The sequence below is a fragment of the Teichococcus globiformis genome (assembly GCF_042646265.1).
GTDB lineage: Bacteria > Pseudomonadota > Alphaproteobacteria > Acetobacterales > Acetobacteraceae > Pseudoroseomonas > Pseudoroseomonas globiformis.
Map to the genome: position 1 here is coordinate 1 of NZ_JBHRTN010000019.1, position 48,970 is coordinate 48,970.

At 65.8% G+C, this 48,970-nt stretch carries 52 protein-coding genes and 1 tRNA gene; 25 read left to right on the forward strand and 28 right to left on the reverse strand.

Features of this window, described 5'->3' with window-relative positions:
* Positions 1-82: 82 nt before the first annotated feature.
* From ACFOD4_RS18730 to ACFOD4_RS18750, 5 genes are read right to left on the reverse strand one after another with little or no spacing between them, the layout of a single operon-like run.
* Entirely contained in the window at positions 83-988 is a 906-nt protein-coding gene (locus tag ACFOD4_RS18730; RefSeq protein ID WP_379598909.1) for a polyprenyl synthetase family protein, read from the reverse strand.
* 4 nt (positions 989-992) lie between these two features.
* Complete coding sequence (locus ACFOD4_RS18735) at positions 993-1,241, reverse strand: exodeoxyribonuclease VII small subunit (protein ID WP_379598911.1); 249 nt, start codon at positions 1,239-1,241, stop codon at positions 993-995.
* Between the two features lie 21 nt (positions 1,242-1,262).
* Complete coding sequence (locus ACFOD4_RS18740) at positions 1,263-2,192, reverse strand: histone deacetylase family protein (RefSeq protein ID WP_379598913.1); 930 nt, start codon at positions 2,190-2,192, stop codon at positions 1,263-1,265.
* The gene (locus tag ACFOD4_RS18745) at positions 2,189-2,452 is read right to left on the reverse strand and encodes a sulfurtransferase TusA family protein (RefSeq protein WP_379598915.1); all 264 of its coding nucleotides are present in this window, start codon (positions 2,450-2,452) and stop codon (positions 2,189-2,191) included. The genes ACFOD4_RS18740 and ACFOD4_RS18745 overlap by 4 nt, the downstream gene beginning before the upstream one ends.
* Positions 2,453-2,498: 46 nt before the next feature.
* Positions 2,499-2,891 carry a PH domain-containing protein gene (locus ACFOD4_RS18750; RefSeq protein ID WP_379598916.1) on the reverse strand — a complete coding sequence of 131 codons (393 nt, stop codon included), beginning with the start codon at positions 2,889-2,891 and terminating at the stop codon, positions 2,499-2,501.
* A gap of 90 nt (positions 2,892-2,981) precedes the next feature.
* Between ACFOD4_RS18750 and ACFOD4_RS18755 the strand changes: the two genes are divergently transcribed.
* Positions 2,982-3,884 carry an ROK family protein gene (locus ACFOD4_RS18755; RefSeq protein ID WP_379598918.1) on the forward strand — a complete coding sequence of 301 codons (903 nt, stop codon included), beginning with the start codon at positions 2,982-2,984 and terminating at the stop codon, positions 3,882-3,884.
* Positions 3,885-3,898: 14 nt separating this feature from the next.
* Here ACFOD4_RS18755 and ACFOD4_RS18760 read toward each other — a convergent pair whose 3' ends face one another.
* From ACFOD4_RS18760 to dinB, 5 genes are all read right to left on the reverse strand, one after another.
* Positions 3,899-4,681: an ABC transporter ATP-binding protein gene (locus ACFOD4_RS18760; RefSeq protein ID WP_379598920.1), complete on the reverse strand. Its 783-nt coding sequence runs from the start codon at positions 4,679-4,681 to the stop codon at positions 3,899-3,901.
* A complete protein-coding gene (locus ACFOD4_RS18765; protein WP_379598921.1) occupies positions 4,678-5,721 on the reverse strand; it encodes a FecCD family ABC transporter permease in 1,044 nt (347 codons plus the stop codon). Before ACFOD4_RS18765 ends, ACFOD4_RS18760 begins: the two co-directional genes overlap by 4 nt.
* On the reverse strand, positions 5,718-6,716 hold the full coding sequence (locus ACFOD4_RS18770) for an ABC transporter substrate-binding protein (protein ID WP_379598922.1): 999 nt from the start codon (positions 6,714-6,716) through the stop codon (positions 5,718-5,720). Before ACFOD4_RS18770 ends, ACFOD4_RS18765 begins: the two co-directional genes overlap by 4 nt.
* Positions 6,717-6,751: 35 nt before the next feature.
* Positions 6,752-7,132: a DUF6525 family protein gene (locus tag ACFOD4_RS18775; RefSeq protein WP_379598923.1), complete on the reverse strand. Its 381-nt coding sequence runs from the start codon at positions 7,130-7,132 to the stop codon at positions 6,752-6,754.
* A 192-nt stretch (positions 7,133-7,324) separates the two neighbouring features.
* Complete coding sequence (gene dinB / locus ACFOD4_RS18780; RefSeq protein ID WP_379598990.1) at positions 7,325-8,401, reverse strand: DNA polymerase IV; 1,077 nt, start codon at positions 8,399-8,401, stop codon at positions 7,325-7,327.
* 206 nt (positions 8,402-8,607) lie between these two features.
* Between dinB and kdgD the strand changes: the two genes are divergently transcribed.
* Complete coding sequence (gene kdgD, locus ACFOD4_RS18785; RefSeq protein ID WP_379598924.1) at positions 8,608-9,543, forward strand: 5-dehydro-4-deoxyglucarate dehydratase; 936 nt, start codon at positions 8,608-8,610, stop codon at positions 9,541-9,543.
* Between the two features lie 77 nt (positions 9,544-9,620).
* Here the strand turns inward: kdgD and ACFOD4_RS18790 are convergent, their stop codons facing one another.
* Positions 9,621-10,379: an HpcH/HpaI aldolase family protein gene (locus ACFOD4_RS18790; RefSeq protein WP_379598925.1), complete on the reverse strand. Its 759-nt coding sequence runs from the start codon at positions 10,377-10,379 to the stop codon at positions 9,621-9,623.
* A 125-nt stretch (positions 10,380-10,504) separates the two neighbouring features.
* Here ACFOD4_RS18790 and ACFOD4_RS18795 point away from each other — a divergent pair, with 125 nt between their 5' ends.
* From ACFOD4_RS18795 to ACFOD4_RS18820, 6 genes are all read left to right on the forward strand, one after another.
* The gene (locus tag ACFOD4_RS18795) at positions 10,505-11,554 is read left to right on the forward strand and encodes a metal-dependent hydrolase (protein WP_379598927.1); all 1,050 of its coding nucleotides are present in this window, start codon (positions 10,505-10,507) and stop codon (positions 11,552-11,554) included.
* A gap of 309 nt (positions 11,555-11,863) precedes the next feature.
* Positions 11,864-12,733 carry a dimethylarginine dimethylaminohydrolase family protein gene (locus tag ACFOD4_RS18800; protein ID WP_379598928.1) on the forward strand — a complete coding sequence of 290 codons (870 nt, stop codon included), beginning with the start codon at positions 11,864-11,866 and terminating at the stop codon, positions 12,731-12,733.
* Positions 12,730-14,124, forward strand: a complete 1,395-nt coding sequence (locus ACFOD4_RS18805; protein ID WP_379598929.1) for an FAD-binding oxidoreductase — start codon at positions 12,730-12,732, stop codon at positions 14,122-14,124. Before ACFOD4_RS18800 ends, ACFOD4_RS18805 begins: the two co-directional genes overlap by 4 nt.
* A 129-nt stretch (positions 14,125-14,253) precedes the next feature.
* Positions 14,254-15,366 (forward strand): TRAP transporter substrate-binding protein, encoded by a 1,113-nt coding sequence (locus ACFOD4_RS18810; protein WP_379598930.1) that lies wholly within the window; start codon positions 14,254-14,256, stop codon positions 15,364-15,366.
* Positions 15,367-15,451: 85 nt separating this feature from the next.
* Positions 15,452-16,000, forward strand: coding sequence for a TRAP transporter small permease subunit (locus ACFOD4_RS18815; RefSeq protein WP_379598932.1), 549 nt, complete (start codon positions 15,452-15,454; stop codon positions 15,998-16,000).
* Between the two features lie 15 nt (positions 16,001-16,015).
* The gene (locus tag ACFOD4_RS18820) at positions 16,016-17,428 is read left to right on the forward strand and encodes a TRAP transporter large permease (RefSeq protein WP_379598933.1); all 1,413 of its coding nucleotides are present in this window, start codon (positions 16,016-16,018) and stop codon (positions 17,426-17,428) included.
* Positions 17,429-17,494: 66 nt separating this feature from the next.
* Here ACFOD4_RS18820 and ACFOD4_RS18825 read toward each other — a convergent pair whose 3' ends face one another.
* Genes ACFOD4_RS18825 through ACFOD4_RS18850 form a run of 6 tightly spaced genes read right to left on the reverse strand, consistent with a single transcriptional unit; the run spans position 17,495 to position 23,200 of the window.
* Positions 17,495-18,631 (reverse strand): FAD-dependent oxidoreductase, encoded by a 1,137-nt coding sequence (locus ACFOD4_RS18825; RefSeq protein WP_379598934.1) that lies wholly within the window; start codon positions 18,629-18,631, stop codon positions 17,495-17,497.
* Positions 18,632-18,676: 45 nt separating this feature from the next.
* Positions 18,677-19,516 (reverse strand): aldose epimerase family protein, encoded by an 840-nt coding sequence (locus ACFOD4_RS18830; RefSeq protein WP_379598935.1) that lies wholly within the window; start codon positions 19,514-19,516, stop codon positions 18,677-18,679.
* Positions 19,516-20,358 (reverse strand): NAD-dependent epimerase/dehydratase family protein, encoded by an 843-nt coding sequence (locus ACFOD4_RS18835; RefSeq protein ID WP_379598936.1) that lies wholly within the window; start codon positions 20,356-20,358, stop codon positions 19,516-19,518. Before ACFOD4_RS18835 ends, ACFOD4_RS18830 begins: the two co-directional genes overlap by 1 nt.
* A gap of 33 nt (positions 20,359-20,391) precedes the next feature.
* Positions 20,392-21,672: a TRAP transporter large permease gene (locus ACFOD4_RS18840; protein ID WP_379598938.1), complete on the reverse strand. Its 1,281-nt coding sequence runs from the start codon at positions 21,670-21,672 to the stop codon at positions 20,392-20,394.
* 11 nt (positions 21,673-21,683) lie between these two features.
* Entirely contained in the window at positions 21,684-22,205 is a 522-nt protein-coding gene (locus tag ACFOD4_RS18845) for a TRAP transporter small permease (protein WP_379598940.1), read from the reverse strand.
* A gap of 2 nt (positions 22,206-22,207) precedes the next feature.
* The gene (locus ACFOD4_RS18850; protein ID WP_379598941.1) at positions 22,208-23,200 is read right to left on the reverse strand and encodes a TRAP transporter substrate-binding protein; all 993 of its coding nucleotides are present in this window, start codon (positions 23,198-23,200) and stop codon (positions 22,208-22,210) included.
* A 273-nt stretch (positions 23,201-23,473) separates the two neighbouring features.
* On the opposite strand from ACFOD4_RS18850, the gene ACFOD4_RS18855 reads away from it, so the two are divergent.
* The 4 genes from ACFOD4_RS18855 to ACFOD4_RS18870 all read left to right on the forward strand — a co-directional run bounded on the left by ACFOD4_RS18855 (position 23,474) and on the right by ACFOD4_RS18870 (position 27,500).
* Entirely contained in the window at positions 23,474-24,832 is a 1,359-nt protein-coding gene (locus ACFOD4_RS18855) for an amidase (protein ID WP_379598943.1), read from the forward strand.
* 64 nt (positions 24,833-24,896) lie between these two features.
* Positions 24,897-24,973 (forward strand) — tRNA-Arg (locus ACFOD4_RS18860).
* Between the two features lie 1,894 nt (positions 24,974-26,867).
* Positions 26,868-27,044, forward strand: coding sequence for a hypothetical protein (locus tag ACFOD4_RS18865; RefSeq protein ID WP_379598945.1), 177 nt, complete (start codon positions 26,868-26,870; stop codon positions 27,042-27,044).
* A gap of 261 nt (positions 27,045-27,305) precedes the next feature.
* Complete coding sequence (locus tag ACFOD4_RS18870; protein WP_379598947.1) at positions 27,306-27,500, forward strand: hypothetical protein; 195 nt, start codon at positions 27,306-27,308, stop codon at positions 27,498-27,500.
* Between the two features lie 255 nt (positions 27,501-27,755).
* On the opposite strand, the gene ACFOD4_RS18875 is transcribed toward ACFOD4_RS18870, so the two are convergent.
* From ACFOD4_RS18875 to ACFOD4_RS18885, 3 genes are all read right to left on the reverse strand, one after another.
* On the reverse strand, positions 27,756-27,944 hold the full coding sequence (locus tag ACFOD4_RS18875) for a DUF3606 domain-containing protein (RefSeq protein ID WP_379598948.1): 189 nt from the start codon (positions 27,942-27,944) through the stop codon (positions 27,756-27,758).
* 108 nt (positions 27,945-28,052) lie between these two features.
* Positions 28,053-28,262 carry a hypothetical protein gene (locus tag ACFOD4_RS18880; RefSeq protein ID WP_379598950.1) on the reverse strand — a complete coding sequence of 70 codons (210 nt, stop codon included), beginning with the start codon at positions 28,260-28,262 and terminating at the stop codon, positions 28,053-28,055.
* Between the two features lie 361 nt (positions 28,263-28,623).
* Positions 28,624-28,830 carry a cold-shock protein gene (locus ACFOD4_RS18885; protein WP_379598951.1) on the reverse strand — a complete coding sequence of 69 codons (207 nt, stop codon included), beginning with the start codon at positions 28,828-28,830 and terminating at the stop codon, positions 28,624-28,626.
* A 290-nt stretch (positions 28,831-29,120) separates the two neighbouring features.
* On the opposite strand from ACFOD4_RS18885, the gene ACFOD4_RS18890 reads away from it, so the two are divergent.
* Positions 29,121-29,426, forward strand: a complete 306-nt coding sequence (locus ACFOD4_RS18890) for a hypothetical protein (RefSeq protein ID WP_379598953.1) — start codon at positions 29,121-29,123, stop codon at positions 29,424-29,426.
* A 135-nt stretch (positions 29,427-29,561) separates the two neighbouring features.
* The gene (locus tag ACFOD4_RS18895; RefSeq protein WP_379598955.1) at positions 29,562-30,902 is read left to right on the forward strand and encodes a hypothetical protein; all 1,341 of its coding nucleotides are present in this window, start codon (positions 29,562-29,564) and stop codon (positions 30,900-30,902) included.
* 52 nt (positions 30,903-30,954) lie between these two features.
* Here the strand turns inward: ACFOD4_RS18895 and ACFOD4_RS18900 are convergent, their stop codons facing one another.
* Entirely contained in the window at positions 30,955-31,887 is a 933-nt protein-coding gene (locus ACFOD4_RS18900) for a hypothetical protein (protein ID WP_379598957.1), read from the reverse strand.
* Positions 31,888-31,923: 36 nt separating this feature from the next.
* Positions 31,924-32,397 carry an Lrp/AsnC family transcriptional regulator gene (locus tag ACFOD4_RS18905; protein WP_379598959.1) on the reverse strand — a complete coding sequence of 158 codons (474 nt, stop codon included), beginning with the start codon at positions 32,395-32,397 and terminating at the stop codon, positions 31,924-31,926.
* 121 nt (positions 32,398-32,518) lie between these two features.
* Between ACFOD4_RS18905 and hppD the strand changes: the two genes are divergently transcribed.
* Positions 32,519-33,646 carry a 4-hydroxyphenylpyruvate dioxygenase gene (gene hppD / locus ACFOD4_RS18910; protein WP_379598960.1) on the forward strand — a complete coding sequence of 376 codons (1,128 nt, stop codon included), beginning with the start codon at positions 32,519-32,521 and terminating at the stop codon, positions 33,644-33,646.
* A gap of 3 nt (positions 33,647-33,649) precedes the next feature.
* Here hppD and ACFOD4_RS18915 read toward each other — a convergent pair whose 3' ends face one another.
* Positions 33,650-34,123 (reverse strand): MarR family winged helix-turn-helix transcriptional regulator, encoded by a 474-nt coding sequence (locus tag ACFOD4_RS18915; RefSeq protein ID WP_379598962.1) that lies wholly within the window; start codon positions 34,121-34,123, stop codon positions 33,650-33,652.
* Positions 34,124-34,210: 87 nt separating this feature from the next.
* Between ACFOD4_RS18915 and hmgA the strand changes: the two genes are divergently transcribed.
* The 5 genes from hmgA (at position 34,211) to ACFOD4_RS18940 (ending at position 40,502) form a co-directional block, all read left to right on the forward strand.
* The gene (gene hmgA, locus ACFOD4_RS18920) at positions 34,211-35,566 is read left to right on the forward strand and encodes a homogentisate 1,2-dioxygenase (protein ID WP_379598964.1); all 1,356 of its coding nucleotides are present in this window, start codon (positions 34,211-34,213) and stop codon (positions 35,564-35,566) included.
* 12 nt (positions 35,567-35,578) lie between these two features.
* The gene (gene fahA / locus ACFOD4_RS18925; protein WP_379598966.1) at positions 35,579-36,913 is read left to right on the forward strand and encodes a fumarylacetoacetase; all 1,335 of its coding nucleotides are present in this window, start codon (positions 35,579-35,581) and stop codon (positions 36,911-36,913) included.
* A 33-nt stretch (positions 36,914-36,946) separates the two neighbouring features.
* Positions 36,947-37,933 carry a Bug family tripartite tricarboxylate transporter substrate binding protein gene (locus ACFOD4_RS18930; RefSeq protein WP_379598968.1) on the forward strand — a complete coding sequence of 329 codons (987 nt, stop codon included), beginning with the start codon at positions 36,947-36,949 and terminating at the stop codon, positions 37,931-37,933.
* Between the two features lie 291 nt (positions 37,934-38,224).
* On the forward strand, positions 38,225-38,584 hold the full coding sequence (locus ACFOD4_RS18935) for a DUF4112 domain-containing protein (protein ID WP_379598969.1): 360 nt from the start codon (positions 38,225-38,227) through the stop codon (positions 38,582-38,584).
* 241 nt (positions 38,585-38,825) lie between these two features.
* Positions 38,826-40,502: an alpha/beta hydrolase gene (locus tag ACFOD4_RS18940; RefSeq protein ID WP_379598971.1), complete on the forward strand. Its 1,677-nt coding sequence runs from the start codon at positions 38,826-38,828 to the stop codon at positions 40,500-40,502.
* A gap of 21 nt (positions 40,503-40,523) precedes the next feature.
* On the opposite strand, the gene ACFOD4_RS18945 is transcribed toward ACFOD4_RS18940, so the two are convergent.
* Positions 40,524-40,985, reverse strand: a complete 462-nt coding sequence (locus tag ACFOD4_RS18945; RefSeq protein ID WP_379598973.1) for an Lrp/AsnC family transcriptional regulator — start codon at positions 40,983-40,985, stop codon at positions 40,524-40,526.
* 92 nt (positions 40,986-41,077) lie between these two features.
* Here ACFOD4_RS18945 and ACFOD4_RS18950 point away from each other — a divergent pair, with 92 nt between their 5' ends.
* On the forward strand, positions 41,078-42,403 hold the full coding sequence (locus ACFOD4_RS18950) for a cystathionine gamma-synthase family protein (protein ID WP_379598974.1): 1,326 nt from the start codon (positions 41,078-41,080) through the stop codon (positions 42,401-42,403).
* A gap of 355 nt (positions 42,404-42,758) precedes the next feature.
* Positions 42,759-43,013 (forward strand): hypothetical protein, encoded by a 255-nt coding sequence (locus ACFOD4_RS18955; RefSeq protein ID WP_379598976.1) that lies wholly within the window; start codon positions 42,759-42,761, stop codon positions 43,011-43,013.
* A 15-nt stretch (positions 43,014-43,028) separates the two neighbouring features.
* Here ACFOD4_RS18955 and ACFOD4_RS18960 read toward each other — a convergent pair whose 3' ends face one another.
* Positions 43,029-43,526, reverse strand: coding sequence for a glutathione peroxidase (locus tag ACFOD4_RS18960; RefSeq protein ID WP_456316910.1), 498 nt, complete (start codon positions 43,524-43,526; stop codon positions 43,029-43,031).
* A 205-nt stretch (positions 43,527-43,731) separates the two neighbouring features.
* Here ACFOD4_RS18960 and ACFOD4_RS18965 point away from each other — a divergent pair, with 205 nt between their 5' ends.
* Positions 43,732-44,601: a glucose 1-dehydrogenase gene (locus ACFOD4_RS18965; protein WP_379598978.1), complete on the forward strand. Its 870-nt coding sequence runs from the start codon at positions 43,732-43,734 to the stop codon at positions 44,599-44,601.
* 11 nt (positions 44,602-44,612) lie between these two features.
* Positions 44,613-44,837, forward strand: a complete 225-nt coding sequence (locus ACFOD4_RS18970) for a hypothetical protein (protein ID WP_379598980.1) — start codon at positions 44,613-44,615, stop codon at positions 44,835-44,837.
* Positions 44,838-44,887: 50 nt separating this feature from the next.
* Here ACFOD4_RS18970 and ACFOD4_RS18975 read toward each other — a convergent pair whose 3' ends face one another.
* A complete protein-coding gene (locus ACFOD4_RS18975) occupies positions 44,888-45,715 on the reverse strand; it encodes a Crp/Fnr family transcriptional regulator (protein ID WP_379598982.1) in 828 nt (275 codons plus the stop codon).
* A gap of 10 nt (positions 45,716-45,725) precedes the next feature.
* Between ACFOD4_RS18975 and ACFOD4_RS18980 the strand changes: the two genes are divergently transcribed.
* Positions 45,726-46,133, forward strand: a complete 408-nt coding sequence (locus ACFOD4_RS18980) for a response regulator (RefSeq protein ID WP_379598984.1) — start codon at positions 45,726-45,728, stop codon at positions 46,131-46,133.
* A gap of 42 nt (positions 46,134-46,175) precedes the next feature.
* On the opposite strand, the gene ACFOD4_RS18985 is transcribed toward ACFOD4_RS18980, so the two are convergent.
* Both ACFOD4_RS18985 and ACFOD4_RS18990 read right to left on the reverse strand, forming a co-directional pair.
* Positions 46,176-46,862 (reverse strand): MBL fold metallo-hydrolase, encoded by a 687-nt coding sequence (locus ACFOD4_RS18985; protein ID WP_379598986.1) that lies wholly within the window; start codon positions 46,860-46,862, stop codon positions 46,176-46,178.
* A gap of 101 nt (positions 46,863-46,963) precedes the next feature.
* Complete coding sequence (locus ACFOD4_RS18990) at positions 46,964-48,703, reverse strand: ATP-binding protein (protein WP_379598988.1); 1,740 nt, start codon at positions 48,701-48,703, stop codon at positions 46,964-46,966.
* Between the last annotated feature and the right edge of the window lie 267 nt (positions 48,704-48,970).

The following is a 48,970-nucleotide window of genomic DNA, read 5'->3' on the forward strand; positions in this document are numbered from 1 at the left end:
AACTGCTCCGCCGAAAAATTCCGCAGGTCCCGCGGCTCCACAACCCGGTCCAGCAACGGCGTCCTCAACTTCCTCTCGGACATCATGACCTCCGGGTGATGGTGTAGGCCGCCAGCATCCGCAGCAGGTCGGCCCGGTCGCCGAAGCTGTCGAGGTGGCGTGCCGCCTGCTCAGCCAATCGCTCCGCCTGCGAGCGCGCGCGATCGAGGCCGAGCAGCCCCACCAATGTCGCCTTGCCCGCGCCTGCGTCCTTGCCCGTGGCCTTGCCGGTTTCCGCGGCGCTGGCGGTCGCGTCCAGGATGTCGTCGGCAATTTGGAAGGCCGCACCAAGCTCCCGCCCATAGGCTGAAAGCGCGTGGCGCTGCTGCACCGGCGCCTTGCCCAGAATGGCACCTGCCTCGGCGGAGAACTCGATCAGCTTGCCGGTCTTCAGCAGCTGCAAGCGGCCAATGGAGGATTCCGTCGCCGGCTCACTGCTGGTTTCGGCCAGCATGTCCAGCATCTGGCCGCCGCACATGCCGCGCGGGCCAGAGGCCTGGGCCAGGCGAAGGCACAGCTCGGCCCTGACGGCGGAATCCGAATGCGTGTCCTCGTGCGCCAGAACGGCGAAGGCGTGGGCCTGCAGCGCATCGCCCGCCAGGATGGCCGTGGCCTCGTCGAAGGCGCGGTGCAGGGTCGGCTTGCCGCGGCGCAGGTCGTCGTTGTCCATGGCCGGCAGATCGTCATGCGCCAGCGAGTAGGCGTGCAGCATCTCGATGGCCGCGGCGACGCGCAAAGCTGAGGTGCGGGACACCCCGAACTGTGCGGCCCCCTCCAGCACCAGGAAGCCGCGCATCCGCTTGCCTCCACCAAGGACCGCGTAGCGCATGGCGGCATAGAGCGGCGCCTCGGGGCCTTCCTCCTGCGGCAGCACGGCGTCGAGCGCGGCCTCGATCTCGGTGACGGAAGCGGCCAGCGCGGCCTTCAGCGGAGCGTTCTCGGTATTCATCGGATCAGTCCAGCTCACGGAGGCCGGTGGCGGTGCCGTCCGGACCGGCGACAATGGCTTGGACCTTGCCCTCGGCCTCGGCCAGCTTGGCCTCACAGTGGCGGCGCAGCAGGGCGCCGCGCTCGTAATCGGCGATGGCTTCTTCCAGCTTGGCTTGGCCGCCCTCCAGCTTGCGCACGATGGCATCCAGCTCGGCGAGCGCATCCTCGAAGGAGAGGGTGGCGACCTCGGGCGGGGTGGGCGTATCGGGCATCGGACAGAAACCTTGCAGGGGTCAGGCGTTCATCAGGGCGCGGAGATGGGCGGCGGCAGAGGCCCCCAGCGCCTGGAGATCATAGCCGCCTTCCAGTGTCGAGACGACCCGCCCGCCGCAGAGCCGGTCCGCCAGGCGGCAGATTTCGGCGGTCACCGCCTCGAAATCCGCCTCGCGCAGGCGCTGCTGGGCCAAGGGGTCGCGCGCATGGGCGTCAAAACCGGCCGAGACGATCAGCAGTTCCGGCCGGAAGGCCGCCACCGCCGGCAGCAGACGCTCGCCCCAGGCCGCGTGGAACTCCTCGGGACCCGCGCCCGGCGGCAGGGTGACGTTGAACACGTTGCCCAGCCCGCGCTCATTGTCATGGCCGCTGCCGGGAAAGCAGGGCCATTGATGAGTGGAGGCATAAAGGAGAGAGGGGTCATCCGCCGCCACCGCCTGGGTGCCGTTGCCGTGATGAACATCGAAATCCAGGATGGCGACGCGCTCCAGCCCATGCGCCGCCTGGGCATGGCGCGCGGCAATCGCGGCGTTGGAGAACAGGCAGAAGCCCATGGGACGGGCAGGCTCGGCATGATGGCCGGGCGGACGCACCGCGCAGAACGCCCTCAGGACCTCGCCCCGGCACACGGCATCCACCGCCGCGATGCCCGCACCCGCCGCACGGAGCGCCGCCTCGGCGCTGCCGGCGGCCATGCCGGTCTCGGCATCCAGGGCGACAAACTCGTCCGCGGGTGGGCGGATGTTGAGGATGGCCCGGACATGGTCCGGGCTGTGGACGCGCATGAGCTGCTCTTCCGTCGCGCGCGGCGCTTCCTCGCGGGGCAGCAGGGCAAATTCCTCGGCGTCCAGCACGCCCAGAACAGCCCTGAGGCGATCGGGGCATTCGGGATGGTCGGGATCGTTCTCGTGGCTCAGGCAGGCGTGGTGCGAAACCAGAAGAACATTCATGCCCCCTCCGCCGGGGGAGCCTTGGGCGGCACGTCCTCGCGCCGGCGCAGGGTGAAGCGGTACAGCCCTGCCGCCTCCGAGAAGGACACCAGTGCATGCCCCGTTTCCCGGCTATAGGCCTGGAAATCCTTCACGCTGGCCGGATCGGTGGCGAGAACGGTCAGGCGCTCGCCCGGCTTCATGCCACGCAGCGCCTTGTTGGCCTTCAGCACCGGCAGGGGGCAGGTCAGGCCCTGCAGATCCAGGGTGGTTTCCTTCATGGGCGGCACAGGAGCATCGTGCTGTCCACCTTGCAAGCCGGCGGGCTCATGCGCCGCGCAGCCGCTCAGCCAGCAGCGCCTGCGCCGCCATGGCTGCACCCGAGCCGCGACGGAACCCGAACTCCAGCGGATCAGCGCCGGAACGGTCCCAGACCTTCAGCTCCTCGTCCAGCTCTGTGGTGCCGCCCGCCTCCACCGAGAAGCGCTGGATGGATTTGTACGGGATGCTGAGGATGGTGGTCTTGGAACCGGTGATGCCCTGCCGGTCCAGCACCATCAGCCGCCAGTCGGTCAGCGCGAAGCCGTCCCGCACGGTGCGGAAAGCAGCCAGCACCTGTTCGCCGGGCAGCAGCGCCTCCGCGAAGCGCGGCCCCAGATCTGCGGGCTCCACCCGCCCGGCATCGCCGGTGACGGCGCCGAGAATACGGCCAAGAACCATGGCGGCGCGCTCCCTCCCGCTGGCATGGGTTTGTTATGCGCCGCCCCCGGCGTCTCGCCAAGCCCGGTGGCGGAACCTATTCTGCACGCCATGAGCATGCGTATCGGCATCGACCTTGGTGGCACCAAGACTGAGATTGTGGTTTTGGACGGATCGGACACCATCCGCCTGCGCCGCCGGGTGCCCACGCCCGGCGTCTACGAGGATGTGGTCGCCATCATGGCCGGGCTGGTGCGCCAGGCCGAGGCGGAGCTGGGCGACACCGGCTCGGTCGGCGTCGGCATTCCCGGGAGCCTCAGCCCGCGCGACGGGCGGGTGCGCAACGCCAATTCGCTGATCCTGAACGGCCGTGCCCTGGACAACGATCTGGCGGTGGCGCTCGGCCGCCCCGTGCGGGTGTCGAACGACGCCAATTGCCTGGCGCTGAGCGAGGCCGCCGATGGTGCGGGGGTCGGACACCGCACCGTCTTCGCGGTGATCCTGGGCACGGGCGTGGGCGGTGGCCTGGTGGTGGATGGACGACTGCTCGAAGGGCCGAACCGGGTGACCGGCGAATGGGGGCATGTTCCCCTGCCCTGGATGACGGCGGCCGAGTTCCCCGGGCCGCGCTGCTGGTGCGGGCTGGATGGCTGCATCGAGACAGTGTTGTGCGGCCCCGCCCTGGCCGCCGACTGGAAAGGCGCGGGAGCACGGGATGCGGCGGGGATCGAGCAGGCCGCCGCGGATGGCGATGCCAGGGCCGAGGCAGCCCTGGCCCGCTATGTTTCGCGCCTGGCGCGAGCCCTGGCGCAGGTGGTGAACATCGCCGACCCGGATGCGATCGTGCTGGGCGGGGGCGCCTCAAACCTTGCACGCCTCTATGCCGAGGTGCCGGGCATGATGGCGCCCTACATCTTCGGCGATTCCCACGATGTTGCGCTTCTGCGCGCGAAGCATGGGGATTCTTCGGGCGTGTTCGGCGCGGCGCGGCTCTGGGACAGGGCGGGCGGCTGAGCAATCGCCGGGCCTCAACCGCCAGGCATCCTCAAGGGAGCCAGAAAGCGGATATGCGGCCTGCGGCTCTGCTGGGAGGTCTCGACGTCCACGGCCACCCCGAACACGGCCTGGATGGTGTCGCGCGTCAGCACTTCCTCGGGCCGACCGGCGCATTGCACCCGTCCGTCTCGCAGCAGCACCAGCCTGTCGCAGAAGGTGGCCGCGAGGTTGAGGTCGTGCAGCGCCACGATGGTGGTCAGGCCCAGGCGTCGGAGCAGGGCTAGGATCTCCAGCTGATGGCGGATGTCGAGATGGTTGGTCGGCTCGTCCAGCAGCAACTCCCGGGGCTCCTGCGCCAGAGCGCGGGCGATCTGGGCCCGTTGCCGCTCGCCGCCCGACAGGGTGTGCCAGGGCTGCTGGCGCAATCCCTCCAATCCAGTCTGCTGCAGGGCCCGCTCCACCGCCGCGTTGTCCGCCGCCGTCCAGGCGGAGAACGGCCCGCGATGCGGGGTGCGCCCCAGCCGAACGATGTCGAGCACGGAAACCGGCGCCTCGGTGGCCGCTTGCTGCTCCACCACGGCGATGCGGCGGGCCAGGGCGGCGCGGCGCTGGGTGGAGAGGTCCTGGCCTTCCAGCGTCACTGCGCCACCGCCGGCGCGGCGCAGCCCGGCCAGCAGCCGCAACAGGCTGGACTTCCCGGAGCCGTTCGGCCCCAGCAGGCCCAGGATGCGGCCTGGGGTGACCTCCAGCGTCACCCCGTCCACCACCATGCGGCCGCCTGCGGACCAGCGCAGCTCGCGTGCCGCGATCGTCATGCTGCGCGCCGGGTTCTGCACAGGATGGCCGCGAAGGCCGGCGCGCCGAACAGCGCCGTCACCACGCCGATCGGAAGGGTTTGCTGCGGCACCAGCGTGCGGGAAAGAATGTCGGCCATCACGGCAAGGATCGCGCCCAGCAGAGCTGCCGCCGGCAACAGGCGGACATGGCAGGGGCCGACCAGGAACCGCGCCGCGTGCGGCACCACCAGCCCCACAAAGCCGACCGTGCCGGCGATGCTGACCAGCACCGCCGTCATTGCCGCCGTCACGCCGAACAGCACCGCACGAATGGCTGGCACGGACACTCCCAGGGCCGCCGCGGCATCCGTGCCAAAGGTGAAGGCGTCCAGCGCCCGCGCCTGCAGCAGGCAGGCCAGCCCGGCCAGTGCCACCACGGGCGCGGCCAGGGCCAGGTCGTCCCAGCGCACGCCGCTGAGGTTGCCCAGCAACCAGAACATGACGCCGCGGGCCTGCTCCGCATCCGCCGCCGTTGCCACGACATAGGCGGTGATGGCGCTGAAGAGCTGGGCCACCACCACCCCCGCAAGAAGGATCCGATCCGTTCCGCCGCCTGCGACCGAGCCCAGCGCGGCCACGGCGGCCAGTGCCAGCAGGGCACCGCCGAATGCCCCTCCCGAAAGCGTCACCGTGGTGCCGCCGAGTCCCAGCACCACAACCGCGACGGCCCCGGCCGAAGCGCCTGCCGAAAGCCCAAGGACGTAAGGCTCGGCCAGCGGGTTGCGCAGCAGGGCCTGCAGCACGGCACCCGCCATGGCAAGGCCGGCGCCGAGAACCGCCGCGAACAGCGCCCGACTCAGCCGGTAGTCCCAGATCACGCCATCCTGGATGCGGCTCACCTCGAAGGCAGTCCCCAGCATCCGGTTGCTGACGACGCGCAGCACGGTAGCGGCGGGCACCCGCATCTCGCCGATCGAGACGGCCAGTGCGATGCCGAGCAACAGCAGCGCCACGGCGCCCAGGGCAAGGCCGGCGCGCACGGCCTGACCATGGCGACCCGGCGCGGCGGCGAGCCTCATGGCGCGGTAGCCGGTCCGGCAATGCCGCGCGCCACAGCCTCGATGCCGTCGATCGTGCGGAGGGTCGGGTTCATGGCCTGGGCGTCGAGCACGATGGTCCGCCCCTCGCGTACCGCGCTCATGCGGCTGGTAACGGGATCGGATGCGAGGAAGCGGCGTTTCGCCTCCACGTCATCGGCAGGAAAGCGGCGCCGCTCCATTCGCGCCAGCACCAGAAAAGCCGGGTCAGCCGCAGCCACCGTTTCCCAGCTGACCGTCGGCCATTCATCTTCGGCCTCGATCACGTTGCGCAGCCCAAGGGTGCGCATGATGTAACCCGCGCCGCCGTTCCGGCCGGCCAGGAAGGCATCCCCCCGCACTTCGCGAGAAGAATACCAGAACACCGCCGCCAGGCCCCGCGCCCCGGAGCCGGCCACGGCCGCGACAGCCTCCGCTTCCCGCCGCTGCAATTCCGCCACCAGCGCCTCACCCCGGTCGGCCACATCGAAGATCGCCGCAAGTTCGCGGATCTCCTGGTGGATGAGCGCCATGGTGAAGGGTTCCCGCCGCACCCCATCGCCGCTGCCGGAATTATCCTTGGCCGCGCAATCGGCGGGCGAGACATAGGTGGGAATGCCAAGATCCGCGAATTGCTCACGCCGTCCCACGCGGCCTCGCGCCCCGACATGCCATTCTAGTTGTGCCGCAACCAGGTCCGGCGAGCGGCCCACCACGGATTCAAAGCTCGGATCGTTCTCCGCCAGCCGGGGGATGCGCGCATTCTCGGCGGCGAATTGCGGCAGCACCGGCCCCACCCAGACCGCGGTGCCGGCGATGCGATCCGCCAGCCCAAGGGAAAGCAGGATCTCGGTGGTGCCTTGCCCGATGGCGACCACCCGCTGCGGCGCCTGGACGAAGGTGACCTCCACCCCGCAATTCCGGAGCGTGAGCGGAAAGCGGGCTGGCTCAGCCGCTCCGGCCGGGAACAACCCGGCACCGGTGAGCAGGACAGCCATCAAGCCGCATCGCCACGAGGGGCGGCAGGAATGCCTCATCGCACCGGCCGGCGCACAGAGTGCCGCGCTTCGCCGGGCGCGTTGCCCGAACCGCGGAGAATGCTGGCCCCGGCGGCGTCGTGCGGCAGTGGCTGGCTGTGCCGGCCCGCATAGGCGGCGGCGAACAGGGAGCGTTCCTGTGCCTCGCATTGGTCGAGGTAGCGCAACAGGCGGCGCTCCGCCCGCTGGCTGCTGCCGGTTTGCCGCCTGAACAGCCGCCAAAGCTTCAGGGCGTTCACCGCCCAGGGGTCATAGGCGTGCTGCTGCAACCGCTGCCTGATGCCTGCCGGCAATGCGTCGAAGCAGGCCCATTCATCTCCCGGCCACCGACGCCAATGCTCCTGCCGCAGGGTGACATTGTTTCCGCCCTGGCCCATGACCAACCCGCACGCGGCGCGCTGCGGGAGGCGGCTGTTCTGGACGGACCCGGGCAAGTTGGCAGGCGCCGGGTGAGGTGGACGGCTGAAGAGCTGCATCAGAAATGTTATGATATAACGTATTGAACCAAGCAAGCCCGCGCCCGGACGCATTCACCCGGTCGCCAGGGCCAAAGGTAGATCTGGCGGCCGTCAGAAATCGAAAGCCATCTGACTTTCGGCGAAGTCTCCCCCGGCGTCGAAGTTGGAAACGCTGACACCCAGCAGGCGCACTTTCTTCGGCAGAGGAAACAGCGCATCCATCAACCCGGCCGCAACCCCTTCGAGTTCCGCGGCGGTGGCAATTGGCCGCAAGGCCGACCGGCTCCGGGTGATCTGCTGAAAATCAGCGAATTTCACCTTGATGGTGACCGTGCGCCCTCGTGCACCGCTCCCCTGGCACCATTCCCAGACCTCGCCGGCCAGAAGCGCCATGCGGTGCCGGATTTCGGCAGGGTCGTCCAGGTCGTGCCCGAAAGTCGTCTCCGAGCCGGATGACTTGCGCGGCCTGTTCGGCACGACGCGTCGATGATCCTCTCCCCGTGCGATGGCATGGAAATGCGCTCCCATCCTGCCGAAATGCCCCTGCAGGAAAGCGAGCGGCATGGATCGAAGATCGCCCCCATTGTGGATCCCCAGCCCCTTCATCTTCGCGGCCGTGGCCGGGCCGATGCCGTGGAACCGGCCGATGTCGAGGCCGGCGATGAAGTCCGGTCCCGCTTCCGGCGTGATCACGAACTGGCCATTGGGCTTGCGGTGGTCCGAGGCAAGCTTGGCCAGGAACTTGTTGTAGCTGACCCCCGCGGATGCGGTCAGCGAGGTTTCGCGAAAGATCCTTTCACGGATTTCCCGGGCGACATGCGTGGCCAGGGCGATGCCCCTGCGGTTCTCCGTCACGTCCAGGTAGGCTTCGTCCAGCGAGAGCGGCTCCACCAGTTCGGTGTAGTCCAGGAAGATCGCCCTGATCCGCTGGGAAATCTCCCGGTATCGATCGAAGCGTGGCCGAACAAACACGAGGTCAGGGCAGAGGCGCAGCGCGCTCCGGGATGGCATGGCGGAGCGGACGCCGAATTTCCGTGCCTCGTAGCTCGCGGCCGCGACCACGCCCCGCTCGCGGGATCCACCAACGGCCACCGGCAGGCCCCGCAGGGACGGATCGTCGACCTGCTCCACCGACGCGTAGAAGGCGTCCATGTCGATGTGAAGGATCTTGCGGATGTCGGTCGGCATGACGGGTGTCGGGCGGCTCCAGGCGCTGGATACAACGCGCATCCTTCATGTGCCACCTGTACGGCCAGGTGCCGGGGCGGCTGCGCCCGATACGGGCGGCGAAGCCCTTCGGAATTTGGCGGGAAGGAAGCAGGGAGCGAAATCCGGCATGGACCACCCCCCGGTCATGGATGTATGATGACCCGACATTACCGGAGGAAAGCCGCATGGCCCTGATGCATCCCAACGACATGGCGAAGACGATCGGCAGCGGCCTGCTGTCCTTCCCCGTGACCCACTTCAAATCCGACTTCACCTATGATGCCACGCCATACCGCGAGCATGTGGGCTGGATGCTGAGCCATGGTCCGGCGGGGCTGTTCGCCGCCGGCGGCACGGGCGAGTTCTTCAACCTGTCCGCCTCCGAGATCGCCATGGTCGTCAAGGACGCGGTGGAGGAAGTGGGCGGCAAGGTGCCCGTCATCGCGCCCTGCGGCATGGCGACCGCCATCGCCAAGGAACTGGCGCAATCCGCCGAAGCCGGGGGCGCCGACGGGCTGCTGCTGCTGCCGAACTATCTGGTGAATTCCGAGCAGGCCGGCCTTGCGGCGCATATCGAGGCGGTGTGCAAGAGCACCAAGCTCGGCGTCATCGTCTACAACCGTGACAACGCCATCCTGAACGAGGACACGCTGGCCGGGCTGTGCGACCGGAACCCGAACTTGGTCGGCTTCAAGGACGGCGTCGGTGACATCGAGCTGATGACCCGCATCTACGCCAAGCTGGGTGACCGGCTGACCTATGTGGGCGGGCTACCCACCGCCGAAACCTTCGCCCTGCCCTATCTGGAGATGGGCGTCACCACCTACTCCTCGGCGATCTTCAACTTCGTTCCCGAATTCGCCAATGATTTCTATCAGGCGGTGCGGGCCAAGGATGCGGCGAAGGTTTATCAGGGCCTGCGAGACTTCGTGCTGCCCTACATCGCCATCCGCAACCGCAAGAAGGGTTATGCCGTCTCGATCGTGAAGGCGGGCTGCACCGCCGTGGGCCGTCCCACCGGCCCGGTGCGCGCCCCGCTGACCGATCTGGATGCGGCCGAGATGGACATGCTGAAGGCGCTGATCGCCAAGCTGCCGAAGGATGTCGCCAAGGCTGCCTGATGCGGAGTGCGGGGAGGCCACGCTTCCCCGCCCTTTTTCACGGCCCGCCGGGTTCACACCTGGCGGGCCGTTTCGCTTCAACCCTTGGCTGTCGCCACCGCCGCCTTGGCGGCGACCAGCAGGATGCCGCTGTCATTCGAGATGGTGGTCAGCTTGAAACCCATGCCGATCATCTTCTTGGCATAGGCTGCCGTGCCGTTGTGCAGGCCAACCGCGATGTTGCGCTTGCCGCACTCGCTCAATACCCGCTCGTAGATCTTCATGATCTCCGGCTCCTCGCGGTCCAGCTTCGGCGCCAGCCCGTAGGACAGGCCGAGATCGGACGGACCAATGTAGACGCCGTCGATGCCCGGCACGTCCAGGATGGACTCCAGATTGTCCACCGCCTCTTTGGTCTCGATCATCGGGATCACCGCGATATCCTTGTTCGCGGTGTCGAAATACGCCCCGGCCTCGCCATAGATGCCGGCCCGGATCGGGCCGAAGGAGCGGGTGCCCTCTGGCGGGTAGCGGCAGGCGGAGACCAGCTGCTTTGCCTCGGCGGCGCTGTTCACCATCGGGCAGATCACACCCATTGCCCCGGCATCGAGCACCTTGCCGATGATGCCGGGCTCGTTCCACGGCACGCGCACCATGGGCGTTACCGGATGCGGCTGCATGCCCTGGAAGCAGGCAACCATCGACAGGTAGTCCTGCACGCCGTGCTGCATGTCGACCGTCACGGAGTCGAAGCCGGCCTGCGCCATCACCTCGGCGCTGTAGCCGCTCGGGATGGCCAGCCACGCATTGACAACCGCGCGCCCTTGAGCCCAGGCGTCCTTGACCTTGTTCACCATTGTCCGTCCATTTCCTCCTGTCCGGTCCGAGGACGCTAGGCCTCTGTTGCCGGGGGGTCAACGCACCGCCAGCGTGACTTTGAGCGCATCACCCCTACATGAGGCCCGAGCTTCGGAGTGACTTCATGGACAGCGTGACCCAGGCCCTGTTCGGCGCCACGGTGGCGGCGGCGGGATTTCACCGCACCCTCGGCCGACGCGTGGTGGTAGCCGGCGCCGTACTCGGCACGGTACCGGATCTCGATGTGGTGGCAGGGTGGATCGGCGACGGCTTTACAAACTGGCGGCACCATCGCGGCATCACCCACTCATTGTTCTTCGGCCCTCTGGTAGGGCCTTTCATCGGCCGCGCCGTGGCTGGGTGGGAAAGTCGACGGCGCGGAGAGGCCGCTCCCGACCCGACGCGTCTGCGGGCCTGGATCTGGCTGTCGGTGCTGGTGCTGCTGACCCACCCGATCATCGATGCCTTCACCAGCTATGGCACGCAGCTTCTGGCGCCCTTCTCGGATCATCGCTTCGCGCTGAACGCCATGCCGATCATCGACCCGATCTACAGCGGGGTGCTGCTGCTCGCCGTCCTGATGGCCGGCTTCAGCCGCCATTCCGAGCGGGCCGTGCCGGTGGCTGGCATGGCGCTGCTCTTCATCACTGCCTGGACGCTGCACGGCTGGGCGCTGGGCGAGCGCACCCAGCGCATGGCCCGTGCGCAGCTCAGCGACCAAGGCATCGTCGCCGGTTCGGTTGAAGCCTATCCGCTGCTGTTCCAACCCTGGCTGCGCCGCATCGTGGCGGAAAGCCCGGACGGCATCCGCATCGGCCGCCATTCCATGCTGGCACCAGGCCCGATCGCCTGGACCCATGTGCCGCAGACCCCGGACCCGCGCTTCGCGGCCGTGGTCGACCTGCCCGAGGCCAGGCTGCTCGACTGGTTCTCGGGCGGGCACACCGCCTGGCGCGTCACGGAGACGGCAGGGGGCGGGAGCACCGTGGAAATCTCCGACACACGCTACGGCATGGGCGGGGCAAGCCTGCTGGGCTTCTGGGGCATCAGCGTTGGTCTGGATGCCAATGGGCAGGTTGCCACGCCCCCCCGCATCTTCAGCCGACGCCCGTCTGCGGATGCGGACTTCCTGGGAACCTTCTGGCGGGATCTGACCCAGGGACCGGGACAGTGACGCGTTCTCCAGGGGCTCGCCCTCCCCCGCCGGGATGGTGGAGCCCGCCGACAACGACGGCCTGTGCCGATGATCCGCGCCAGAGGCCCATGGATTCCGGCAACAGGGCTTCAGCCCCGGCGCCTACCTGATGGTCATGGCGCCGCCCTGATCGTTCCGCTCCAGTGGAACGCGGGTTCCCGGTGGCACGGTCATTCCGGCCGGCGTCCCGGCGGGAAGGTCCAAAGGGGGCAACGCCGTCCCGTGGCCATCGCCTGCGCCTTTTTCACCCCTGGATCGCGCCCGGCGCCGGGCGTAGCTTGCCCGGTCATGTCAAACTGGCGTGTCTCTTCCGAAACGGCTCCACTGCGGGACGTGCTGGTCTGCCCGCCGGATCATTACCGCTGGCTGCCCACCAACAGCATCGCCCGCCGCACCCTGGCCGATGAACGGCAGGCTCCCGCCCCGGCGCATCTGGCGGCGCAGCATGCCGAGCTGGTTGCGGCGTTGCGCGAGGGCGGCGCCACCGTGCATACGCTCCCTCCGGAGCCGCACCTGCCCTACATGGTTTACACGCGCGACAGCGTGGTCGTGACGCATCAGGGCCCGGTGCTGTGCCAGCTCGAACGGCCGCAGCGCCGAGGCGAATATGCCGGGTTGATCGATTTCCATGCCGCCCATGGCAGCGGGTTCTGGCGCAAATCCTCAGCCGGCACGCTGGAGGGCGGAGACATTCACATCATCCGCCCAGGCCTGGCCGTGATCGGCCATTCAGGTGGCCGGACCGACGAGAGCGGGGCGGAACAGCTCGCCGGCTGGCTGCGGGCCGAAGGCTGGGAGGTGCGCCTCGAGCCTTTCGACGAGCATTTCCTGCATCTCGACGTGTTGTTCTGCATGGCAGCACCGGGCCTGGCCGTCGCTTGCACCGATGTGCTGGATGAAGACTTCATCGCCTGGCTGAAGGGCCATGGCATACGCTGCATTCCGGTGCCCTACGGCGACGCCATGCGGCTCGGCTGCAACATCCTGGCATTGGGCAACGGGCGCGTTGTCTCGGCGCGGGGCAGCACCGGGCTGAACGCCGCGCTGCGGGCCGAGGGGCTGACCGTCCTCGACCCGGAACTATCCTTGTTTACCCTGGGGGGTGGCGGGCCGCATTGCCTGACCTGCCCGCTCCTCCGGGAGGAGAAAGAGCCATGACCATCGACACCAACCCCATCGACGCCGTGCTGGCCGCGGCGCGCAGCTTTCTGGGTGAGCGGCTCTCCACCAACAATTCGGTGCGGGAGCAGCACGCGCGCGGCGAGGACGCCAATCCCCCGGTTCTCCCCGACGCCGTCGCCTTTGTGGAAACCACCGAGGAAGTGTCACGGCTGCTGGCATTGTGCAACGCGCATGGCGTGGCGGTGACGCCTTTCGGTGCCGGCACCAGCCTCGAGGGGCATGTGGTGCCGGTGAAGCGCGGCATCAGCCTCGACCTGTCGCGCATGACCGGCATTCTTGAGGTCAATGCGGAGGACATGGATTGCCTGGTCGAGCCCGGCGTGTCCCGCCACCAGCTGAACGACCATCTGCGCGACCAGGGGCTCTTCTTCCCCGTTGATCCAGGCAGCCATTGCAGCCTGGGCGGCATGGTGGCGACCCGCGCCTCGGGCACCAATGCCGTGCTGTACGGCACCATGCGCGAGGCCACGATGGGGCTCGAGGTGGTGCTGGCCGACGGCCGGATCATCCAGACCGGCGGGCGGGCGCGCAAATCCTCCTCCGGCTACGACCTGACGCGGCTCTTCGTGGGATCGGAGGGCACGCTCGGCGTGGTCACCAAGATCCGTCTGCGGCTGCAGGGTATTCCGGAGGCCACCACGGCCGCCGTGTGCCAGTTCGACAGCCTTCAGGCCGCCGTCGAGACGGTGATCATGACCATGCAGGCGGGCGTGCGCGTGGCCCGCATCGAGTTGGCCGATGCCGACCAGATGCGCGCCTCCATCGCCTATTCTAAGCTGCCCTACGAACCGATGCCGACGCTGTTCCTGGAATTCCACGGCAGTCCATCCGGCGTGCGCGAGCAGGCGGAAGCGGTAGAGGCGATCGCTGCCGATATGGGCGGCAAGGGGTTCGCCTGGGCCGAGGATGCCGAGACGCGCAGCAGACTTTGGAAAGCGCGGCACGATGCCTGGTGGGCGGCCAATGCGCTGTATCCGGGCTGCCGCGGCATCACCACCGATGTCTGCGTGCCGATCTCGCGCCTCGCGGAAGCCATTGTCGGTGCCAAGGAACTGGCCGTCGCCGCCGCGCAGAACACTTGCATCGTCGGCCATGTGGGAGATGGAAACTACCACGTTGTCATCCTCTTTCCCGCCGACGACCCGCATGGACTGGAAAAGGCCTGGGCGCTGGACCGCCAGATCGTCGCAGCGGGCCTGGCGCTGGGCGGCACTTGCACGGGCGAGCACGGCGTCGGCCTTGGCAAGCGGGAGTTCCTGGTCGCCGAACATGGCGAGGCGGTGCTGGACGTGATGCGCGGGCTGAAAGCGAGCCTCGATCCGAAGGGTATCCTGAACCCAGGCAAGATGTTCCCCGAACCCGTCTGAGATTTCGCCACACTCCTGAAAATTGTCACGCTCGGTAACGTTCCGCGCGTGACAAAGCCTTCCCCCTCCCGGAATATGCCGCAAAACCGGCACGTTGGGTTCCGCGCCGGGTCCGGGAGAACAATCGAGATGATCCGCCGTCAGATCCTGACCGGAGGCGCCGCCCTCGGTGCCACGGCCCTCTCCACTACTCTGGCCAGCCCCGCCGTCGCGCAGACCGCGCCCGAGATCCGCTGGCGCATGGCAAGTTCCTTTCCCCGTTCGCTCGACACCATCTACGGCGCCGGCGACCATGTGGCGAAGCGCGTCGCGGCACTGACCGACAACAAGTTCCAGATCCGCGCCTTCCCGGCCGGAGAGCTGGTGCCCGGGCTGCAGGTTGCGGATGCCGTGCAGAATGGCACGGTCGATTGTGCCCACACGGCATCCTACTACTTTGTCGGCAAGGACCCGACCTTCGCCTTTGATGCCACCGTGCCCTTTGGCCTGAACACGCGCCAGATGAACGCCTGGATGCAGCATGGCGGCGGGCGCGAAGTGCTGAAGCCCTTCTTCGACAGCTACAACATCGTGTCCATTCCTGCGGGCAACACAGGCGCGCAGATGGGCGGCTGGTTCCGCAAGGAGATCAAGACGGTTGCCGACCTGAACGGGATGAAGATGCGCATCGCCGGCATCGCCGGCAACGTGATGCAGAAGCTCGGCGTCGTGCCGCAGCAGATCGCCGGCGGCGACATCTATCCGGCGTTGGAAAAAGGCACCGTGGATGCCGCCGAGTGGATCGGCCCCTACGATGACGAGAAGCTCGGCTTCAACCGGGTCGCCCCGTTCTACTACTTCCCCGGCTTCTGGGAGGGGTGCCTCAACCTGTCCGTCTACATCAACAAGGCGAAGTACGACGAGCTTCCGCAGCTCTACAAGGACGCGCTGGAAAGCGCCTGCCGCGACGCCACGGTGGACAGCATGGCGAAGTACGACGTGCAGAACCCCCAGGCGCTGCGCCGCCTGATCGCCGCCGGCACGCAGCTTCGCGCTTTCCCGCGGGAGGTGATGGCCGCCGCCTACAAGGCGAGCTTCGAACTGTATGACGAGCTCGCGGAGAAGAACGACCACTTCAAGCGGGTCTATGACCAGTGGCGCGCTTTCCGCGATGCGGAGTATGGCTGGTTCCGCGTGGCCGAGAACAGCTTCGACCAGTTCGTTTACGCCATGTATGCCCAGGAAGCGCAGCAGCGCCGCTGAGGCCGTTCTTCATGCGTGCGGATAGCTTTGTGGCAGATCCCGGTCACCGCACGCACATCGCCATCATCAGGAGGTATTCCGGCGAATGTCTGCCTTGCTTGGTTTCAGCCGGGCCGTGGACCGCGTCAACGCCATCTTCGGCGAGGCGGCATCCTGGATGGTGCTGTTGTCCTGCGCGATCAGCGCGGGCAACGCCACCATTCGCTATGGCATCCACTATTCCTCCAACGCCTGGCTTGAGGTGCAGTGGTATCTCTTTGGCGGCACCGTAATGCTGGGAGCGGCCTATACGCTGCTCCGCAACGAGCATGTGCGGGTGGACCTGGTGTTCGGCAGCCTGTCGCAGCGCGCAAAGCTGTGGGTCGATGTCTTCGGGCTGGTGTTGTTTCTGCTGCCGGCGATGTCGATGCTGGCCTGGATGACCTTGCCCTTCTTTCTCGACAGCTTCCTGCGCGGCGAGATGTCCTCCAATGCCGGCGGCCTGATCCTGTGGCCTGCCAAAATTCTGCTGCCGGTCGGCTTTACCTTGCTGACCCTGCAGGGTCTCTCCGAACTGGTGAAGCGCGTCGCACTGCTGCGCGGCATCGATCCCCATGCCGAGGTGGTGACCGAATACCACCGGCCCGACCAATAAGCGGACGATCCCATCATGCCCACTCTTGAGATGATGCCGCCGCTGATGTTCGGCGGCCTCGTCATCTTCCTGCTGATCGGCTTTCCGGTCGCCTTCTCCCTGGCCGCCACGGGCTTGTTCTTCGGCTTCATGTCGATCGAGCTGGGCTTCTTCACGCCAGCCTATCTCGGCAACCTGCCGTTCCGTGTGTTTGGCATCATCTCCAACGACCTGTTGCTGGCGATCCCGTTCTTCACGCTGATGGGTGCCATCCTGGAACGTTGCGGACTGGCCGAGGATCTTTTGGAAGGGACAGGCCAGCTCTTTGGCAAGGTGCCCGGTGGCCTGGCCTACGCCGTCATCCTGGTAGGCGCGGTGCTGGGTGCCATCACCGGCACCGTGGCAGCTTCCGTGATCGCCATGGGCATGATCTCCCTGCCGATCATGATGCGGTACGGCTACGACATGCGAATCGCCACAGGCGTCATCGCGGCGTCGGGCACCATCACGCAGGTCATCCCGCCCTCGCTGGTGCTGATCATTCTCGGCGATCAGCTTGGACGCAGCGTCGGCGACATGTATGCCGGCGCCATCGGCCCTTCCATCCTGCAGATCCTGCTGTTCGTGCTGTTCATCTTCGGGACGGCAATCTTTCAGCCGCACAAGGTTCCGCCACTACCGCCCGAGGCTCTGGGACCACGCGGCTGGCCCCTCTACTGGCGTGTGCTGAAGGGCATGGTGCCCTCGATCGTGCTCATCTTCCTTGTGCTCGGCACCATCTTCGTCGGGCTCGCGACGCCGACCGAGGCGGGCGCGATGGGCGCGGTTGGGGCCGTGGTGCTGGCGGGCATCAACCGCCGCCTCACCTGGTCGCTGATCAAGCAGGCGATGGACAACACCATGCGCATCACCTGCATGGTCATCTTCATCCTGGTCGGCTCCACCGTCTTCTCGCTGGTGTTTCAGGGCGTCGATGGCAGCCTCTGGATCGAGCACCTGTTGTCGCACCTGCCTGGTGGCCAGACCGGCTTCCTGATCTTCGTCAATATCTTCATCTTCTTCCTGGCGTTCTTCCTCGACTTCTTCGAAATCGCCTTCATCGTCGTGCCGCTGCTGGCGCCGGTGGCAGCCAAGCTGGATATCGACCTTGTCTGGTTTGGCGTGCTGCTCTGCGTGAACATGCAAACGGCCTTCATGCACCCGCCCTTCGGCTTCGCGCTGTTTTACCTGCGCGGCATCGCGCCGAAGACCGTGAAGACGAGCGACATCTACTGGGGCGCCATTCCTTGGGTCGGGCTACAGCTCATTCTGGTGGCCATTGTCATTTTCTGGCCGCAGAGCGTGACCTACTGGTTGGACCAGGGCACCGGCATCGATCCCAACTCGGTACAGATCGAGGTGCCTTTGCCGGATCTGCCGGCCGAGGATGCCCCGATCATCTTCAAGTAAGGCGGGGGGCTCCGGCCCCCTTTTTCCTGGAGCGGGCTGCTTCCAAAAGGCGCGGAGCCCTTTCCCTCAAGCCGCTCGCGGCCCCGTCGGTGCCGCGCCGCCGCACCCCGCAGCCCAGCCCGGCAGCCGCTGCAGATCCCAGTCGCCTACAGCCAGCCCGAGCACCGCGCCGAACTTGAAGCCGTGGCCGGAGAAACCGCTCATGACAATGCAGCGGCTGGACAGTGGCTCCACCAGGAAGCGCTCCTCAGGCTCCACATCGTAGTAGCAGGCCTTGGCACCGAGGACCCGGTATTCCCCCGCGTCGCGCAGGCGGGGTCGGGCCAGAGCTAGAATGGCTTCTGCCTCGGCCGTGCTCGCGTCGCGGGTATCCTCCGCGTCACCCTGGCAGGAGAAGCGGTGATCGCCGATCTTCAGCCCTGTGCCCGGCACCGGCGGCACGGCGTAGAAGCCGCCCTTCTCGGACAGGTCCAGAACCATGGGCGCCGCGGCCCAGGCGGACCGATACCGCTCAGGCGGTTCCAGATAAACAACGATCTGGCGGGAAGGCGTGACGCGCCCGGCCAGTCCCGGCACCAACCGGGGCGCCCAGGGGCCGGCGGCCAGCACCAGCCTTTCGGCCTCCAGCACGGCGCCATCCTCCAGGGTCAGGCGCGCCCGAGCGGGATCAACGGCAACGGCCCGGCCTCGCCTGAACCCGACGCCCCGTTGCCGCAGATGGGCCGCCAGCAATCCGACGATGCGCCCGGCCAGCAGGACCCCTCCACGCTGCATGTGGAAGGCATCGCCGATCCCCTCCACACCCAGCATGGGGAAGCGCGAGGCAAGCCGCGCCTGGCCAAGATCGGCGACCGCATGGCCCGCTTCACGGAGGGCACCGCGGCTCAGCTCCAGCCAGCCATGCGCCGCTCCGCCGTCTCCGAGCGCCAGCACGCCTGTTTCGGCGTAAAGGCGCTGCCCGGTGTCCTGCCAGAGCAACTCCCAGGCAGCGTAGGCCTCGTCCACCATGTGCATGTAGCCAGCAGCGGCGCCATACGCATGGCGGATCAGGCGATGCTCGTCCACGCTGCTGCCGCGTGGATTGGGGATGTCGTCTTGCTCCACGACGGTGACGGAGAACCCGGCGCGACTGAGGCCCCAGGCAGCGGAGAGGCCCATGATCCCGGCCCCGAGGACAAGTGCGTCCGGCATGGCGCGCAGCATGGCCGGCGAAGCTTCATTTGCGAAGAGGGAATGGCGAGCCTGTGCTCAGACGGGGTAGGCCTTGAGGGTGATGGTGCCGTGCAGAGCCTCGCCCGGGGCCAGTACACGCATGGCACCCAGCGGCGCCAGATCCGGCCTGTTGATCGCATCCGGCACATGGCTGACGGGTTCCAGACAGATGGCCGGCGCGGCGTCGGGCAGATGGAGGTGCAGGTTGCGCGCCCAGTCTCCGGAAGCAGTCATCTCCAACACGATTCCCGGCCAAGCCAGCCGAGCCTGGCTGTTCCAGCCGGCGTAGTGGCTGTCGGCACCGATCATGGGTTCGGCCGCGCCATCGGGGCCGGACTCGGCCACCCCCTCACCAGGAAGATTCCGTGCGCCCTGGGTCAGCCGCGTGGTGGCGCCGAAACGCAAGGAGGCTCCCGGTTGGCGAACAAACCAGGGATGCCAGCCGAAACCCATGGGGCAAGGCTTGTCATCCTCGTTGCGCATTGTGAGCTCGAAGAGAAACGCATCCTGTGCGGCCCGCAGTCGCAGCCGCGCCGCATAGCGGAAGGGCGGCGCCGTGAGTTCCTGAACCAGCACCACCTCCGCCATTCCCTGCTCCACCACCTGCCAGGGACGGTCACGGCCGAGGCCATGGATGGCGTTTCCTTCCTCCGGCTTGTTCAGCGGGAAGCAATGTTCCCCGTTCCAGGGAAAGCGGCCACCATCCAGCCGGTTTGTCCAGGGCAGCATCCAGAAGGCGCCGGCCCTGGTGGCGGTGGGATCGGCACCATCCGGCAGAGGCACCAGCACCGCGTTCCCAGCAAAATCGAGCCGCGCGACGGCGGCGCCGCGCTCCGGCAGGATTTCCGCCTGCCAGGACCCGGCGCCGATCCGCATCACTCGTCCAGCGCGAACGGATCGCGTGGGCTCGGTGCCGCGCGGCTGTAACCATTGCCGGTGTAATCACCGCCCTGGTAGCGCTCGATCACCGGGTTGCCCGAGGTCTTGTGGCCTACGGCATCGCGATAGATCTCCGCGCTGTCCTCGGGTTGCCAGCCGATGCGATCGCGGTGGTCGGCGCCCCAGTAGGTAGCAGGGTTGTTGCTGGCGCCCCAGACCACAGCGTGCCCGACCTTGGGCGCATCCAGGAACTTGGCGCAGAGCCGTGCCAGGTCACCATAGGACAGCCAGGTGGAGAGCATGCGCTGGTTCACCGCCTCGGGGAAGGAGCTGCCGATGCGGACATTGAGGTTCTCCACCCCATGCTTGTCCCAGTAGAGCCGGCCCATCAACTCGCCATAGGCCTTGGACAGGCCGTAGAAACTGTCCGGACGGAACTCGCATGTTGCGTCCAGCCTGGCTTCGTTGCCCTGCGGCCGCTCATGAAAGCCGATCGAGTGATTGGAGGACGCGAACAGCACCCGCGCCCCTTCGCGTCGTGCCGCCTCGTAGATGTGGTAGAGGCCGCGAATGTTGGGGCCGATCACCGTCTCGAACGGCATGTCCACCGCGCAACCGCCGAAATGCAGAATGGCGCCGCAGCCCTCGGCAAGCTGCACGATGCTCAGCCCGTCATTCAGGTCGGCACGGGTGAAGGTGGCGCCTTCCGGCACCGCATCCGGGAAGGGAGTGATGTCGGTCAGGCGCAGCCTGTAGCCCTGCGCGGCCAGCTCCCGCGCCAGCATGCGGCCAAGATTGCCGGAGGCGCCGGTGAGAAGAACGGGTTTCTGCACGGTCATGAAGCCATTCCCTGATATCGCTTGTGGCATTATTCAATGGAACAGCCGGGGGAGCCAGAGCGACACCGCCGGAACGTAGGTGACGATCAGCAGAACCGTGCAGGCGGCTGCGTAGAAGGGAGCACTGGTCTTGGTGGCATCCCACATCGACACCTTGCCGACCGCGCAGGCGACGAACAGGACCGGCCCGACCGGCGGGGTGATCAGCCCGATGCCAAGGTTGAGGATCAGCACCACGCCGAACTGAACGGGATCCATGCCGAGCTTGATGGCCACCGGCAGGAAGATAGGCGTGCCGATCATGATCAGCGGCGCCATGTCCATGAAGGTGCCGAGGAGCAGAAGGATCACGTTGATCAGCAGCAGCATCAGCAGCGGATTGTCGGTGATGCCTTCCATAAAGGTTACCGTCATAGCCGGCACCTGCAGCAGCGCCATCAGCCAGCCAAAGGCGCTGGCGCAGCCGATGATCAGCATCACCATGCCGGTGGTGCGTGCACCACCCAGCGCCGCCTGCTTGAAGCCTTCCCAATCCAGGCTGCGATACACGAACAGCGTCACCAGCAGGGCGTAGAGCACGGCGACGACGGCGCTCTCCGTTGCCGTGAAGATGCCGCTGCGCACGCCGGCGAAAATAATGACGATCAACATCAGCCCGGGCAGCGCCGCCGCCAGCAGCCGGGCCAGCATGGCCCAGCCGGGAAAGGTCTCCCGCGGATAGCCGCGCTTCACCGCGACGATCCAGGCGGTGAACATCAATGCTGTCATCAGCAGCATCCCGGGGATGATGCCGGCGGTGAAAAGGTCCGCCACGCTGATCATGCCACCCGCCGCAATGACATAGAGGATCATGTTGTGGCTGGGAGGGATCAGCAGGTCGATCAGGGCCGCGTTGGCCGTGACGTTCACGGCGTAGTCCGGCGCATAGCCCCGTGCACGCATCTGGGGGATCATGACCCCGCCAACCGCCGACGCATCCGCAACCGCCGAGCCGGAAACACCGCCGAACAGCGTGGCCGCCACCACATTCACCTGGCCGAGCCCGCCACGCATGTGGCCGACCATGGCTGAGGCCAGCGCCACCAGGCGGTCGGCGATCTGCCCGCGCAGCATGAGGTCGCCGGCAAAGACGAAGAACGGGATCGCCAGCATGGAGAACACGTTCATGCCGGAGGAGATCTGCTGGAACACGACGATGGCCGGCAGATCCATGTACAGCACGGTGACAAAGGAGGCCGCGCCGAGGGCGAAGGCCACCGGGACGCCGATCAGCAGCATCAGTGCGAAGCTGCCGAGCAGAACGGCGATTTCCATTCCGCCCCCCATCACGCGTCACTTACGAGAGGGGTGTCCAGCACCTCGGAGGGAGCGGCCTCGCCCGCCAGATGCGCTGCCAGCCGCTCGGCACCGAACAACGCCATCATCAGCCCGCCGAGCACCAGGGGCAGGTATTCGACCGCGCCGGGAAGGTTGATGGACGGGATCGTGGCATCCCAGACGCCTATCGCCAGTTCACCCCCGAACCAGGCCATTCCGACGCCGAAGAGGGTGATGATGAGGTCGGAGATCAGGTCGCAGACCCTGCGCAGTGGTGTGGGCAGCAGGTCGCGGATTGTCTCGAACCCCATGTGGAAACCTTCCCGCACGCCGGCGGCCGCGGCACCGAGGATGACCCAGCCCATCAGCAGCAGCGCCACCACGTCGGCCCAGGCGGGCGTATCATTCAGCACAAAGCGCCCGAACACCGCCCAGGCCACCACCCCGGTCATGGCGACCAGGGCGATGGCGGCGATCCAAAGGCAGATCAGGCAACAGGTATCGAGCGCCGATCGCAAGATGGGCGCCATGGTCACGCGCTTTCCCGAATGCGCTGGACGATGCCCTTCAGCCTGGCATCCCGCACGAATTGGTCGTAGACGGGGGCCATCGCGCTTTCGAACGGGGCCTTGTCCACCGTGTTGATCTGCGTTCCGGCGGCGATCACCTGCTCCTTCGCCGAGTCGCTGCGTGCCGCCCAGGCCTTGCGCATCTCCGGCACGCTGTCCCGGGCACTCTCGCGCAGGATCTCCTGCATGTCCTTGGGCAGCCGGTCATAGCTACGCTTCGACATCACCAGGATCTCGGGCGACATCGAATGCTCGGTAACGGAATAGAACTTGGCCACTTCGAAGTGCCGCTGGGACTGGTAGGTGGGATAGTTGTTCTCAGCCCCCTCGATCACGCCGGTCTGCAGGGCCGAGTAGATCTCGCCGGTTGGCAGCGGCGTTGCATTGGCGCCCAGTGCCCGCATCATGGCAAGCCAGAGATCGCTCTGCTGAACCCGGATCTTCATGCCCTTCATATCGGCCGGCGTGTTGATCGGGCGCTGCTTGTTGTACATGCTGCGGGCGCCGCTGTCGTAACAGCACAGGCCGATCAGCCCGTGCTTCTCGGCGCCCGCCAGGATCTCCTGGCCGATCTGCCCGTCCATCACCTTGTGCATGTGGGCTTCGTCACGGAACAGGAAGGGCAGCCCAGGCACCACCGTTTCCGGCACCAGGTTGTTCAGCGGCGCGAAATTCGTCCGGTTCATATCGATGACGCCGAACCGTGTCTGCTCCAGCGTGTCCTTTTCCTCACCGAGCTGGCGGGAATGGAAGACCTGGATGTTGATGCGGCCGCTGGACCGCTCCTTTGCCAGCCTGGCCATGGCCTTGACGCCTTCCACGGTGGGATAGCCGTCTGGGTGGATATCCGCGGAGCGCAGGTTGATGGCCTGGGCGCTGGCCTTGAAGCCAATCAGGGCTGGCATGGCGAAAGATGCGCCGGCCAGCAGGGCACGACGCCGCAGAGGGGTGAACATGAGGACGCTCTCCGATGTGCCGACAGAAGTAAATAGACAGGCGATCTTCAGCCGGGAGGCAAAGGATGACATCCCGACATCTGATGACTGACCTCCTGTTCGTTACGGGGATGCTGACGATGAAATTCGTCCGCTGTCAACGCTGTCGAACATGCCCCCTCGCCTGGAATCGCAGGATGACAGGAAGTTGGGCCAGTGGTCTTGCAGCGCCTGTTGCCGCGGCTCAGCATCCGCCGGTCGCAGTTCCTCAGACCAGGGATCAAACGCAGAACGATGACCGTCGAACCCCGCACCCTTGCTGCCGCCGCCGACGCGCTCGCCTGCGGGAGGACCACCGCGGTGGCCCTGGCCGAGGCCGCCTTGGCCCGCATCGCCGATCCAGCCGGTGAGGGCAACCGCGCCTTCGTGGCCGTACAGGCGGAGGCTGCCCTGACCAGCGCGCGCGCGCTGGATTCCCTGCGGGCCGTAGGCCGGGCACCTTCCCCTTGGGCCGGCATCCCCATCTCGATCAAGGATCTGTTCGACCAGCAGGGTGTTCCGACGCGCGCGGGGTCGATCGCCCTGGCCGATGCTCCGCCGGCACTGGCCACCGCCCCCGCCGTCGCGCGGCTCGAGCGCGCCGGTTTCGTGGTGCTGGGCCGCACCAACATGGTGGAGTTCGCCTTCAGCGGACTCGGTGTGAACCCGCATCACGGTACGCCGCGCTCACCTTATGATCGCGCCACGGGGCGGCTGCCAGGCGGATCCTCGTCAGGTGCCGCCGTCGCTGTGGCCGACGGCATGGGATTTGGGGCGCTCGGCTCCGACACCGGCGGCTCCTGCCGGGTGCCGGCAGCGCTCTGCGGCATCGTGGGCTACAAGCCCACCGCCAAGCGCGTGCCACTGGCCGGCGTGCTGCCGTTGTCGCAAAGCCTGGACAGCATCGGGCCACTGGCGAACACCGTTGGCTGCTGCGCCGTGCTGCATCACATCATGGCCGGAGCGGAAACGGCCGAGCTGCCTGCGGCCAGTTCCGTAGCGGGGCTGCGCTTTGCGGTGCCCGAGAACAGCTTCCTGTTCGAGGGCCTGGAGCCCGCTGTGGCGCAGAACTTCGAGCTTGCCCTGGCCCGGCTGGAGGCTGCCGGTGCCCGCATCGAGCGCATCGCCATGCCGGAGCTGGCCGAAATCGGCCCGGCCAATGCCAAGGGCGGCTTCGCGGCAGCCGAATCCTACGCCTGGCACCGGACACTGATGCAGCGAAGCGGCGATCGATACGATCCGCGCATCCTGGCCCGCATCCAGCGCGGCGCTGGAATGGATGCCGCGGATTACCAGGACCTGATGGCCGCGCGGGCCCGAATCATTGTGGCCGCCGCGATCCGCACCCAGCCCTACGACGCCGTGCTGGGCCCGACCTCGGCCCTGACCCCACCGGCCATCAAGGCTGTGGACGACGAGGCGGAATACAACCGGATCAACCTTCTGTTGCTGCGCAACACTGCTGCCTTCAACTTCCTGGACCGCTGCAGCATCAGCCTGCCCAACCATCGCGCCGGCGAGGCGCCGACCGGCCTGATGCTGAGCGGTGCCCATGATGGCGATACAGCTCTGTTCCGGGTCTCGGCCGCTGTGGAAGCGGCTTTGGCAAGGTGATGGCGGGATCGATCATGGAGGGGCTTCCATCCATCCGCGCCAGCGGCTAAAGAGGCCGAGGCGAGGACCCGTAGCTCAGCTGGATAGAGCGTTGCCCTCCGAAGGCAAAGGTCGTACGTTCGAATCGTATCGGGTCCGCCAAATTCCCAATGGGTAGCGCTTCAGCATCGCCTAACCCCGGGATCGATGGACACGATATAGACCTAAATAGTTCAAGGCTCGCTTCGGCGGGCCTTTTTGCTTCCTGCGCAGCAGTAGCAGGAAATTAGACGGGCTAGAGCCTCCACGATTTCTGTAGATCACACCGAGTAAAGTTCGGTAGAGGAACGGCCAAGAAATTGTCGAGATAAGCGATATGCGCTTTGCTTTGGTAGCTATGTTTCTCCTGGCTGCATGCTCTGCGCCGGATGAACCAACATTCCCGCTGCTTCGGGGCCAGCAGAGTGCAACGGCCGACCTCGCCTCGCTTGCAGCATTACCGGCACAACTAGGAGCTTTCAGGCGAGCCGGAGAAATCACAGACCACGAGGCGATGCCGGGACAAGCCGGTGCGGGAGCCTCGGTGCCTTACGTGCCCACCAATGGGGAGAAGATGAAGGTGACCATCTATTCCTATGACCGGGGGGCCCCTCGCAGTCCCGACGGGGGCGAGAATCCGGACCTTGGCCCTGAGCTTGTGCGGTTTGAAGCAGAACTGCAAACGGCGGCACGCCTTGGCCTCTATCAGGTGGTCACGTTCCACAGCGCTCTCGACGCACGGAGCAGCACTGGCAAGACGGCACCTCGCCTTGTGCAATGCGCGACCTTCCGAATCACCGGCAGGGACGGCGTTGTCACCGGCGACAGCGCTTGTATTGCTGTTAAATCCGGTAAGTTCATCAAGGTTCGATCGACTGTGTTGAACCCTCCAGACCCGCGGGCTGCTGGACTCGTTGCGGCTACCTTACTTCTTGACGTGCTGCGGCAACCAAGCACCACCAGACTTTAACGCGAGGCACTTCAGGCGACGAATTGGCGCAGCGTACCCGGCGCGAGACTATTGTTCGGTGTTGCGGCTCCTGCACCGGCCGGCGTTGCCACCATGGGCCCATCAGCCTCTTCCGCGTCAGACAGGCTCATCTGGAAATAACGGGCCAATCCGTCCAGGTCCAACATACCGGACAAACCGTCTGGCCAGCACCGCAGCCCACCACGGAAACCACTTCAGCCCTCTACATGCCCCTGGCATTTGCAGCGAAAGATCCGTTCCCATGCTGCAGACTGCTGGTCGCAGCCACATCCCAGCAGGCCCTCTTGATGCCGCGATGGACAGGCACAGGTCTTATCCAGAAGGTTTCTCGATCGACGCATCCCCGGCTGTTGGACCTGCCAACCAGGAACGAGGCGGAGAAAAGCCTGACGATGGCCCGGGAACACCGAGCCAGCATATCTGTCCTGGCAAGCGCGGTGCTGCCGTGACAACCGAAATGAGCGTGAGGTCCTGGCCTGTGGACCGAGGTGCTGGTGTTCCTCGCCAATGAAGAAAGATCCTACGACGAGCTGAGCCATATCGACTTCAGGGAGCACAAAGGAGGATGGTTGTTCCGGACGAGGAGCGCTTGGGCCGCCCGTTCGATTGGCGCAGGATAGAGGGTCCAGAGTTGATGTCTGGTTTCGCCCTCGTGCGCGGAAAGCCTGCCGCCAGGAAGCTCAGCCAATTTGATCACCCCCTTCCTGCTGCCTGCAAGCAGAGGGTCGAAGAAGCAGCGTCTGCGAAGAACGCCCCGGCATAGCTGATGGAGCGTCTGCCTTGCGATGCGGTGACAGTCCCGGGCGCGGGGGCGCTTGCGGGCTCGATTCCGCTCGGCCTTCGCAGCCCTCGAAGCCGAGGGCATGAAGTTCATCCCGCTCTGATTGTGCCGTCGATTGCCCTGGTCTTGCTTGGCGGACTGAGTTGATGGCGGTAGGGCTGGAATTGTCTGTGGGATGTCCCCCATTCTTTGGCTAGCCCGAGCAGGCGCACCAGGCCTCACACCCCCTCTCCAAAGGAGTTCCCTTGCGTAAGCCAAACTACAACTTCGAGCGGTCGCAACGCGACAACGCCAAGCGCGCAAAGACAGAAGCCAAGCTTCAGAAAAAGCGGGAACAGGCTTCGGAGCAGAAGGAACCGGAGCTGAAGGAAGCGCATCCCGAGGATGAGGTCCGTGGCGGGCAGGAGGTGCCAGAGGAGTAAGCTTGATCCAGGGATGGCGTAAGGTGCAACGCGACGCTCGGGCACAACCGTGCGCGCGTTAATCTGTCGTTTATTTGAGAATTCATAAATCAATCTGAGATTGCTGATGCAGGGATGAATGGAGCATGAAGCGAAGTGTCTTCCGCCCCTCTTCCGGTACAGCAATCGCCCATGGAACTCTTTGTCTACGAGCTCATGCCCCAGCCCGACGGGCTCAATGATCCACGTTGGAGCGGAAGTCGGTATGCTGGAGCATGTCGCGTGGCAGCGCAGTCGGAGGCACAGGCGCGCGCATGGGCAGCGGGGGCATTTACCCTCCCCATGACAGACTCAGGACTACCGAGTTCGCCCTCGGCCTGGCTGTCGGAGGATCTTGTGCTGATGGCGACGGTGGCGCAGGCCAAGGATATCTACACCGAAGGTGTGATCTCTGTTCCGCCGGATAGCGTGCCGTAACCATGACAGCGCCCGGTCTTGGGGAGGGTCGGAGACCGGCGCAGGCTCAGGCAGATGGTGAAGGAGCTCGCTTCAACGGGCTCTTTCTGTTTCCGGGACGTTGATTCTGTTGAAGGCAAAGTGGCGGTGCTGGCTTGCTTCAAACGTACAGCCCGACATGCGCACCTTGAAAGACAAACCCGCCTGGCGAGGTCGCCGAAGGCGGGTTCCAACTCCTTCCAGCCCCGAAGAGACGCCGGAACGGGCTTTGTGCCGTCAGCGGCGCATCAGGCCCTTGCGAACTTCACGCTCAACGGCGGCTCGCTCCGCGGAACCAATCCGTCGGATGGCTTCCTGTATGATGGCGGGCGACACGCGGAGGCGTTTGGCCAGATAGGCCACTTCCTCGGGCGTCCCTACGGCGGCGCCCAGCGTCTTATCGGACTTGCTTGCAATCTCGGTCATGGCGGTGTCCTGGCTGACCCTGACGCCGCCGAGGGTGCGGCCGCAGGTTGATAAAAGGCTGTTGCCAAGCGCGATCCGCAGGCTTCATTGCGACTACCCGCTGCAGCTTTAGCGGGCCGCTAGATCCTCGATACTGCGAATCTCGCTTTCTCGAATTGCGCGTTCATGACCATCATGATGGCTCTGAACACGGTACTCCCGGTCGATCCCATCATTCGGTAGCAGACGAGTGATGGTGTATTTTCCTGCTGGAGCGATCGTGTATTTGCCGCCCGAAAGCTGGATTGTCTGGCCGATCGAAAAGCTGTGCGGCTTCATTGGTCATCCTTCCAGATTGCTGCTGGTCACCCAGCTGAATGCGCCATTCCGCCCAGGCTAGCCGATGGTCTCCAGCACAATCCTCCGGATCTCGTCCAGGCTCAGCCCAGGTCGAGAGCGATCATCCCAGGTGCGCACGGGAGAGGCGTGACTGGCGACGACATTGGCCGCAGAAGGCTTATGAGATGATTGATTCGAAACGATGTCGAGATAGTCCTTTTAGAACAGCAGGAGCAAACCGGCGTTTGATGCCGCCGGTAAGCTGCGATGGCTGGCAGATGGCAGGGCGACGCAGCCACAACGCCCTATGCCGCGTGAAACACACCGCAAGAGAGCTCAGCGACCGCGTTGCCACACCCGTTCAGGCCTGCTTCACGTTACCGGCAGAGATCTTGCCTTGCTGGCTGCGCTGCAGGTCGAAGGAGAGCCGATCGCCCTCGCGAGGAGCCTGCAAGCCGGCCTGCTGAACGTCGGAGATGTGCAGAAAGACGTCCTGCGAACCATCTTCCGGCTGAAGGAAGCCAAAGCCTTTGGTAGCGTTGAACCACTTGACGGTGCCGATGGGCATATGCGGTGTTCCGATCAGAACAAAAATCGCAAAGCGAAATGCTGCGCGAATCATACCTTGAGGAAAGCGGACACCGGGCTCGGCGCTCGATCATGAGCAAGGAGAGCAGGCCGAACCAAACAAGCTGACGACAAGACAATGGGGAGGGTGCCCGCCGAATGCAAACTCTTTCTCAAGGCTGCGGATGGCTGCGGCACCGGAAGTCCTGACAGGCAAAAGGCTGCAGACCGAGGCTCAACAACTCGCAGGCATGCTTCCGCTTCTCGATCCTCAGGCTAGAACAGCACGCCATGACGGCGCCGAACCGCTACCCTGCCTACACAGTGCATCCGAGCCGTAAGGAACACCATGCGGTCGCGCTATCCTGGGCAAAGGGTCAGGGCCTGAGGCGGATCGCAGCGCAGGCGCTCGAACTGCAGTTCGGCGATGTAAGCCGGCACGGGGGACAGTGCTTCGCGCTCGACATGAAGCGCCTCATCCTGTTCAGCAAAGCAGCCATCGACCTGTACGAGATAACGCACCCGGTTGTCACAAGCACGCGTGTGGCTCCATCCGAAATCTCCGGAGCGATCGCACGCAGCAGGTTCCACCGGTAGGCCGCCGCCGCGCCGCGCCCGACCGATGGCTTGATCAGCGGCGCGGAACGCGGGCGGGCGTCTTTCCGGCGAATGGCGCGCAGGGGCCGGAGAGGGTAAGGGTGCCACTGCCCGCATGCTTTCCGGAGGTTGGACATGACACCCGAGGACCACCGGCTCATAGCTGAGGCTGCCGAGTTGGCGGAGGAGCTGGCCCCCGATCTGCGGGTTGTGCTGCTGACGCATTATCCGGACGCCGACACCCTGGACCTGATGCGGCCCGGCGGCCAAACGCTGGAGGCGGTCCGCGCCGCCAACCGGGCCGTGGCGGCTGCGCTGCTGCGGCACGGCGTCACGGTGCTGGTGCAGCAGGCCGACAAGGCCGCCTTCCGCCGCTGGATGCAGGACCGGTCGGCTACGGCCGAGAGCCGCCTTGGTTGGCGGGGGCGCACCCCTGTTGCCCGAGGCGAGGAAGCCATACGGCTGCTGGAAATCGATCCTGCATCGCTGCCGGTGCCACAGCGCGAGAAGGCTTCCGGCACCCCGGCGGACCGGCTGATGCGCCTTTTCGCCGGCCCGGACGGAACCGCCTTCGACAGCCTGGCCGAAACCTTGATCGCCAGTGGCCGTGATGGGGTGCTGGAGCAGGCTGTGCGCCGGGTCGCTCAGCGCCATGGCGAGGAGGCGGCGGAGGATCTGACGAAGGATCTGCTGGCCATGGCCGAGGCCGGACCCGCGGGGCCGTCCGGCTGGTCCGAGTTGGTGGCGCTGCCGGTGGGGTTGTCCCCCGGACCTTTGCCGGAACCGGCCGCACTGGCGCAGAGCCTCGCAGCCTCCGGTGCGTTGTCCGAAGGGTTGGAGCTGCAGCTGCTGCCGCAATGGTTCTCGCCCGACGCCGTGGCGAGCCTGACTCCGGGCCAGCTCCGCCAGACCCTGATTCAGATGGCCGAAGGGCAGCAGCCACAGTCGCTACCGCCCGCTGATGAGAGCACCCTGGCCGAAGGCGGTTTTGGCGTGCTGATTGGCCTTCAGCTGGACTGGACCGTGCCGCTCTGGGAAGAGATTGCCGCTCGCGGCCTGCCGGAACCGCCCGAGGAAGGGCAGGAAACTCCGGAGGAAAAGGTCCTGGCGGATGCCTTTGAACGCTGGCGCAGCATGGTTTTCCGGACGCAGGGTGGCTGTGTGCCGCTGGCGCTGGTGCCGCTGTCCGAGACGGAAGCGGAAATCGCCGCCTTTCTCGAGGAAGCGGAAGAGCAGACCGGCGCCTGGCCCGAGATCCAGGATCTGGTGGAGATGGCGCGCCAGGAAGCGGGCGATCAGGAGGTGGTCTGCCTGCCGCGCGTGGAGGGCGACCAGCTTCACTTGGCGCTCTACACCCGGCGGGGCCGACTGCTGGATGAAATGACGCTGGAAGGAGAGCGGCTGCCAGTGCCGGCTTCGGAGATGCCGTCACTGCTGGAAACCATCGTGTCGCTGGTTGACAGCCGTCCTCAGTGACGTTCGCGGGCAGGTAACGGTTCAGATCGGTCCCCCCACTGCCCGTCCCTCGTCATTCCAGCCTCACGGACGCTGCCAGGGTGGCCTGCAGAAGGTGCTGCGACAGCTCACGCACCCCCACCAGTCCCCGCCGGATCATCCAGTCGAGCGGCTTTGAGCGCCGAAAGGGGGCCGCCGGGAGCGGCGTCGCGACCCAGCGACACGGCTCCTGTGCGAGTGCAGTCAGGCTGGCATCGATGTTCTGCAGTGCCAGCAACATGTCGGCTTCCGCAGGACTCAGCTTGAAGCGAGGCTGCCGCCCCTCTGCGGTCAGACCCCGCCCCTTGCCGAGCAAGCCCAGTGCGCGGTCGTCCGGCACCTTCCATCGGTTCATCAGGTCCCAGAAGGTCTTCGACGTCAGGCCGGGCACTCTCCTGGGCTGTTCAGCTGGCGTTCTTGGCGGTGCATCCCGTGGCCGCTCTCGCGGGCTTGCTGTGCTGTCCGGCCTTCTCGTGCCCTTGGACGAGGCGACTTCGCGGCTGCTGCCTCCTTCGGATGGCTCATCCTGCCGCAGGGCGGTGCGACCCGCCGGCCGCCGGCTTTGCAGATCCACGTCGAGTTTCCGGCAAAGTTCCAGAAGCAGCGTCCGCCCCCTCTCGATGGTGCCGCAAACACCCTTCGAGGCTGGCGCCCTTCGAAGGCTTCCATCCTCCAGCAGACGTGGCTGCGGGGCGCTCTCCTCAGCTATCCCCCGGAGACGGACGGCCATCGGGCCACTGCCTGGAAGGTCCGGTGCGCTGTTGTCCTCCGCCTCGTAGCGACCGGTGGCGGAAACCGTCAGGACCCTGCCCATCCATGCGGCCGCACTGCCCACCAGCATGAGGGCATTGGATGTGGCATCATTCTCGGCCAGCACCTGCGCGTCGCGCAGATCCGCCTCCGCCAGCCGCAACAGATTGCCGATGGCGCGACGAAGAGTGAGCGGCGCGTTTTCCTGACCCGGCATCACCTTGTCCTCCCGGACCTCTCGACCCACGACATCCTACCGGGTGCGCCTCAGTGGCAGGCGGGATTGGTCCTTGAGCCTGTCCAGCACAATGGAGGAGCGAACACGCGCCACGCTGTCATGGGCAAGCAGCGTGTCGTTCACCAGAATGGCCAAGCCCTTCAGATCGGGCACGATGGCCTTCAGCAGGTAATCCGCGTCGCCGGTCATGGCGTAGGCTTCCTGGACCTCGTCCACACGGGACAGCAGATCCCGGAACCGCCGGGAGTTCTCGCCGCTATGGGTCGTCAGCGTGACCTGGACAAAGGCGATCACGTGCAGCCCCAACGCTTCGGCCGCCAGTTCGGCCCGGTAGCCGCGGATGACCTTCGCGGCCTCCAGCGCGCTGCGGCGGCGGGAACACTGCGAAGCGGACAAGCCGATGCGCTCGCCAAGCTGCTGGTTGGTGAGGCGGGCATCATCCTGCAACGCAGCCAGCAAGCGAAGGTCGAATGCGTCCAGATCGTGCACAAAACATCCCTGATATGCATAGACTGTGCATGCGATCAGTTCGAACGCACATCTTTGCACACCGGTTGCGCGACGACGCTCATAGGCTTTCTGCGGTCCAAGATCAGAAAGGAAGCCACTCATGGGTCCGTTTCCGCATGATGCACCACGTCCCGCCATCAGCGACCATAATCCAATGGGCACGGACGGCTTCGCCTTCGTTGAATACGCGCATCCCGAGCCGGAGAAGCTGCATGCGCTGTTCCGCCAAATGGGCTTCGACGCCGTGGCCCGGCATCGCCGCAAGGCCGTGACACTCTACCGGCAGGGCGACATCAACTACCTGCTAACCGAGGAGCCGGCGAGCCATGCCGCGCACTTTGCCCAAGCGCACGGTCCCTGCGTCCCCTCCATGGCCTTCCGCGTCGTGGATGCCCAGCATGCCTACAGGCGCGCGCTGGCACTCGGTGCCGAGCCTACGGATGGTGCGACAGGGGACAAGACCATGGACTTGCCCGCCATCAAGGGCATCGGGGGCAGCCTGCTATACTTCGTGGACCGGTATGGCGAAGCCGGCTCCACCTATGACGAGGAGTTCGATTGGATCGGGGACCATGACCCGAACCCAGGCGGTGCCGGGCTGTTCTACATCGACCACCTGACGCACAATGTTCACCGGGGCCGCATGGACAATTGGTACGCGTTCTACAACAAGCTCTTCAACTTCCGGCAGATCCGCTACTTCGACATCAAGGGCGAGTACACCGGCCTGTTCTCGCGCGCCCTGACCAGCCCCGATGGCCGCATCCGCATCCCGTTGAACGAGAGCGCCGATGACGAAAGCCAGATCGAGGAGTATCTGCGCGAATACAAGGGCGAAGGCATCCAGCACATCGCTTGCGGTTGCAGCAACATCTACGCCACGATCGAGGCGCTGCGAGGAGCCGGGCTTGCCTTCATGCCGGCGCCACCGGACACCTACTACGAGCGCGTCGATGCTCGGCTGCCTGGCCATGGCGAGGATCTGGCACGTCTGAAGCGCAACGGCATCCTGGTGGATGGCGAGGGCGTGGTGGAGGACCGCAAGGCAAGGCTGCTGCTGCAGATCTTCTCTGGCAACGTGATCGGTCCGGTTTTCTTCGAGTTCATCGAGCGCAAGGGCGATGATGGCTTCGGCGAAGGCAATTTCCGCGCCCTGTTCGAAAGCATCGAGGAAGATCAGCTGCGCCGCGGCGTCATCGGCAGGCGGGCTGCGGCGGCGGCCGAGTGAGGCTCAATCCTCCGTGGCGGTCAGGTCCCTTGTGCGGCGGTCGATCTTGTCCAGGATGGCGGCGAGTTGCCGCTGCTCCGTCGGCGTCAGGGCGCTGGACAGCGCTGCTTGCATCTCCCGCGCCAGCGGCACGATCCCGCGATAGGTGGCGCGGCCCTGGCGGGTAAGGCGCAGCAACTGCGCCCGCTGATCCCGTGGATCGGCACGGCGCTCAAGCAGCACCTTGTCCGCCAGGCGGATGACGGCGCGGCTGACGCGTACGCGGTCCATCCCAGTGTGCTCGATCACCTGCTGGGTGGAAAGGTTGCCGTGCTGCCCGACCACCGCGATCACCCGCCATTCGGGGATGCTGAGGCCGAAGCGCTCCCGGTAGCGCGTGGCGAACAGACCGCTCACCGCCTCGGTCACCACGGACAGGCGGTAGGGCAGAAAGTCCTGCAGGATCAGGGGATCGGCGTCGGGCTTGCTCGCGGGCATGATTTCAGCTTTTGATCTCATTTGAGACGATATAAAATGGCGGGGCGCGGTGGAAGCGGCGCCACCCTGCCCGCGGGAGGATAGCAGATGAATGTTTCCACCAAACCCGGCTTGTCCACCATGCCGGTGGCCGCGCCCGGCGATCCAGCTTACCTGTCCGGCTTCGGCAACGGCTTCGAAACGGAAGCGCTGCCTGGTGCCCTGCCGATAGGGCGCAACTCGCCGCAGAGATGCGCTTACGGGCTTTATGCCGAGCAACTCAGCGGCTCCCCCTTCACCGCGCCGCGCGCGACCAACGAACGCAGCTGGCTCTACCGCATTCGCCCGACAGTGGCCCATTGGGGGCAGTTCCGGGAGGTGGATGCCGGGCTGTGGCGCACCGCCCCCTGCGCCGAGGTCGACATGCCGCTGGCGCCGTTGCGCTGGGACCCGATCCCGCTGCCGGACGGCAGCATCGGGTTCTTGCAGGGGATCCACACGATCACCACCGCCGGCGATGCCGGGTCACAGGCAGGCATGGGGTCGCATATCTATCTCGTCACCTGCTCCATGCAGGACGAGTATTTCTACAATGCCGATGCCGAGATGCTGTTTGTCCCGCAACAGGGCACGCTGAGGCTTTGGACCGAATTCGGCATCATCGACATCGAGCCGGGCGAGATCGCCGTGATCCCGCGTGGCGTCAAGCTCCGGGTCGAGCTGCACGGCGATGGGACGGCGCGTGGCTATCTTTGTGAGAATTACGGCGGCGCTTTCACCTTGCCGGAACGCGGGCCGATCGGTGCCAACTGCCTGGCCAATCCCCGCGACTTCCTGACTCCGGTCGCGGCCTATGAGGATCGTGACGCGCCCTCAACCATGACGGTGAAGTGGGGCGGCAAGCTGTGGCGAACGGAGCTGCAGCACTCGCCCCTCGACGTGGTGGCCTGGCACGGCAATTACGCGCCCTATAAATACGACCTGCGTCGCTATTCCCCCGTGGGTCCGGTGCTGTTCGACCATGCCGATCCGTCGATCTTCACCGTGCTGACCTCGCCATCCGAAACGCCGGGCACGGCGAACATCGACTTCGTCATCTTTCCCGACCGTTGGCTGGTGGCCGAGAACACCTTCCGTCCGCCCTGGTACCACATGAACATCATGAGCGAGTTCATGGGCCTTATCCACGGGGTGTACGATGCCAAGACCGGCGGCGGCTTCGTGCCCGGCGGCTTTTCCCTGCACAATTGCATGTTGCCGCACGGACCGGACATGAATGCCTTTGAAGGCGCCAGCAATGCCGATCTCAGCCCGCACAAGCTGGAAGGCACGATGGCCTTCATGTTCGAGACCCGCTATCCGCAGCGCGTCACCCGCTTCGCGGCCGAGGCGCCGCAGTTTCAGCGCAACTATGCGGGCTATGGCCGGGAGCTTCGCAAGCATTTCGATCCCTCGCGCCGCTGAGGAGGTACGGTTTTGAGCGAGGCAACCCCGCACACATCCCCTGCCCTCGATCACACCCATGACCCGGCGTTGCGCAGCTGGGTGCCAGGGGCCGATGGGCATGCCGAGTTCCCCATCCAGAACCTGCCCTTTGGTGTGTTCACCCCGCCAGGCGAAGCGGTGCCTCGTGGCGGCGTCGCCATCGGCGATAGCATTCTCGATCTCGCGGCCGCGTCGCTCGCGGGGCTTTTCACGGGCGAGGCGGAGCAGGCTGCCAGCGCCGCCTCCGGCACTGCCCTGAATGCCTTTCTGGCCCTCGGTGCGCCACCACGCCGCGCGCTGCGCGCCCGGCTTTCCGCCATTCTGGCCGCTGACAGCCCGGATCGCGAGCAGGCCGCCCACTGTTTGCACAAGGCAGTGGATTGCGCCCTGCATCTGCCCACGCGCATCGGCGACTACACCGATTTCTACGTCGGGATCCACCACGCCACCAATGTCGGCAAGGTGTTCCGGCCCGAAAACCCGCTGCTGCCGAACTACAAGTACGTGCCGAACGGCTATCACGGCCGGGCCTCTTCCGTGCGGACCAGCGGCACGGATGTTCGCCGCCCCCGAGGGCAACTCAAGGCCCCGGACGCCGAGGCACCCCGCTACGCCCCTTGCGAGCGACTGGACTACGAGCTGGAGCTGGGCATCTGGATCGGCCCTGGCAACGCGCTGGGCGAGCCGGTGCCGGTGGCCGGTGCCGCGGACCATGTCGCCGGCTTCTGCCTGCTGAACGACTGGTCGGCACGCGACATCCAGGCCTGGGAATACCAGCCGCTGGGTCCGTTTCTGGCCAAGAGTTTCGGTTCCACCATCTCCGCATGGATCGTGACGCCGGAGGCGCTGGCACCTTTCCGCATCCCGCAGCCGGCCCGGCCGCAGGGCGACCCCGCTCCCCTGCCGCACCTGCTGGACCAGGCCGACCAGGGCCAGGGCGCCCTGGACCTTGAGCTGCAGGTGCTGATCTCGACTTCGGCGATGCGAGAACAAGGACTGCCACCGCACCGCCTGGCGCTGTCCAACACCCGGCACATGTACTGGACCGTGGCACAGATGGTGGCGCACCACACCAGCGGTGGCTGCGACCTCAATCCGGGCGACCTGCTGGGCTCCGGCACACTTTCGGCGCCCGATCCCGGCGGCTTCGGCAGTCTGCTGGAAAGCACCGGCGGCGGAGGGCAGGCCATCCCCCTTCCTTCCGGCGAAACACGCCGCTTCCTGGAGGATGGCGACGAGATCATCCTGCGCGCCCGGGCGGCACGCGATGGCGCGGTCTCCATCGGCTTCGGAGAGTGCCGTGCCCGCATCTTGCCTGCCGCCTGACTGCATTCCGCCTGCCACGGGAAAGAAACGTCCATGCCGAACACCCTCCTCCTGTCCCGCCGTACCCTGGCGCTGGCGGGATTTCACGCCGCGCTGTTGCCCGCGGCCGCGCGCGCCGCCTGGCCAGAGGCGCCGCTGAAATGGATCGTTGCCTATGCGGCAGGCGGCGGCTCCGACACGCTGGCACGGCTGCTGGCCGCCCGGATGGGAGAAGGGCTGGGCCGGCCCGTGGTGATCGACAACCGCCCGGGCGCCGCCACCAATATTGGCGCCGAGGCCGCTGCGCGATCCGCCCCCGATGGATACACGATGCTGACAGCCGATAACGGCACTCTGGTCTTCAACCCCGCCCTGTTCCGCAGCCTGCCCTATGATCCGGATCGGGATTTCCGCCCCGTCGGCGGCATTGCCCGCTTCCACCTCGTGCTGGCGGTGAAGAAGGAGTCGGCGCTGCGCGACTTCGCCGCGCTGCTGGCGCAGGGCAAGGAGAAGCCGGGCAGCATCGACTATGCCTCGCCAGGCATCGGCTCGCCCCACCATCTGGCCATGGAACGGCTGGCCCGCAGCACCGGTGCCCGCTTCAGCCATGTACCCTATCGCGGTGCCGCGCCGGCGCTCAACGACCTGCTGGCCGGCGTGGTCGAGGCGGCGGTGACGGATACGGTGGCGGGCGGTGAGGCACTCCGCAGTGGCATGGTGCGCCCCCTAGCCGTGTTCTCCGCGAGCCGCCAGCCCGGCTTCCCTCAACTGCCCACCGTGGCTGAAGGCGCCGGGCTGGACGGCTTCGAGGCCTATGCTTGGCAAAGCCTGATGCTGCCACGAGCCACACCCGATCCCGTTGCCACCCGCCTTGCCGCCGCCTTGTCCGCCGCCCTGGCCGATGAGGGCACGCAGCGTAAGTTCCGGGAGATCGGCGTGGAGCCGCTGCCCGCCTCGCCCGAACAGGTGCGTGCCATGCTGGCTGCGGACCGGGCCATTTGGGTGCCGCTGATCCGCGACCTGGGCATCACGCTGGACTGAACGCAGCGTACCGGCCGGCGGGCTTGGCAGGACAGGCCGGCCAGAGGGCATCCTGTGTTCCGGGGGTACACCTCGGAACCCGCTGCCGACGACCTGCCGTTGCGCGATCATGCGTGAAGCGAGGCCTGCACCGGCGGTGCCATCCGCTCAAGCGAGTCAGAGGCAGCCAGAACGGGCGGGCAGCTCCGGCGGCTCATGAGGGGCAGGCCTTTCCCTCCCGGCCGGGGAAAATGAAACCCGGCCGCCGGCGACGAATTGCTCTGGGGCTGCCATCTTCTCCACGGATGCTCGATGCGCCACCCTCCTCCCTCCGGCGACGCCTCAAATATGGACCGGTTGGAGCGGCTGGCGCGGCTTCTCGACAGCCGGTGGCGCATTCCTGGGACCAGCATCCGCTTCGGTACAGATCCGCTGATGAGCCTCGTGCCGGGCCTCGGGCCGATCGTCTCTGCCGCTTTCTCGGCCTACCTGATCGTGGAGGCTCGGCGGCTCGGAGTTTCACCCGGTACCGTCCTCCGCATGATCGGCAATGTCGGCCTGGACGCGGTGATCAGCTCCGTCCCGCTGATAGGATCGGTGGGTGACGTGTTCTTCAAGGCCAACCGTCGGAACATGGCGCTGCTGCGGCGGAGGTTGGCGGTTCGTCCCTGAGGCAGGCCTGGGCGGACGAATGCCCGGCCTCCGGTCGCGCGGTTCCCGCCATCGGCGGAAGCAACACGAACCGCCGGCACCGTCGAAGGCGCACCCCCCCTTCCCGCAGCCGCGACGAGCGGCTCGTCCGAAGCGCAGCCGGGCCCTGGACAAGATTCGGCTTCTGCGGCAGGCGAAAGGAATGGCGGCCGGCTGCAGGAAGGACGGCGCGTCACGGCGCATCTTCGGAGGGAAAGCTGGCATGGGGGGCGGCGTGTCCACGCGATGGTTTGAAGGCCGCTTCATCGGCTCGCTCTGCGGCACCGGGCTCTGGCTCGGAACACTGTTCTTTGCGGGATCCCTGACGCCAAGCCTTGTGCCACGCGACGCTGCGCTGCAGGGCGTGCTTTCGGGGGTCTCCTTCGGGCTGGGGTATGGCATCGGTGTCGCCCTGCGCGCGCTATGGCGCTTTCTTCAACTGCCGGGCCTGGATGAAGGGCGCCTCGGCACGGCGCTGAAGCTGCTTGCCGCGGCGGCTTGCATCGGCCTGGCGGCGGCCTTTCTGTGGCAGGCCTCGGACTGGCAGAATTCGATTCGTGTGCCGATGGGCCTGCCGCCCGTGGAAGGCGCCAGACCGGCCGTTGTCGGGCTGGTTGCGAGCCTTGTTGTGCTTGTCCTGATCTTGCTGGCGCGGCTGTTCAAGGTGGTTGCCCGGCGGGCGGCCTGGCTGATCGACCATGTCGCGCCGCGCCGCGTCTCTGTGCTGGCCGGCATCGCCGTCGCGGCCGTGGTGTTCTGGGCCATTGGCAACGGGATTGTCCTGCAGGCCGGTATTCGCGCCCTGGATTCCAGCTACAGCCGCCTCGATGCTCTGATCGACGACGATCTCGGCGTGCCGGAGGACACCTTGAAGACGGGCAGCGAGGCATCGCTGCTGCGCTGGGACGAGTTGGGACGGATGGGCCGATCAGCGGTTTCCGCCGGCCCGTCGCGTGCCGAGATCGAGGACTTCACCGCCGAACCCGCCCTGGAACCGCTCCGGATCTATGTCGGGCTGAACTCGGCCGAGAGCATCGGTGAGCGGGTCGACCTCGCTTTTGCGGAAATGCAGAGGGTTGGGGCGTTCGGGCGATCGGCGCTCGTCGTCACCACGCCGACCGGAACCGGTTGGCTCGATCCCGCCAGCCAGATGCCGCTCGAGTACCTCCACCGCGGCGACATCGCGACCGTCGCCGTCCAGTATTCCTATATGGCGAGCTGGCTCACCCTGATGGTCGAGCCGACCTATGGTGCAGACACCGCCAAGCAACTCTTCCGCAAGGTGTATGATCATTGGCGGCAGCTGCCTGAGGCGACACGGCCCAGGCTGTACCTGCACGGCCTCAGCCTGGGGGCGCTGAACTCGGATCTTTCGGTGGATCTGTTCGATGTGATCGGCGATCCATTCCAGGGGGCGCTGTGGAGTGGGCCGCCCTTTTCCAGCCGCACATGGCGTCAGGCCACGGCGCAACGGCTGCCGGGCTCGCCGGCATGGTTGCCACGCTTCCGCGACGGGTCGGTGGTCCGCTTCACCGGTCAGGACAACGCCCTGCACGAAGCCGCGGCGCCGTGGGGTCCGTTGCGGATCGTGTACCTCCAGTATGCCAGTGACCCCATCACCTTCTTCGAGGCGAATTCTGCTTTCCGCTCGCCGGACTGGCTCAGGGGAACAAGGGGTCCCGGCGTGTCGCCCGAACTGCGCTGGTACCCGCTGATCACCTTTCTGCAGCTTGCCCTCGACATGGTTCTGGCCACCTCAACGCCCATGGGCCATGGCCACGTCTATGCCCCTGAGCATTACGTGGATGCCTGGATCGAGGTGACGCAGCCACAAGGCTGGCCGGCCGAGCGGATCGAGACTTTGAAGCGCCACCTGCGGCAGCGGATGGACAATGGATAGGGGATCCGTTCCGCCGCGTCCTCAATAGGGCAGCGGCACCTCGTTCTTCACCTGCCCGATCAGCACGCTCGTTTCGATACCGAAAACACCCGGCAATTCGGCAAGGATCGAGCGCAGGAACAGGTTGTAAGTCTCCATGTCCCGGACGTTCATCTCGAGAATATAATCATGCGCACCAGTGATGAGGTTGCAGCTCGTCACCTCCGGCAAGGCGCGCACGCGCTCTTCGAAGTCGCGGATCGTGGCACGGTCGCGGCTCTGCAACTTGATGAAGGCAAAAAGCCGAAGGCCGTAGCCACAGGCCTTCATATCGATGTCCAGCGTGTAGCGGCGGATCACCCCTGCCTGTTCAAGCTGCCGGATACGCCGCCGCACAGGCGTGGCGGAAAGGTTCACCTGCTCCGCCACACGTTCAACGCTGAGCCGTGCATCACGGCTCAGCAATTGGAGGATCTTGCGGTCTATCGCGTCAAGATTAGTCATTTCCCACCAAGGATGATGGTAAATCAGGCTTATTCAAGCGGGATTCCTCTGCTCGCGTGGCGTATCATGGCAATGCCGAAAGGGAGGAAGCCATGGCCAAGGATTTCAGGCGGACGCATCTGGATGGGCACCCGCTGCATCCGCAAACGCAAATGACCGCCTTCGGCTATGACCCCAGCCTGTCGGAAGGCGCGGTCAAGCCACCGGTTTTCCTTACCTCGACCTTTGTCTTCGAAAGTGCCGAGCAAGGCGCCGACTTTTTCGACGTCGTGGCTGGACGCAAGCCGGCGCCGAGCGGCATGGGCGCGGGCGGTCTGGTTTATTCGCGCTTCAACCATCCCAACCTGGAAATCGTTGAAGACCGGCTGGCCTTGTACGACCGCGCCGAAACTGCGCTGGTTACCGCCTCGGGCATGTCGGCCATCAGTTGCGTGGCGCTCAGCTATCTGCGCCCGGGCGACAGCATCGTGCACTATACGCCGCTGTATGGCGGAACCGAGACCCTCATCGGCAAGGTGTTTCCACAATGGGGGATCAACCCGTTCCCCTTCACCGACGGCACCAGCGCGGAGGCGCTGACCGAGGCGCTGACCAGGGCAGCGCGACAGGGACCGGTGAAGATGCTGTATCTGGAAACGCCTGCCAATCCGACCAATGCACTGACCGACCTCGCACTGGTCCGGCGAACTGTGGATGAATGGTCGCGCGGCTCCGGTCAACGCCCCATCATCGTTTGCGACAACACCATGCTCGGGCCGGTATTCCAGCAGCCGCTGGACCATGGCGTGGACATCTGCGTGTACTCGCTCACCAAGTATGTCGGGGGCCATTCCGACCTGGTGGCCGGCGGCATCACCGGCTCGCGCGAGATGCTGAGGCCCGTGCGCCAGACCCGCTCGGCCTATGGCTTCCAGCTTGATCCGCACTCCTCCTGGATGCTGGCGCGGTCCATGGAAACGCTGTCGCTGCGTATGGAGCGCGCGGCAGAGAGCGGCAGAAAGGTCGCCGACTGGCTGGCCAACAACCCGCACATTCCATGCCGCGTGCTGCACCCGGAGCACCTTGCCGAAGTCGAACGTGCCATCCATGCCCGGCAGTGCTCCGGCCCTGGCTCAACCTTCTCCTTCGTGGTCGAGGATAATCGGTTGCTGGCTTTCCGCATCCTCAACCAGCTGCGGATCTTCAAGCTGGCCGTATCCCTGGGCGGGACGGAGTCGCTGATCTGCCACCCCGCCTCCACCACCCATTCCGGCGTCCCCGTGGAAACCCGCGCGGCCAGCGGCGTGACCGAAGGACTGATCCGCCTTTCCGTTGGCCTGGAACATCCTGATGACCTGATCCGCGATCTTGAGCAGGCGTTCCGACACACGGCAGCGGCGATGTCGCGCCCGCTCGCTGCCCCAGTCCCGGTCGGCTGACACGGTGCCATGGCTGGCAAGCCATGGCCGCGCCTGGACGGCGACGCGGCCGGCGGTCCGGGCGCGGCAGGGCGAAGGAGCGGCACGTGGGACGAAGCAGGCTGCGCCAACTCTCCCCGCAGTGCGGCGCGAACCGGCCTGACCAGAACGAGGTTCCTTCCGGCTGAAGCCGCTGAGGCTGGCGGCGAGCCGCCTGGAACGAGAAGCGGTGGACCATCGCCACCGCCGGCATAACGCCATGGCAGCGCCGCCGCGGCCAGTGGAACAACAGAGGCCCGGCACAAGAGGGTCGCGATCCGCTGCGGCGCCACGCTATGCTGGCAGGCCCTGCCAACTGAAAAGGGCGAACCTCATCATGCGGATCTCCACATCGCTCGACGCTGAGGTGCTGCTCGATGAGCTGACCCAGCTTCAGTACGAATTGACCAAGATGAAGGGAAAGCTGTTGAAGCAGCACCGCGAATGCCTGCGGGGCAGCCCCATCGAGGATGATGTGGAGCGCGTCACACGGGGGCTGGACTCGCTCTCGGGGGCTATCGAGCGCCTCACGCGCAGACGCGGCCAGTTCATCGGCGAGATCGAGGCCGCTGGACCACAAGGCTCCGCCTGACCAAGGCTACGCGCTTCAGAGCAGAGCAACAATAGCCTCGCGCAGGTCTGCGGGCTTCGTGGTGGGCGCGTAGCGGCCCACCACCGCGCCGTGCCTGTCCACCAGGAACTTGGTGAAGTTCCACTTGATGGCAGGGATACCGAGCAGTCCTGGCCGGCTGCTTTTCAGCAGGCGGAAAACGGGATGCGCCGCCGCCCCATTCACCTCCACCTTGGCGAAGATTGGGAAGGTGGTCTGGAAGCGGCTGGTGCAGAAGGTGGCGATTGCTTCATCCCCACCAGGTTCCTGACGCCCGAACTGGTTGCAGGGAAAGGCCAGGACGTTGAAGCCGCGGTGGCCGAATTCCTGCTGCAAGGACTCCAGCCCGGCATATTGCGGGGTAAAGCCGCACTGGCTGGCGGTATTGACGACCAGCAGAACCTGACCCCGAAAATCGGAGAACGGCACCGCCGCGCCATCGCCGCGCTGCGCGGACAGCGCATAGAAATCCGTCACGTCCTGGCTTTGCTGCAAGAATTTCGTTCCTTCTGAATTGCCGGCAGCGCCTGGCTGGAGATCGAACGGAACCATGGCCCTTCCGTTGCGCTGCCCCAGCGGCCGGCACCGGCTTGCCATGGTCAGCCGCCTCCTTTTGCGTCACCACGGGCATCCCCTGGCGTCCAGCCGCATTTGTTCCAGTGAGCCCCCTCCATGTGAGCGGCAAAGCCGGAGTTTCAAAATGAGTCAGGACGCTGACGCCTATCCCAACCCCCCTCAGCCGCGCCAGCAGCAATCGCCACCCGGAACGACCAAGGAGCTGGATCCTGCGCCCGACCATGGCGAGCAAAGCTACCGTGGCAGTGGCCGGCTTGCAGGCAAGGTGGCGCTGATTACCGGCGGCGATTCAGGCATTGGCCGCGCGGTTGCCATCGCCTATGCCCGCGAAGGCGCCGATGTCCTCATCTCCTATGAGTCCGAGGATGAGGATGCGGAGGAAACCGCGCGCTGGGTGCGTCAGGCCGGCCGCGAAGCTGTGCTCCTGCCCGGTGACATCAAGAGCGAGGAGCATTGCCGCAGCTTGATCCGCACCGCGATGGAGCGGTTTGGCCGACTGGACATCCTGGTCAACAACGCGGCAATGCAGCGGAGCCACGAGGATATTTCCGAGATCAGCGCGGAGGAATGGGATGCCACCTTCCGCACCAACATCCACTCGCAGTTCTACCTGTCCAAGGCGGCGCTGGAAGTGATGAAGCCGGGCGCGTCGATCGTGAACACCACGTCGATCAACGCAAAAAGCCCGAGTCCGAGCCTGCTTGCCTATGCCACCACCAAGGGCGCCATCGCCAATTTCACGGCGGGCCTGGCGCAGATGGTGGCCAAGCGGGGCGTGAGGGTGAACTGCGTCGCGCCCGGCCCCATCTGGACGCCGCTGATCCCTTCCACCATGCCGGAAGAGGCCGTGGAAAGTTTCGGCGAGAATACCCCGCTCGGCCGTGCCGGGCAGCCTGCCGAGCTGGCACCGCCCTACGTCATGCTGGCTTCCGACGAAGCCAGCTACATCACTGGTGCGTTGATCCCCGTCACCGGTGGCCGGCCCATGCTGTGAAGGAGAAGACGATGAACGATCCGATCGACCGCGAAGGCCTGAAGAACTGGGGCCATGGCCCCGCCACGGGACGGCCCAAGAGCGTCGGCCCGCATGATGTCCGCAAAGATCAGACGGACCCGAGCGACAAGGGGCTGGATCCGAAAAGCTACAATCCCAAGCCAGGCGACCAGAACAACCGCACCCCCGAAGATCCGGGTCCCGGTGGACCGGTGAACATTCCCACAAAGCGCTGAAGCAGAGCGCCGGAGGCACACGGCTTGGCGCGGGGATGGTTCCCCGCGTCCTATTCGCTGACGCCCCGTTCGTGCCCTTCACGGTCCAGATGCAGGTACGCCGGGTTGAACATGCTGGCGGCCATTAGGTCAGGCAGCCGCGGAACCGTGAGCATGCGGTCGCGCAGGATGATGAGGCCTGCGCCGCGCAGCTCCTGCAGGGTTCGGTTCACATGTACGGCCGACATGCCCATGACATCCGCCAACTCTATCTGCGTCAACGGAAATTCGCAGCGATCCTCATGCACGAGGCCGATTGAGCGCAGGCGGAAAACAAGCTCGCACAGCAGGTGGGCAATCCGCTCGTAGGCATTCCGCTGACCCAGATTGACGGTCCATTCCCGTTGGATGGCGATGTTGACCAGGGATTCCCACCGCAGCCCAAGCGCCACGCGCGGATAGCCAAGCAGAAGCTCGTCCAGCGCAGCCTGGGACAATTCCGCCATAGTGACAGGCGTCAGCGTTCCAATCGAATGATCCATCTTGCGCAGGATCAGAACATCGAGGTCGCACAGGTCTCCCGGCAGGAAAAAGGCGACGATCTGACGACGGCCATTCTCCAGCTGCTTGTATCGGCAGGCCCAGCCGGAGAGGACAAGGAACATGTTCCGCGTCGCCTCACCTTCCTGAATCACATCCGTATGGGCGGGAAACCGCCGGACGCGCTCATCACCGATTTTCTGGAGCGCGTCGCGGTCGCCCTGCGAAAGTGGTGTGAAGTTCAGGAGCTTTCGGACCAAGGCAGAGGTCATCATCGCAACATCGCCCCCAAGCTCACGGTTACGACAGCTTAGTCCCGCGCCCGCTAATCTAGGTAAGTGGCTGGCCAGACGCCTCAAGCTATGAACGGTGTCGAACCTGCAGTGGGTCACGATCTTGTCGGATGAGGTGGAACGATGGCCGGATCTCTATGGCCGGACCATCCTGATCGTTGAAGACGAGTTCTACATAGCCATCGACTTTGTGGAAGTGCTCGGGAGGCATGGAGCCGTGATGCTCGGGCCTGTGCCCGCCTGCGACGAAGCCATGATGCTGCTGGACCAGTCTCCAAGGCTGGACCTCGCCATTCTCGACATCAATCTGCGGGGACACTCGGTTTTTCCTGTCGCCGACCGGCTGGAGAAGAGCGGCATCCCCTTCGTGTTCGTTTCGGGATACGATCGGGACATCCTTCCCGAGCGCTTCCGTAACCGTGAGCTATGGCAGAAGCCGGTCGCGGAACAAGGCCTCCGGCAGATGCTCTCCTGTCTGGCCTGAGCGGAGCTGCGAGGTCGCGATGAACCGCTGACCGCGCGCAAGCTACCGCGACTGCTCCAGCACGAAAACATGAGGTGACCGTATCGGCAAATCGTCGGGCTTCAGCTCCAGCTCGGCCCCGCGGATCCAGGTAACGGCGTTGGCCGGGAAGCGCTCGGTGAAGCGCTCCACCGGATCGATCTTCAGCACACCGCGCGGGCTGTAGTAGTGCATGGGAATGATCACCCGTGGTCCGATCACCCGGATCGCCTCGTCCAGGTCATCCAAGGCGATGGTGGCGTGCCCGCCAGTAAGGGCCAGCAAAACGTCCACCTCTCCGCGCAACGCCTCCAGATGCTTCTGCGCGACCGGGTTGCCGATGTCACCCATATGCAGCACCCGTAGCCCGCCCAGGATGAAATGATACAGCGCGTTGGCGTCCGGATCCCGCCCTGCTTCAGCCTGATAGTCGAAGGTCAGGCTTTCATAGGCCAGGAACGGGCGGATGGTGATGCCGCGCAGCACGGTGCCCGACGGAGGCAGTTCCAGGGCGTTGACAACCACTGGCTTGCCCAGGACGTGGCTGGGATCGGAATGGAAATCGTCCGTTGCCGAACTCATGATCACGAGGTCCGCGGGCTCGCCAATCAGGTCAAAGCCGCTTCGGCGCGGATTGTAGGGGTCGGTGATGATGGAGAGGCCGTCCGCTTCCAGGCGAAAGCTGGCATGGGCATAGAACCTGATCTTCATGGTTCCTCCTGTGTGGCAAGCCTTACACGGCATCGGGTCGCCGCCACGTTCATCCCAGGCTTGGCGGAAGCATGGCGCCTCCGCATCGCCGAGGTCGATTCTTATTCGCGAGCGTGGCCGAAATCCGACAACTGCCTACCGGAACCGGTGCGGGCCCCGCTCCTGAGGGCCGCCTGCACCCGGTCGATCATCTCGCTTCGCTTGTAGGGCTTGCCCAATACCTCTAGCGCCACCTGTTGCGGCCCGTCCAGCGACATCTCGTCACTGTATCCGGTGGTCATCAGCACCGGCACGGCCGCATCGCGCGATCGCACCCATTCGGCAAGCACCAGACCGTTGGCGCCACCAGGCATCACCACGTCCGAGAATACAAGGTTGAACGGATTGCCTGCCTCCCGCGCCTGATCGAAGCGCTCGATGGCCTGCTCGGCGCTAAAGGCCACAGTGACGCGGTAGCCGAGGCCGGTCAGCGCTTCCTCCGCCATCCGGGCGATCTCCTGGCTGTCATCCACCACAAGGATATGCGCCGCCGCGGCGGTCTCCACCGGCCGGGCCTGATAACCCGCGGCGTCCGCGATCGCCTGCGGCTCCTCGGGCAGGAAGCGGGGAAAAATCATGCTGACGGTGGTGCCCTTTCCCGGCTCGCTCTCGATCTCCAGCCGGCCGCCAGATTGCTGAACGAAACCCTGCGCCATGGCGAGCCCGAGCCCGGTGCCCTGACCCGGCCCCTTTGTGGTGAAGAAGGGTTCGGCCGCACGCGTCCGGATGTGTGGCGGCATGCCGACGCCCTCATCCGTGACCGACAACACGACGTAATCGCCCGGCTCCAGCTGATGCGCCGCCGCGTCACCGTTCAGGTGGATCAGCCGCGTCGTCACCGTGATGGAACCACCCTCCTGAGAAGCGTCCCGCGCGTTCACCACGATGTTCAGCAACGCCATCTCGAGGTGGTTGGGGTCGATCTTCACCTCCGGCAGCCGCCGTTGCAGGTTGAAGTGCAGGTCGACCTTCTGTCCCGCCGAGCTTTCCAGCAACTCTCCGAAGGAATGCACCACGGTGCTCAGATTGGTTCCCTTCGGCTCCAGGCGGGTGCGCCGCGCGAAGGCCAGCAGCTGGCGCGTCAGCTTCGCGCCACGTTCGGCAGCGGACACGGCGGACGAATGGTGCCGCTCGAAGCTGCGTTCATCGTGGCGCTTCTCCCGCAGGAGCTCCAGGCTGCCATTGATGATCTGCAGCAGGTTGTTGAAGTCGTGCGCCAGGCCGGCCGTGAGCTGGCCGATGGACTCCATCTTCTGCGCCTGCCGCAAGGACTGCTCGCTTTCGCGGCGCTTCGAGACATCCAGCTGGCTGGCAAAGAAGTACAGCAACTCGCCCTGCTGATCGAAGACCGGCCCCATGAAGATCGCATTCCAGAAGGGAGAGCCATCCCTCCGGTAGTTCAGGATCTCCAGGGCCACAGGCCGCTGCTCGCGAATCGCGTTCCGCATCAGGGACACCGACTCCGGGTCGGTGCCGGCGCCCTGAAGGAACCGGCAGTTGCGGTTGAGGACTTCGTCCTCCTCGTAGCCGGTCAAGTCCAGGAAAGCGTTGTTGGCGAAAACGATCGGGCAATCCACCTGCCGCGGATCGGCTAGGATCATCGGCATGCGCGTCATCTCGACCGCCGCGAAGAACACGCCGCCGCGCTCCTCGAGGCCCGGATCGGTGATGTTCGCCTGTTTCCAGTGATGCAATCCCGGCCGCCCCAGCGGCTCCCGCCCCCCGACATCCATCGCCCCTTCGGCGGGAATGCCGGTGCCGTCATTGTGCGGCTTCGGAGTGTCCTCGCGATCTTCGGTCATTGGCGAGAAAGGGCCCCTTCCTGGAAGCAAGCGAAAGATGCCGCCAATGCGAAGCGGCAGCAGCCTACCGGGAGGCGCCAGCCCCCTCCGCGCAGGTCGGTCTAACGCCTGGCGAGGGAGCTTGGTTGTTGAAAAACGGCCAAGCCTCGTCAGCGGCGGCCGGCCGCAGTGTGTTTTCAGGCGTGGATGGATTTGGTGTTGTTGTTGGATGGGATGGTGTGGCGGATGGGGTGGGTGGTTGGTTCGCGGAGGACGTATCCGCGGCCC

Coding starts and splice junctions, on each gene's coding strand:
- ACFOD4_RS18985 (WP_379598986.1), bottom strand. CDS start 46,862: ATGAAGATCAGGTTCTATGCCCATGCCAGCTTTCGCCTGGAAGCGGAC.
- ACFOD4_RS18940 (WP_379598971.1), top strand. CDS start 38,826: ATGGGGGGCGGCGTGTCCACGCGATGGTTTGAAGGCCGCTTCATCGGC.
- ACFOD4_RS18855 (WP_379598943.1), top strand. CDS start 23,474: ATGACCGTCGAACCCCGCACCCTTGCTGCCGCCGCCGACGCGCTCGCC.
- ACFOD4_RS18765 (WP_379598921.1), bottom strand. CDS start 5,721: ATGAGGCTCGCCGCCGCGCCGGGTCGCCATGGTCAGGCCGTGCGCGCC.
- ACFOD4_RS18850 (WP_379598941.1), bottom strand. CDS start 23,200: ATGTTCACCCCTCTGCGGCGTCGTGCCCTGCTGGCCGGCGCATCTTTC.
- ACFOD4_RS18790 (WP_379598925.1), bottom strand. CDS start 10,379: ATGGTGAACAAGGTCAAGGACGCCTGGGCTCAAGGGCGCGCGGTTGTC.
- ACFOD4_RS18815 (WP_379598932.1), top strand. CDS start 15,452: ATGTCTGCCTTGCTTGGTTTCAGCCGGGCCGTGGACCGCGTCAACGCC.
- ACFOD4_RS18845 (WP_379598940.1), bottom strand. CDS start 22,205: ATGGCGCCCATCTTGCGATCGGCGCTCGATACCTGTTGCCTGATCTGC.
- ACFOD4_RS18880 (WP_379598950.1), bottom strand. CDS start 28,262: ATGAAGCCGCACAGCTTTTCGATCGGCCAGACAATCCAGCTTTCGGGC.
- ACFOD4_RS18745 (WP_379598915.1), bottom strand. CDS start 2,452: ATGAAGGAAACCACCCTGGATCTGCAGGGCCTGACCTGCCCCCTGCCG.
- ACFOD4_RS18760 (WP_379598920.1), bottom strand. CDS start 4,681: ATGACGATCGCGGCACGCGAGCTGCGCTGGTCCGCAGGCGGCCGCATG.
- kdgD (WP_379598924.1), top strand. CDS start 8,608: ATGGCCCTGATGCATCCCAACGACATGGCGAAGACGATCGGCAGCGGC.
- ACFOD4_RS18890 (WP_379598953.1), top strand. CDS start 29,121: ATGACGGCGCCGAACCGCTACCCTGCCTACACAGTGCATCCGAGCCGT.
- ACFOD4_RS18875 (WP_379598948.1), bottom strand. CDS start 27,944: ATGACCGAGATTGCAAGCAAGTCCGATAAGACGCTGGGCGCCGCCGTA.
- ACFOD4_RS18775 (WP_379598923.1), bottom strand. CDS start 7,132: ATGGGCCAGGGCGGAAACAATGTCACCCTGCGGCAGGAGCATTGGCGT.
- ACFOD4_RS18955 (WP_379598976.1), top strand. CDS start 42,759: ATGCGGATCTCCACATCGCTCGACGCTGAGGTGCTGCTCGATGAGCTG.
- ACFOD4_RS18970 (WP_379598980.1), top strand. CDS start 44,613: ATGAACGATCCGATCGACCGCGAAGGCCTGAAGAACTGGGGCCATGGC.
- ACFOD4_RS18795 (WP_379598927.1), top strand. CDS start 10,505: ATGGACAGCGTGACCCAGGCCCTGTTCGGCGCCACGGTGGCGGCGGCG.
- ACFOD4_RS18835 (WP_379598936.1), bottom strand. CDS start 20,358: ATGACCGTGCAGAAACCCGTTCTTCTCACCGGCGCCTCCGGCAATCTT.
- hmgA (WP_379598964.1), top strand. CDS start 34,211: ATGAATGTTTCCACCAAACCCGGCTTGTCCACCATGCCGGTGGCCGCG.
- ACFOD4_RS18820 (WP_379598933.1), top strand. CDS start 16,016: ATGCCCACTCTTGAGATGATGCCGCCGCTGATGTTCGGCGGCCTCGTC.
- ACFOD4_RS18740 (WP_379598913.1), bottom strand. CDS start 2,192: ATGAATGTTCTTCTGGTTTCGCACCACGCCTGCCTGAGCCACGAGAAC.
- ACFOD4_RS18730 (WP_379598909.1), bottom strand. CDS start 988: ATGAATACCGAGAACGCTCCGCTGAAGGCCGCGCTGGCCGCTTCCGTC.
- ACFOD4_RS18950 (WP_379598974.1), top strand. CDS start 41,078: ATGGCCAAGGATTTCAGGCGGACGCATCTGGATGGGCACCCGCTGCAT.
- ACFOD4_RS18770 (WP_379598922.1), bottom strand. CDS start 6,716: ATGGCTGTCCTGCTCACCGGTGCCGGGTTGTTCCCGGCCGGAGCGGCT.
- ACFOD4_RS18755 (WP_379598918.1), top strand. CDS start 2,982: ATGAGCATGCGTATCGGCATCGACCTTGGTGGCACCAAGACTGAGATT.
- ACFOD4_RS18990 (WP_379598988.1), bottom strand. CDS start 48,703: ATGACCGAAGATCGCGAGGACACTCCGAAGCCGCACAATGACGGCACC.
- ACFOD4_RS18885 (WP_379598951.1), bottom strand. CDS start 28,830: ATGCCCATCGGCACCGTCAAGTGGTTCAACGCTACCAAAGGCTTTGGC.
- ACFOD4_RS18895 (WP_379598955.1), top strand. CDS start 29,562: ATGACACCCGAGGACCACCGGCTCATAGCTGAGGCTGCCGAGTTGGCG.
- ACFOD4_RS18810 (WP_379598930.1), top strand. CDS start 14,254: ATGATCCGCCGTCAGATCCTGACCGGAGGCGCCGCCCTCGGTGCCACG.
- ACFOD4_RS18800 (WP_379598928.1), top strand. CDS start 11,864: ATGTCAAACTGGCGTGTCTCTTCCGAAACGGCTCCACTGCGGGACGTG.
- ACFOD4_RS18965 (WP_379598978.1), top strand. CDS start 43,732: ATGAGTCAGGACGCTGACGCCTATCCCAACCCCCCTCAGCCGCGCCAG.
- hppD (WP_379598960.1), top strand. CDS start 32,519: ATGGGTCCGTTTCCGCATGATGCACCACGTCCCGCCATCAGCGACCAT.
- ACFOD4_RS18805 (WP_379598929.1), top strand. CDS start 12,730: ATGACCATCGACACCAACCCCATCGACGCCGTGCTGGCCGCGGCGCGC.
- ACFOD4_RS18830 (WP_379598935.1), bottom strand. CDS start 19,516: ATGCGGATCGGCGCCGGGTCCTGGCAGGCGGAAATCCTGCCGGAGCGC.
- ACFOD4_RS18930 (WP_379598968.1), top strand. CDS start 36,947: ATGCCGAACACCCTCCTCCTGTCCCGCCGTACCCTGGCGCTGGCGGGA.
- ACFOD4_RS18900 (WP_379598957.1), bottom strand. CDS start 31,887: ATGCCGGGTCAGGAAAACGCGCCGCTCACTCTTCGTCGCGCCATCGGC.
- ACFOD4_RS18825 (WP_379598934.1), bottom strand. CDS start 18,631: ATGCTGCGCGCCATGCCGGACGCACTTGTCCTCGGGGCCGGGATCATG.
- ACFOD4_RS18840 (WP_379598938.1), bottom strand. CDS start 21,672: ATGGAAATCGCCGTTCTGCTCGGCAGCTTCGCACTGATGCTGCTGATC.
- ACFOD4_RS18735 (WP_379598911.1), bottom strand. CDS start 1,241: ATGCCCGATACGCCCACCCCGCCCGAGGTCGCCACCCTCTCCTTCGAG.
- ACFOD4_RS18945 (WP_379598973.1), bottom strand. CDS start 40,985: ATGACTAATCTTGACGCGATAGACCGCAAGATCCTCCAATTGCTGAGC.
- ACFOD4_RS18915 (WP_379598962.1), bottom strand. CDS start 34,123: ATGCCCGCGAGCAAGCCCGACGCCGATCCCCTGATCCTGCAGGACTTT.
- ACFOD4_RS18935 (WP_379598969.1), top strand. CDS start 38,225: ATGCGCCACCCTCCTCCCTCCGGCGACGCCTCAAATATGGACCGGTTG.
- ACFOD4_RS18750 (WP_379598916.1), bottom strand. CDS start 2,891: ATGGTTCTTGGCCGTATTCTCGGCGCCGTCACCGGCGATGCCGGGCGG.
- dinB (WP_379598990.1), bottom strand. CDS start 8,401: ATGCCGACCGACATCCGCAAGATCCTTCACATCGACATGGACGCCTTC.